Genomic DNA, 57,671 nt, shown 5'->3' on the forward strand with positions numbered 1-57,671 from the left:
TGTGCGTACAGCTATATAGGTCTGGATACGTGGCTTCTCCTTGTTGACCGATAGATAAACCTTCAGTCCGTTGGGCAGAGTATAGATACGTGTCTGGCTTGGGTCGCCCTTAACAGTCTCGTAGCTATAAGCCGAGGCTTGCAAGCCAAATCCTAATGTAAGGAAGGCTGAAATGATTAACGGTTTGAACTTCATTATTCTGTTGTTTTTGATTATATTCTTAGAGAGGGTTCACTTGCATATGACGTGCTACATATATAGCTTCTGGTTCTCAAAGTCAACCTCCTTGTCGAGTTGTTCGATAAAGCTTGTGAACACCTCCTCGTCCACATCGCCCAGTCGATACTCTTTGGTGGCATCCTTCTTAATTTCGGCTATCCATGCACGGCGAGCCGTGATGTAGTCTTGCTTTACACGTTCCACATTCTCCTCGGTAAGAGTATCGAATCCATAATAGTCGAGAATCATGCGATAGGACCAAGCCCAACGATACTCCGAATAGTTGTTGTGTATTTCCTCAAAGCGCTCAGTAAGCTGCTGTGTAGTCTCTATTTCGCCAGAAAGGATGTCGTCTATAAGACGCTGTTCTTCAGATTCGGGCATAAGCAGACCCGAGAGGTCGGTCCATCCACCTGTGCCAATCTCAGTAGTAGGTTCAACAGGAGCGTGGCGCTTTAGCACAGCTCCCATATATATGCGTAGGGCAATGTCGTAGTATTTTATGCCCTTGCGTAGCGAAGAGTTTTTGATAACATACTCGTGATAGTTGTATGTAGAAACATCCTCGCCCGAAGCCTCGCGCAAGTCTTCAAGAATTTTCTTTCCTCTCAAAATCTCTCCGACGGTAAAAGGCGACAGCCAGTCGAAGTTGACAATACTCTTCTTAGCTCCAGCTGGTCGCATGTCGCGCTTAGGCCACTTGCGAATGTCGCGGTATAGACCTACGGTTGTTAGGTTGCGTCCAGGCACCAGATACATGGTGTCGTTGTAGGCTATGAGATAAGAGAAAGGCAGCGAGCGTGTGTCTGGATGATACATCAGCTTGCCAAAGCACACCGAGAAGGCGCCTATGTTGGCAGGCATAAGTATGTAGGCTCCACTTGCAGTCTTCGATCCACGCTCAAGTGTGCCGTAGTGCATAGGTCCCATCTTATAGGCATGGTTGGAGAAGTTGGTGGCAGAACCAGCATTATAAAATGAGAACTCGCCACCTATAAGCAGCGAACTCTTATGGTGTGAAGCCGTGAACGGGCCACAGAATGCTGCGCAAGCCTCGCCGTTAGACATATACGAGTTGGCAAAGAACACGCTGTTTGATGCCGTAAATCCGTTGCTAATCTTGCATGTCTCGCCCACGAAGCAATCCTGCATCTTAACGCTGTTGATGATGGATGTGCCGTCGCTTATGATAGAGTTCTCGCATATAACGCCTGTGCCTATGTACACATTGGCATTAGGGTTGCTCATGATGGTACAGTCGCTAAGGCGTGCAGCTCCCGAAATCTCGCAGTCGTCGTATATTATGGTATTTGTAATCTCCTTGGTATTGACAATTTTCACGTTGTTGCCAACGGTTGCAGTCTCAGGCGATGTGCGCTGAATCTCCTCGCGTATAAGGCGTCGGATGGCATCCTTAAGCGGTCGGTTCTGGAAGTGCTTGACCATGAACGATGCAGTTTGGCTTGTCATTCCATGATACACAATAAGGTTGCCGTCGCCCACCTCGTTAAGTACAGATATAAGGTTGCCCTCGCCGTATGTTGCTCCTTCGGTAGTCTCCATAGTGCATACGTTAGTTATGATGCAGTCGGAGCCAATGGCATAGTTGTTTATAAAGCCCGAGATGTTCTCGATAAGGCAGTTGTCGCCAATGCTTACATTACGTAGGGTGGCATTAACAATGCCCGAGTGCTTGCAGAAGCCCTTGCTCACCTCCACAGTTTTTTCCACAGCACCAAGTTTAATGTCGCCATAGAACATTACACGATGGAAATAATTGGGTTTAAATCCGTCACTCACCTTAATTCGCTGCCAATCTTCAGCCCAGCAGTTGTTGTTTTGCAGGACCGAGATTTCGTTGTCAGTCAAGTTCCTGTATACCATAATAATGTGTTTTATATATTTTTTACTCGTCAATTACGTCGTAGAGGAAATCGTTGTAGGGGTATTTCTGTACGTGCAGCTCGCGCACCTTTTTGTAAATAGTGTCGCGGAATTCGTCGATATTTTGCTTTTCCTTAGCCGATATGAATAGGCAGTCCTCGTTAAGACGTGCCATCCAAGTGCGCTTAAGCTCCTCGAGCGTTATGTTCTCCTTGGTCATAGGTGTAAGATCGTCTTCCTCTTTCTCTGTCCAAGTGTAGTTGTCAATCTTGTTGAACACAATCATGGAAGGCTTGTCGGCGCATCCAAGGTCCTTCAAGGTGTTTTCCACTACATTTATTTGTTCCTCAAAGTCGGGATGAGAAATATCTACAACATGCAGCAAGAGGTCTGCCTCGCGCACCTCGTCGAGGGTAGACTTGAAGGAGTCAACCAAATCGGTAGGCAATTTGCGTATAAATCCTACTGTGTCGGCAAGGAGGAAGGGCAGGTTCTCTACCACAACCTTGCGCACGGTAGTGTCAAGTGTGGCAAAGAGCTTGTTCTCTGCAAATACTTCGCTCTTTGATAATAGGTTCATGATGGTTGACTTGCCCACGTTGGTATATCCTACAAGTGCCACGCGAATAAGGCGACCACGGTTTTTGCGTTGTGTGGTTTTCTGCTTGTCTATCTCAACAAGGCGTTGCTTTAGTAATGTAATGCGGTTGAGGATAATACGGCGGTCCATCTCTAACTGAGTCTCACCTGGTCCACGCAAGCCCACACTACCTTTTCCACCACCGCTACCAGATCCACCACCTTGTCTCTCAAGGTGAGTCCATAGACGTTGCAGACGCGGAAGCATATATCTATATTGTGCCAGCTCAACCTGAGTCTTGGCGGCTGCGGTTTGTGCTCGCATAGCAAATATGTCGAGAATAAGCGATGTACGGTCGAGAATCTTGACGCCAAGTTCTTTTTCTATATTGCGTATCTGTTTTGCCGAAAGCTCGTCGTCGAATATAACCATACCAACTGGGCGTTCGGCCTCTTCCTCGTCCTCGATATACTGTTTTATTTCCTCGAGTTTACCCGAACCCACGTATGTAACCTGGCTTGGTCCGCCCACACGCTGTGTGAATCGTTTAACGGTTACGGCACCAGCTGTATCGGCAAGAAACTCTAGTTCGTCCAGATATTCCTTGGTCTTGGCTTCGTCCTGATCTTTGGTTATAAGGCCAACGAGAACAGCTGTTTCGGCCTTTACTTCTGATATTACAAATTCTTTCATTAATCCCTTAATTCCGCAACACTATAGTTTAACATTATTTATAAGTGCCTGAGCAACAAAAAGTTACCCAGGATTTTGCCATGTCAGAATTTTCACTTACCTTAGTGTTGCGAAAAGAAGACAAGCAAAACTCTAATATGACATGTCAAAGATACAAATTAAATCAGAGAAACTCACTCCTTTTGGGGGAATTTTTTCGATTATGGAGCAATTTGATGCTCTTTTAGCTCAAACCATAGATTCCACCTTGGGATTGAGATGCACTATGTTTGGTTATCAATATAGCGAGATTCTACGCTCTCTGATGTGCGTATATCTTTGTGGTGGCTCATGCATTGAGGATGTTACAACTCACCTGATGAAACATTTGTCTCTTCATCCAACTCTTCGCACTTGCAGCGCAGACACCATATTACGTGCTATCGAAGAACTGACATTTAAGAGCATCACCTATAAGTCTGCTTCTGGCAAATCCTATGATTTCAATACTGCAGACAAGATGAACTGCTTACTGGTCAATGCCCTGCTTGCTACTGGTCAATTGAAATCCGGTCAAGAGTATGATTTTGACTTTGACCATCAGTTCATTGAAACAGAGAAGTATGATGCAAAACCAACCTACAAGAAGTTCTTGGGCTATAGTCCAGGCGTAGCTGTCATTAACGACATGATTGTTGGTATTGAAAATAGAGACGGCAACACAAACGTACGCTTCAACCAAAAAGAAACTTTGGAAAGAATCTTCAAGCGATTGGAGGCTTCGGAAATATATATTTCTCGTGCCCGCATGGATTGCGGCTCATGTTCGGAGGAAATCGTAGATATGGTAGAGGCTCATTGCAGGCATTTTTATATTCGTGCCAACAGATGCTCTTCTTTCTACGATTCCATGTTTGCCTTAACTGGATGGAAAACTGTTGAAATCAACGGTATTGAGTTTGAGTTGAATTCTATCCTTGTTGAGAAATGGAAAGGAAAACCGTATCGTCTTGTCATACAGAGACAAAGGCGAATAGATGGAGACCTTGACATTTGGGAAGGCGAATATACCTACAGATGTATACTGGCTAACGATTACAAGTCGAGTGCAAGAGACATCGTGGAATTCTACAATCTTCGTGGTGGCAAGGAACGCATCTTCGATGACATGAACAATGGCTTTGGCTGGAATCGATTGCCAAAATCGTTCATGGCACAGAATACTGTATTCCTGCTTATGACAGCTCTCATCAGAAACTTCTACAAAGCTATTATGCAGAGATTGAAAACCCATGAATTTGGATTGCGTGCCACCAGCAGAATCAAGACCTTTGTTTTCAAGTTCATCTCTGTTCCTGCGAAATGGATTAAGACATCACGTAGGCATGTATTGAACATTTACTCAGACAACAATGCTTATGCCAACCTGTTCAAGACAGACTTTGGTTAAAGACCATGCTTTTCTGGTTAAACCAGCGTATTACCTCAAGTCGCTTTATGGGGTAAGGGGATTTTGTGTCTGCGACATTTCTGTTGTGCAAGAAATATGTACAATAAAATGAATTTTGTCGCTTTGCAAGCAAAATCCCACTAAACCCTATAGGTTGCGGATTTGAGGTAATCTTTATTTATGGCGAAATAATATTTAGATTACAAAATTATACAATTTCCGTCATATCCACAATATTATATATAGTAAAAGTGCCTATTGCGTGGCGTTTCATTGGCATTCTGGGTGCTTGATAGGCTCCACGTGTATCATTACGAAAGTGTCCTGACCTATAGCGTTCTTGATGTGATGTTCAATGTCTTTGGTCTTGTCGTGTGCTTCGTTTAGGCTTATGTTGCCGTCCATGCGCACATGCACATCTATAGATTTGCGGTTGCCAATCTTTCTGGTGCGCAAGTTATGTGGGTCGGTAACGCCTGGGCATTTGAGTATAATGCGACGTATTTCGTCTTCTATCTCTTCGGGAAGCGAGTTTTCCACAAGTTCGCCAAGGCTTGGGCGCAATTGGTCAATTGACGCATGTATGATGAGCAAGCTGACTATGAAGGCGGCAATAGGGTCGAGAACCGTCCAGTGCTCGCCCAACAACAAGGCTCCGCCTATACCAATAGCAGTTCCTATAGACGAGAGGGCGTCGCTACGATGATGCCAAGCGTTGGCTATTACGGCCTGCGAGTGGAGTTGGTGTCCGGCGCGACGTGTGTACTGGAACAGAAACTCCTTGACAACTATAGACAGTATTGCAGCCCAAAGAGCTATCCATCCCGGCGACTTGAGGTGTTCGCCCTGGATGCAAGCCCATATCTGCGCAAGACTGTTCCACATAATACCAAGTCCAACGAAGAGAAGCATCAGTCCGATAATGGTAGTGGCAAGAGTCTCATACTTGCCGTGTCCGTATTCGTGTCCACGGTCTTGCGGCTTGCTTGAAATGCGCACAAAGGCTATAACGATGATGTCGGTAATAAGGTCGCTAAGCGAGTGCACACCATCGGCTATCATAGCCGAACTCTTGCCAAAAATACCAGCCAAGAGTTTGGCAACGCATAATAACACATTGACTATTGCCCCATATAATGTTACCTTATATATACGGTGCTCGCGTAGACGACTGTCTGTATAAGCAGTAGAGCCGTCTGTGCCTACATTGTTCATAGAGTTCATAATGTCGATTTTTTTATCCTGATAGAATATTGTTTATTTATAAATGAGCAATGCAAAAGTATATATATTTTTTGAAAAGCAATAATAAATTGCTTATTTTAAATTGTTTAGGGCATACGTATAGGGGTGAGCGTATTTACAAACACGCAAGTGTAATAAGATGTTTCATGTTCGTATTTTATGTTTTTTTTAGTTTCTGCTTGCAAAGATAATATAAGATGTCAAATGTGTAAAATCAAAGTATGAAAAAAGTGGATGTTTTGAAATGATGTATTCTTGTATCTTATTGAAAATCAATAAATAATCGGCTTGTACGTAATTTGGCAAAGTAGACGGTTAATAAAGGATAGTAAAGACAAAAAATATCTGCTAATGGGGGTGTTTTGTACGAAAATATACCCGTTTAGTATAAAAATGTAAATTATAATAAATTTCAAATTATTACAGAAAAGTTAACAATGTGAAATTGTTACTTGATTTTAATCATTTATCTTTGGAGTTAAAGATTTAATGATTAACTTTGCAATGATAAAACAAACAAAGCATGACCGCTTAACGGCGGTAAATCGACAAAAGAAACCGATTTTCAACTAACTCATGACTGCTTATTTAGTTACAACTACTACAACAATCAAACAAAATGTGCTCCGACGTGATGTCGGAGCACATTTCTGAAAAATCTCCTTAATATATATATTACAACATATATACAAAACTACGTATTAGATGTTATGTATACTTATTATGGAAAAACATTAAGCAGTTCTTCGGTTTAAAACAGCAAACTTTTTAAAACATAATAACTATGAGATTAATCATTGAAAAGGATTATGACCAGCTCTCAAAGTGGGCAGCTGAGCATGTAATTGAGCGTATCAACAAGTTTAACCCTACACCAGACCACAAGTTTGTTCTTGGTCTGCCTACAGGTTCTTCACCTATCGGTATGTACCGTGCTTTGGCTGAGGCTTGCAAGGAGGGTCGTGTATCGTTCAAGAATGTTCTCACATTCAACATGGACGAGTATGTAGGTTTGCCAGAGTCTCATCCTGAGAGCTACCACTCATTTATGGCTAAGAACTTCTTCGACCACGTTGATTGCCCGAAGGAGAACATCCATATCCTTAACGGCAACGCCGAGGATCTCGAGGCTGAGTGTGCTAACTATGAGAAGATGATTGAGGAAGTAGGCGGTATCGACCTTTTCATTGGTGGTATTGGTCCTGACGGCCATATCGCTTTCAATGAGCCGGGTTCTTCGCTTACATCACGTACACGTCAGAAGACTTTGACAACCGACACTATCGTAGCCAACTCTCGTTTCTTCGACAACGACGTTAAGAAGGTTCCTACAACTGCTCTTACAGTTGGTGTTGGAACAGTTATGTCTGCACGTGAGGTTATGATTCTTTGTAATGGTCACAATAAGACACGCGCTCTTCAGGCTGCCGTAGAGGGTCCTGTTACACAGATGTGGACAATTTCTGTTCTTCAGCTCCACCAGCATGGCATTATCGTTGCTGACGAGGCTGCTACAGAGGAGCTCAAGGTTGGAACATACCGTTACTTCAAGGATATCGAGAAGAACAACCTCTAATCAATTCTTTATTTGTGTGAAGAACACAATGTAATCAATTCTTCATAAACGAGAATATATGCAAAATGCATTAAACATAAAACGAATCTCAGCTGCCTCTGTAGAAGCGGCTGAGATTTGTTGTTTGTTGGACGAGGCTCAGGTTGAGTTCGTTACAGTTGACAGCCATTGCTGGGCTGCCGAGTATCCTTATAAGCCAAAGATGGAGGTTCGTGTTGCACACAACGGCAAGCAATTGCTTGTTAACTATCGTGTTACAGAGGAGTGTGTGCGTGCCGTAGCTCCGCACGACGATGGTAATGTGTGGGAAGACTCGTGCTGCGAGTTTTTCCTTTCGCCAGTTGCCGATGGTTCTTATTATAATATAGAATGCAACGCGGCTGGCACATTGCTCATAGGTTTTGGTAAGGGACGCGACGACCGCAAACGTGCCACTAAGGACATACTCGATACCGTAGACCGTTGGGCTTCTATGGGACGTGCTCCATTTACAGATATCGAGGGCGAGCGTACATGGCAGCTTTGTCTTGCAATTCCGTCTACAGCTTTCTTTGCCCACGACCTGCAGTCGTTCGAGGGATTGAATGTAAGGGGAAATGTGTACAAGTGTGGCGACATGTTGCCGCATCCTCACTTCCTCTCGCTCTTCCCAATAGATATTCCAAAGCCCGACTTCCATCGTCCTGACTTCTTTGGAAATGTGATGTTCGAGTAATTATAAGGTTTGATATTATAAATAACTCCTAAACTTTTGAATCAGCAAAAGTTTATTAAACAAAAAAATGTTGCAATCTCATATATCAAATGAGGTTGCAACATTTTTTTGTTATCATTTAACCAGCAAGTCAAATCTTCTTGTTTCTTGTCTTGTTGTTTTACGCGACAGAATGCAGATTACATGCTAAACTTGTATTGCTTTATTTGTACAAGTATCTCTTGATACTCTTCTTAGGAGTTTTCTCAAACTCCTCGCGCACAATCTCTATTGCCGCCAATCGGCAGTAAGGAGGCTGCGAAGCGTTTAGTTCCTGACGGTTTTGCTCCATAATATTCTCCAAGTCGGCATCGTTGAGGCGCATTGTGGCTGCCTCGTCGTAGTCGGGATGAACCAAGCCTACAAGCTTTTCGCCACGCTGTACAACCACACACTCATTAACCATAGCCAATGAGTTTAGTTTGTCCTCAATCTCCTCTGGATATATGTTCTGTCCCGAAGCGCCAAGCAGCATGTTCTTAGAGCGTCCCTTAATGAATACATTTCCGTCTGCATCCATAAGTCCAAGGTCGCCTGTATGATACCATCCATCCTCATCAAGAGTCTGTGCGGTAGCCTCCTCGTTCTTGAAGTAGCCAAGCATAACGTTAAGGCCACGTGCAAGAATCTCGCCTGGAACATTCTCTGGGTCGGGCGAATCGATCTTAACTTCCATATGCACAACAGGCTTGCCGCACGAGCCGGGAACAAACTCCTGATAGTCGGCATAGCAGATAATAGGCGCACACTCTGTGGCACCATAGCCTACTGTATAAGGGAAATCGATGCGCTTGAGGAACTGTTCAACCTCCTGGTTGAATGCAGCTCCGCCAACAATAATCTCGTAGAAGTTGCCGCCAAATGCGTTAACCACCTGTTGGCGTATCTTCTCGTTAACCTTCTTGCTTACGATAGGCATGTTGAGGAGCAAGCGCATACGGTTGTTCTGTATCTTTGGGAATACCTTCTTGCGTATAATCTTCTCGATAACAAGAGGCACGGCAATAATGATGGCAGGCTTAACCTCGGCAAATGCTGCAGCTATGATAGCAGGCGAAGGCACACGTGTAAGATAGAACACGTGGCAGCCATATATGAACTCGAACAAGAACTCGAACGCCATACCATACATGTGTGCCATAGGCAAGATGCTGATGACGTTGGCACCCTTCTTTATCTTCTTTCCTATAACCGTCATGGCAAAGTCGTAGTTGCTCCACAATGCGCGGTAAGGAATCATCACGCCCTTAGAGAATCCGGTTGTGCCACTTGTATAGTTGATAAGCGCCAGTTCCTCAGGACTCTGCTCGTGATGATAGTGCACATGCTCCTTGCGGAAATACTTGGGATACTTCTTGCCAAACATCTCGTTGAGGTGTTCGCGTGCATATGTCAGCTTGTCGGTACGCGATACCACGAGCGAGTAGTCGGGTATGTAGATGATGCCTTCAAGGTCGGGCATCTTGGTTTGATCGATGATAGTAGCCACATAGTCACCAACAAACAGCAATTTAGCCTCGCTGTGGTTTACGATGTTGTGAATCTGGTCGGCAGTAAACTCGTGTAGTATAGGCACGGCCACAGCTCCGTATGTGAGTGTAGCAAGGAAAGCTACAGCCCAACTTGCGCTATTGCGACCGCATAATGCAATCTTGTCTCCCTTCACAACGCCGCTGCTTTCGAACATTATGTGCAGTTTCTCTATCTTGCGAGCCACGTCGTGATATTGCAATGTCGCGCCTTTAAAGTCGGTTAGAGCGTCCTTGTCCCAGTTGTCAATTATGCTCTTCTCTAATAAAGCATTAAAACTTGGTATTTCCATTCTTTTTTGTTTGTTTTAGATGTGAGGTGTTTTATTTGTAAAGATATCTCTTTATGCTCTTCTTAGCCGTCTTTTCAAACTCTTGCTTCTGTATCTCTATAGCAGCAATCTTGCAGAATGGCGGCAACTGAGCGTTGAGCGTTTTCAGATTTTCCTCCATTATCCCCTTAATGTCGTCGTCGTCGAAGTTCATGTCTTCCTTGTCTTCTGCTTCTGGGTGTACAAGGGCAACGAGCTTAGAGTTGCGTTGTATGATGATGCTCTCGCCAACGAGCGGCATGTTGTTCAGTTTGTCTTCAATTTCTTCTGGGTACACATTCTGTCCGTTAGCTCCGAGCAGCATATTCTTTATACGTCCCTTTATATATATGTGTCCGCTTGGAGCCATAGTGGCAAGGTCGCCTGTGTGGAACCATCCGTCCTCGTCAATAACTTGCTTTGTGGCTTCCTCGTTCTTATAGTAGCCCAGCATAACGTTCATGCCACGTGTTATCAGTTCGCCAGGTATGTTTTCCGGGTCAGGGCTCAGAATCTTCACTTCCATATGCGACACAACAGGTCCGCAAGATGCTATCTTGTATTTGTCGTGGTTAACAAATGTTATGAGCGGAGCTGTCTCAGTTGTGCCATATCCTATAGTTACAGGCACGCCCACACTATTGAGGAACTGTTCGATGCCAAGATTGAGTGGAGCTCCGCCTACTATAATCTCGAAGGCATTTCCGCCGAATGCTTCCATAATGCGGTCGCGTATGTGCATCTTTATCTTTTTGCTTATCACGGGCATGTTAAGCAGCAGCTTCATGCGGTTGGTCTGCACCTGGGCAAGCACCTTGCGACGTATAATCTTCTCGATAACAAGAGGTACGGCAACGATGAGTCGTGGCTTTACCTCGGCAAAAGCCTCTGCTATGAGCGAAGGCGACGGCAGGCGGTTGAGGAAGTAGATGTGGCAACCGTTGATAAAGCCGAAGAGAAACTCTACGGCAAGTCCGTACATGTGCGCCATAGGCAATATACTTACCAGATTGCTGCCCGACTTGACGTTGGGACCTAGGTTTTTAAGTATATGGTCAAGATTGCCCCACAATGCGCGGTAAGGCAGCATAACACCCTTAGAGAATCCGGTTGTGCCACTTGTATAGTTGATCATAGCCAACTCTTCCGGGCTCTGCTCCTTGTAGTATTTTACGTGTTCCTTACGGAAATACTTTGGATATCTCTTTCCAAACATTTCGTTAAGATGTTCGCGTGCGAAGACGAGTTGTTCGGTTCGTGCTACAACGATGGAGAAGTCGGGAAGATACATTATTCCTTCCAAATCCGGCATCTCGTCGGGATTTATCTGTGTCTTCACCACATCGCCAACGAATAGCAGCTTAGACTCGCTGTGGTTTACGATGTTGTGAATTTGTTCTGGTGTAAACTCGTTTTGCACAGGTACAGCTACTGCACCATATGTAAGTGTAGCGAGAAACGCTACTGCCCAATGGCTGCTGTTGCGTCCGCACAAGGCTATCTTGTCGCCTCGCTTAACGCCGCAGTTCTCGAACAATATGTGTAGCTTCTCTATCTTGCGGGCTACATCGTGGAATTGTAGTGTGGCGCCCTTGTAGTCGGTAAAGGCGTCTTTATCCCAAAACTTAATTATACTCTCTTCAATATATGAGTTGAAACTGGGTATTTGCTCCATTGCACAATCTTCAAAATTTTGTGCAAAGATACAGCATTATTTGCACATTCCCAAAAGTTTTGTGCTGTATTTTCTATTAAGGTGTAATAACCTGTGTTTTTTTATGCATATAATCATATGCACATTGTAAATTTGTCTGTGCAATAAGCTAAGTAGAACATTTTTGTGGTAATATTAAACAATAATGGGACATAAGCACTATTTTATGTGTCCTTATGTCCCATTGTTATTATTCGTAGCGCATCGACTTTGCCGGATGTATATGCGATATTAGATAGCTTGGTGCTATAAGCACAAACATGGCTATCAATAATGTGGCGATGTTGAGGGCTATGATGAAGAGCCAGTTGATTTCTACCGGAACCGTGTCTACATAATAGGTTACGGGGTCAAGTTTTACGATGCCTGTTGTCTTCTGTAGTATAATTATAGCCAAGGCAATTACGTCGCCAATAATCAGGCCCTTGCCTATGATGAATGCAGCAAACCACAGGAAGGTGTGTCGCACGGTAGAGTTGCGTGCTCCTAACGCCTTTAGTATGCCAATCATCGTTGTGCGTTCGAGGATGATGATAAGCAGTCCGCTAATCATGGTAACCACAGCCACGGCAGTCATGATGGCAAGTATAATCCACACGTTAAGGTCGAGCAGGTCGAGCCAAGAGAATATCTGTGGCGACAGTTCGCGTATGGTCTTCGACGAGTATGTGTTGCCATATTGGTCTTGCGTACGGTTTACGCGTTGTGTAAGGATGTCGGCAGTATGTCGCAGACTGTCAAAGTTGTTTACCGTCAATTCGGCTCCCGTAGCCAGGTCTTCTGTCCATCCATTCAGCTTTTGTGCCGTGTATATGTCGCAGAAGCACGTTGTCTTGTCGTACTGTGAAAGATTGGTCTGGTAGATGCCCGCTATATTGAACCTTCTGGTGCGCACCCCGCCGTCGCCTATAAAGTAGGCAAAGATACGGTCGCCAGTCTTTACGCGTAGCTTCTGAGCCATTGTGTTCGATATAAGGATGCGGTTGGTGCTCGACTTGTCTGAGAACTTGGGTATGCTGCCTTCCACCATATTCTGATGAATAAAGGTGGTGTCGAAGTCGGGTCCTACACCCTTGAACATAACGCCAAGGAAGTCGTTGTCGGTCTTCAGAATGCCCTGCTTCATGGCAAAGCGTTGCACATGCTTGATGCCTTGGGTGTGTTGCAGGATTTTAACCAGCGAGTCGTTAATCACTATAGGCACGTCGGTTGCAGCCGACTGTTGTGTATAGAAGTTGGCCACTTGTATATGGCTGCCAAATCCAGCCACCTTGTCGCGTATGGTATGTTTGAATCCAAGCACAACACACACGCTCAGTATCATAACCGCCAATCCTATAGCCACTCCAGCCGTAGCTATGCGTATGGCAGGCTTTGACACCTGCTGTCGGTTGTCGTTATTGTCGGCGTAAATGCGTCGGGCTATAAAAAGTGGGAAGTTCATTTCTATATATTATAGAAGTACATTTCTATATATTATAAGAGGGTGTGCAACAACACACCCTCCTAAATAATGATTTACAATTTACACATTAAGGTCGTCCACGCGTCCAGGATAAGCCTCAAGAGCCTTGCGCAGCACGATAAGCGCACGTTCAAGGTCGTCCTTCTTAAGCACGTATGCTATACGCACCTGGTTGCGTCCTACGCCTGGTGTGGTGTAGAAGCCTGCGGCAGGAGCCATCATTACGGTCTCACCTTCGTACGAGAATTCCTCAAGGCACCAGCGGCAGAACTTCTCGCTGTCGTCTACTGGCAGCTTAGCCACGGTATAGAATGCGCCCATAGGTATTGGCGAGTAAACGCCCGGAATGCGGTTTAGTCCGTCGATAAGGCATTTGCGTCGTTCCACATACTCCTCGTATACGTCGCGGTAGTAGTCTTCGGGAGCGTTGAGCGAAGCCTCTGCCACAATCTGACCCAACAAAGGAGGCGACAGACGTGCCTGGCACAGCTTCATAACGGCAGCTCTAACCTCGGCATTCTTTGTTATCAAGGCGCCAATACGTATACCGCACTCGCTGTATCGCTTGGAAACAGAGTCGATAAGAATTACGTTCTGCTCGATACCCTCCAAGTGGCAAGCCGAGATGTATGGCGAACCAGTATAGATATACTCGCGGTAAACCTCGTCAGAGAAGAGGTATAGGTCGTATTTCTTCACGAGGTCGCGTATCTGGTTCATCTCTCTGCGGGTGTACAGATATCCGGTAGGGTTGTTGGGGTTGCATATCAGGATTGCGCGTGTGTGCTCGTTGATAAGCTCCTCAAACTTCTCCACCTTAGGCAGCGAGAACCCCTCCTCAATTGTGGTTGCGATGGTACGTATCTTTGCGCCAGCCGAGATGGCGAAAGCCATATAGTTGGCGTATGCAGGCTCAGGAATGATGATTTCGTCGCCTGGGTTAAGACACGACATAAATGCGAAGAGCACAGCCTCCGAACCTCCAGCCGTGATGATGATGTCGTCTGCGTCCACGTTGATGTTGAATCGCTTGTAGTAGCCTGTAAGCTTTTGGCGATACGACAGATAACCTTGTGATGGTGAGTATTCAAGGACTGTGCGGTCGATGTGTTTAAGTGCATCAAGTCCAACTTGTGGTGTGGGCAGGTCGGGCTGTCCGATATTGAGGTGGAAGACGTTGATACCCCGCTTCTTGGCATCAGCAGCCAAAGGAGCCAATTTACGAATTGGCGATTCGGGCATTTCTAGTCCGCGTACTGAAATTTCTGGCATTTGCGTACTTTTTTATGTTGATAAAAGTTGTATCTGTAGAATGCAAAGTTACGACAAATAGGGTTAAGCGCAAAATTTTTTGCTTATAAATTGATCTTGCTATTGTCTTTTTGCTCCTTTGTTGGCTTCTGTCAGATGTTGTATGGCTTCCTCTTCGCCCACAATCCATATTATGTCGCCCAGTTTCAGGCGGTATGTTGAGTTTACCATCGACAGATTCTCCTTACCCTCCTCTCTGCCCACAACCATACAGTCGTATTGGTTGCGTATGCCGGTTTCGGGTAATGTCTTGCCCACGAATGGCGAGTGTCGGTCTATCACAATCTGCGATAGTCGCATCTCGCGTTTCTCTATGTTTGGGTCTTCGGGCACAATGTCGCCGTCTATGGCTGCTTGTACGGCTGCCAGCTGCGAGTCGCTTCCTATCACCTGAAGCCGGTCGCCTGGGAATATAATGGCGTCGCCACCAGGAATATTGATGCGTTGGTGTCCTCTCAATATGCTGCTTACGTGCACGCCAAAGCGGTTGCTCAGCCTCAGTTCGGCAAGTCCATGTCCAGCCCATGTCGAGTTTTCGGGCACATCGATGTCGGATATGTGTATGTCTCGGTCCAGCAGATGTCCCTCGTACAGAGGTTTCTTCAGTCCCAATACCTGCTGTTCGATGTCTCTCGACCTCAGGTTCTGTACAAACAGACGCTCCATCAGTATGCTCTGTTTCTTCAGTCGTCGCGACAGAATCATTATAAATACCACAGCCACGGCAACCGTCAGCATCAGGGCATTGGTAAATCGTGTAAGGTAGTTGCATATATAGAACACGAATGCCGACGCTATAATCAGTCGCACAAATATGGTTACAAGCAGCGGCAGGCGGTTCATGCGGCTCTCGCCCCATAGTGCCTTAAACTCCTCCGAGTGGTTCTTCTTCATCACCATGGCTCTTAGGAATGGGGCTATGAACAATATTGTAAGCACCCCGCATATGCCGTTGGCCCACCAATGCATGTGCGGCATCATTCGGCGTACGAAAGGCAGCACAAACGAGAACATAACCGCGATGGTGGCTATGGACAATATGGAATATACGGTCGTAATGCGCGCCATCTGGGCTATAAGGCTATGCCAGTTGCCCTTAGGGGCAGAAGAGGGGTGGGATAGGGTGATGTTGTTCAGAGCGCGTATCCATGTCTTTGGCAGGCGGCGCTCAAGCACGCCATAGCACGGCACAGAGGCACGTATCATATAAGGTGTGAGGAAGGTTGTGGTTACAGATACTGCCACGACCACAGGGTAGAGAAATTCGCCCGTAACCTTAAGCGACAGACCCAATGAGGCGATGATGAAAGAGAACTCGCCTATCTGCGCCATGGAGAATCCGCAACGCATGGCCGACTTAAGCGACTGTCCGCCTATAAGGAATCCGAAGGTGCCGAATACAGCCTGGCCTACAAGTATCGTTAGTACCAGCACGCCTATAGGCACGGCATATTCGATGATGATGTTAAGGTTGACAAGCATGCCCACCGACACGAAGAAGATAGCGCCAAAGAGATCTTTTACGGGTGCCACAAGCTTCTCTATCTTGCCTGCCTCTATGGTCTCGGCAAGTATGCTGCCCATAACAAAGGCGCCAAAAGCCGAGCTGAATCCTACCTTGGTGGATATTACGGCCATAAGGCAGCATAGGCCCAACGACACTACAAGCAACGTCTCGTTGTTGATAAACTTGCGTGTGGCTCGCAAGAAAAGGGGCACGGCAAATATGCCCACCACAAACCACAACACAAGGAAGAAGCCTATCTTCATAACCGAGCCTATCATCTCGCCTCCATCAGGATTGGCTCCGCTTGCCAATGCCGACAGCATAACCATCATCACAATGGCAAGCACGTCCTCAAGTATCAGCACGCTCATAACGGGTCCGGCAAATTTCTGCTGCCTAAGTCCCATATCGCTGAATGCCTTGTATATAATGGTGGTGGAACTCATGGCAAGCATACCGCCAAGGAATATGCAGTCCATGCGTTTCCAGTCGAAGGCATGGCCTACAACTATGCCCAGCGTCATCATGGCAAAGATGATGGTAAGGGTGGTTATAACTGGCGATATGCCCATCTTTACAATCTTCTTGAAGGAGAAGTCCAGGCCCAAGGAGAAGAGCAAGAACATCACGCCAATGTCGGCCCAGGTCTTGATGTCGGTATTGTCGATTACAGACATGGTGTATGGCATGTGCGGACTTACGATGAAGCCAGCCATGATGTAGCCAAGGACAAGAGGCTGCTTGAGCTTCTTGAATAGTATCGTAACCGCACCTGCCACTATAAGTATAAGGGCGAGGTCGTTGATAAGGGTTGGAACTTCTGACATATTATATATTTCGTTTTGTTTCTTATTGGTATACAAAGGTAACGAATTGTTTTTAAAACAAGTGCAACATTGGCGGGGTTTTGTTGTCTTGTCTAAAAAAATGGTTCATCCGACATTTGGAGTGATAGAAGTGTAAATTGCAGTTTATAGGTGCGATACGTTCTTATGGTCCTATACATTTAAAAATAACCGTAATATGCTTGTTTTCTTCCAAAATTGCTCGAGAAAACCTATATTATGCGCCACAAACATTAAACATTGGTTAGTTGAAAGCTTTGGTACGATTGGCTCTCAAACATTTTTTTTACACTTTCTACAGCAAATAGGCACTAATTTTATACTTTTAGCAAGGTTTTTCAACATCCGTGTTGGTTTTTTGTACTGATATTATCATTATATTCAATATGGTCTTTAGAATGTAACCTGCTGAAAATAAGCCTTTTATAGGGAAGTAGGTTGTGAAAATTCTTCCAATTCCAGTTCTTCCAATTAATTTTCAACGTATTGTCACATTCTCTTATATATATATAACTAATTAATAATTAATTAATTATATAATCTTTAGAAAGCGGGTTGACATGAACATACACTTATTGGAATTGGAAGAACTGGAATATTGGAAGATTTTGGGAGGCATCAGGAAAATGGAGTGATAATAATAGTTTATTATATTGTAACAAGTTTATATAGTAGCGGAGGTCTCCGGCCTCCGCAGCAATCAATAATACAAACCCGAGGTTAAGCATGATTCGCCGCCTTTGGTGGCGCAAGCAATCATTTCTGTGGATTCTTGCATCGCGAAGCGTAGGCCATTCTGTGGATTCGAAAAGCTTAAGCCCGTAGGCTTCTGTGTGGTCTGTGCATTCTGTGGGAACTACAGACAAAAGAACTACAAGTAAAATTATACGTTCATTATACGAACATCAAGACGCCAACCTCCACGATAAACTCCAGCTTGTATCACTCCAAATATCGAATGAACCTTATTTTCAGTAGGTTTCATTCTAAAGGCTATATGTGATAGAATGTATAGACGAGTTTTGCAAACATTTTGATGCAGAAAATGCAGGAAATCTACTTGAAGACAACAGCGGAGTCAAGCGTAGACGTCGCCAAGCGTCGTTGTCCGACAGTGAAATCATGACCATTTTGTTGTATTTTGGTACATTCCGTATTTTCAAGCACTACTACCTATTCTTCATCAAGGGTACGATGAAGTCATATTTCCCGAAAGCTGTGTCGTATAATCGCTTCGTGGACATTGGAAAGCCGCGTGTTCTTTCAGCTAATTATTTCCTAAGTATTTTTGTCAAAGTCAAGTTCTTAGACTTATATATACTTTTTGCTTCTTTTGGAGTTACATAATAAACATTGAGTATGCTTAGTTTTTCCTTCAAAACATTGCAGCCATAGGATTTCTTCCCAACATAGGCATTTATCATCCATGTTGTATTTACTTGCTTTAAGTCATTTAGGTACAACTTTGAAGCACGGGAAGCAAAATGCAATTTTTCTGTAATTCCAGTAAAGTTTAACTTAAAACTGAGGACATGATAATCACCCATTTTCTCATTAAACTCATTGATTGTATAAATCGTAGAGTCATCAACGATTGATTTTTTACAAGGATAGCATCCTTTTTTATTAGAATTACGAGATACGAAAGTAAGTGTTAAAGGAGTCCCTATCAAATTGGCAACATTCTTTTTATGCTCCTGTATAAAAGAATCATTCTGCCATTTTTCCTCATCCAACACTTTTCGTTTTACGTCTCTCTTGCCGTTGGAATCTGAAATTGTATAAACAACAAGAGCGGTACGTTTGTAAGCTTCTGTGCCTTCTATCAACTGCGTAGTTTCTTCCAAAGCAGTAACAATGGAAATCTTTTCAGAATTAGCATCATACTGCTTGTTTCCAAGCACATCGAACAAACAAACTCTGTTTGAGTCTGCTTTATTATTGATTACTTGCGCCTTTGAATTGCCAAAGGCAAAAAGAAGCAAAGCCAAAACTAAAAATTTAATCTTTTCCATCTTTCCAAAGTTTAGAACTTGCATAATTAGTTTGTTAAACTTTCGACTGCAAAATTAATGAGAATTTGTTTAAGCAACAAGAAAATAAGGTCTAAATTATTAGTCAAAACAAATATGGAAGTGTTGTTTCGGAAGAAATTTTTTTTCGAGCACATAGTTGCAACAAGAGATTGTTTATATCGGCTTACGCGATTAGCCGAAATGCCTCACGCGACTAATGGAAATGCTTCACGCGACTAATGGAAATGCCCCATGCGAATAATCGTAGTTCCATAAACAATCAAGGGAGGTATGGTCATAAGCCGTACCTCCCTTGATTGTTTATTATGTGTGATATTAGTCGTTGAAATGAGCAGTCAGCTCGCATATCTTTATTACAACCTGCATAGCCTTCTCCATAACCTGTATGCTCACAAACTCGTGAGGGCCATGGAAGTTGCATCCGCCAGCGAATATATTAGGACAAGGCAGACCCTTGAACGACAGCTGTGCGCCGTCTGTACCGCCACGTATAGGCTGCACCTTAGGAGCAACGCCGTTGTCCTGCATGGCCTTAAGCACGATGTCTATCACGTGCATGTTGGGGTCAATCTTCTCCTTCATGTTGTAGTACTGGTCCTTCAGCTCTACAGCTACGGTTCCTTCGCCCCACTTCTCGTTCATCTTCTTTACGCAATCCTCGATAAAGTCCTTGCGGTCCTCAAAGCGCTCGCGGTCGTGGTCGCGTATGATGTACGACAATGTTGCCTTCTCGCAGCACGAGTTTATGCCCAGCAGATGATAGAAGCCCTGATAACCCTCGGTTTCCTCAGGAGTTTCGGCAGCCGGAATCATCTCGGCAAACTCCACAGCCAAGCGTGACGCGTTAACCATCTTGCCCTTGGCATAACCAGTATGCACGCTTACGCCCTTGATGTGAACCTTTGCACCGGCTGCGTTGAAGTTCTCGTACTCAAGTTCGCCCAAGTCGCCGCCATCGATAGTATAAGCCCATTGGCAACCAAACTTCTCCACATCGAAGTGGTGAGCGCCCATACCAATCTCCTCGTCTGGATTAAAAGCCACGCGAATATCGCCATGCTTAATCTCGTCATGGTCGCGCAGCCAGCACATAGCCTGAACAATCTCGGCTATGCCAGCCTTGTCGTCGGCTCCGAGCAAAGTGGTTCCATCGGTAACGATAATGTCCTCGCCGATGTGAGCCTTAAGTTCTGGGAATTTGGTAGGACTTGACACAATGCCCTCAGACAGCACAATGTCGCCTCCGTCATAGTTTTTCACGATGCGCGGATGTATGTTTGCTCCGCTGCAATCGGGAGATGTATCATAGTGCGAGATAAATCCTATAGTAGGAATCTCCTTCTTGGTGTTTGCCTTCAATGTGGCATAGATGTAGCCCTGCTCATCCATTTCGACGTTGCTCAGTCCCTCACGCTCCAGTTCCTCTTTAAGGTACTTGGCGAAGACAAGCTGTTTCGAGGTGCTCGGTACTGTCTCCGAATCTTCGCTCGACTGTGTGTCGAACTTGGTGTAGTTTAAGAATCTTTCGGTAATATCCATTTTTCTAAGACTTTATGTTAATGATGGTGATAACACCTTCTTTGCTTAAAACTCGCTTGTAAAGTGGAACTTGATGTTCTTGAAGTCTTGCTGCGCCATAGACAGCACGTAGCCAGAGTCGGCAAGGAACACGTCGCGTCCGTCGCGATCCTTTGCCATATACTGATACTTGCGCTTCTTGAACTGGTCGAGTTCCTCGGCGTCGTCGCTCTCTATCCAGCATGCCTTGTGCAGATGAACGGGTTCCCAGCGGCATTTGGCGTTGTACTCGTTCTCCAGACGATACTGTATAACCTCAAACTGCAATTGTCCTACGGTACCGATAATCTTGCGGCCGTTGAACTGGTTGACAAACAGCTGAGCCACACCCTCGTCCATAAGCTGGTTGATACCCTTCTCAAGCTGCTTCGACTTCATTGGGTCGTCGTTCTCGATATATTTGAACATCTCTGGCGAGAACGAAGGCAGTCCGCGGAAGTGTAGCTTCTCGCCCTCGGTAAGCGTGTCGCCTATCTTGAAGATGCCATTGTCTGGCAGACCCACTATATCGCCAGGCCATGCCTCATCGATAGTGCTCTTGCGTTGTGCCATAAACTGTGTTGGCGACGAGAAACGCAGAGTCTTGCCCTGGCGCACGTGCAGATAAGGCTTGTTGCGTTCGAACTTGCCGCTGCACACCTTGCAGAAGGCGATGCACGAACGGTGGTTAGGGTCGATGTTGGCTGTAATCTTGAATATGAAGCCAGTAAACTTCTGCTCCTCAGGCTCTACCACTCTCTCCTCGGCCTTTGTTGGCTTAGGCGACGGGGCAATTTTTACAAAGCAGTTGAGTAGCTCCTGAACACCAAAGTTGTTCAATGCCGAGCCAAAGAATACTGGCGCAACCTCGGCCGAGCGGTAAGTCTCGACATCAAACTCAGGATAAACGCCGTCGATAAGCTCTATATCGTCACGCAGCTGCTTGGCATCGTCTTCGCCAATATGTGCATCCAGTTCGGCCGAGTTGATGTCTACCTCTACCTTCTCTGTAACACGTTGCTTGTCGGGCTTGAAGAGGTCGAGTTTGTTCTCGTATATATTGTATACGCCCTTAAACTTTACGCCTATGTTGATAGGCCACGACAGCGGACGCACGCTAATCTTTAGCTCTTCCTCAAGTTCGTCGAGCAAGTCAAATGGGTCGCGACCCTCGCGGTCCATCTTGTTTACAAAGATTATAACCGGAGTATTGCGCATACGGCACACCTCCATCAGCTTGCGTGTCTGTGTCTCTACACCCTTAGCTCCGTCTACCACGATAATAGCCGAGTCGACAGCAGTAAGAGTGCGGTATGTATCCTCGCAGAAGTCCTGGTGACCCGGTGTATCAAGAATATTGATTTTGTATCCCTCGTAGTCGAACTCCATAACAGATGTAGACACCGAGATACCGCGCTGCTTCTCTATCTCCATCCAGTCGGATGTTGCAGTCTTGCGTATCTTGTTGTTTTTAACTGCACCTGCCACCTGAATCTGTCCACCAAAGAGAAGGAATTTCTCGGTTAGTGTTGTCTTACCGGCGTCAGGATGTGATATAATGGCGAATGTTCGCCTGCGTTCTATTTCTTGATTCATAATAAATTCTTTACATTTCTTCGTCGTCGTCGAACTTCAGACCTTCAGTCTTGTCTTTGATGTAATAGTCGCTCAGCATGCCCAATAAGGTTGAAATCTCCTTTATTGCATGCTGTGTGTCGGGGCTTATGGTCTTGTTCTGTAGGCGCAGCATCATAGTGCCGTATAGCGCATTCAGACAGGTTTCTATCTCGTTGCAGTCTTTGTCGCCACGGTTGCGCAGCTCCACTATAAATGGCAGCACACGGTAGTATTCCGAGTTGTAGAATGGGAAACGTGAGCTTTGCAGCAGTTGGTTGTGCAGTTCGTTCATGTCCTGCACCACAATCTGGTTGATTGTAAGATGTCCCTTCTCGCGTTTACCTTCCGAGTTCATCATCGTGATAAGGTCGCCGTACCAGTCTACCATTTCCTCTCGCTGCTCGTCGGTATAGTTGGCAAATCGCGAGATATATTCGTTTTTTATGCGCGACAGCTGACATCCGTAAGCGCGTATGATGTCTTCCACCTGCCACATATAGAGCACAAATTCGGCTGTGCTCTTCTTTCTTAATTCCTGAGCTATGAACATAAATATAAGGTTTGCTTAGAGCTAAAATTGTTAGTATGGAAGTTTATAGAGGTTGAACACCGTGCCGAGCAACATTATAACCGAGAAGATTACGACGATGCATCCCACTACGCGGTTGATGAGCAAAATGCCGTTGTTGTCAAACTTGCCCCTAACCTTGTCTATGAGCCATGTAAGTCCAAACCACCACAGCATAGCTCCGAGTATAATGCTTGCGTAGCCAACAGTCATCTCAAACGGACGATCGTTAACGACGAAGGCAAACTGGGCAAAGAGAAAGATGAAGAGGAAGATGATAAGCGGGTTGGACAACGTAACGAGAAAAGCCGTGATGCCGTTGTGTGCCAATGTCCCCTTCTGATTCTTATTGCTTTTGTGCATGTTTTTTGTGGGGTTGGAGCGGTAACAATAGATACCGAACAACAGCAACACAACGCTACCACTTATCTGTAGAATGAAGCGGTTGTGCTCGTTGCCCACGAAGTTCATGACAAAACTCATTCCGAATCCGGTAAAGAGTGCGTAGATGATATCGCTCACGCAGGCTCCGATACCTGTAATAAAGCCATACCATCGGCCTTTGTTAAGCGTGCGCTGTATACATAGCACGCCCACCGGGCCCATTGGTGCCGATGCCATAAGTCCGATAAGTATTCCTTTGAATACGAAGTCTAAAATGTCTAATTGTATAGGAAACTGCATAACGGCTGCAAAATTGCGAAATTTCGATGAATTGGGCAAATTTTAGCGTTAAAACCTTTGTAGTATTACAACTTTTTAATACCTTTGCTCAATGTAGAGCTACATGTATATATAAGGGTGCGATAAAAACTACATCAAATCCTTTCGCATCGCATGGAGTTTGTTTTATCTCAACTATTAATTACAAAATCAAAACGAATAATCATGACAGAAGATTCTTTGAAACCCTATGTAATCGGTTTGGACCTCGGAGGCACTAACTCTGTTTTCGGCATTGTTGACAGCCGTGGCGACATCAAGGCCACAACATCTATCAAGACTCAAGGCTATGGCGAAAACGCCGAGGCTTATGTAGATGCCTGTGTTGAGGCTTTGCAGCTAATTATTGATCAGGTAGGCGGTATTGAGAAAATCAAGGCTATGGGTATAGGTGCTCCTAATGCCAACTATTATAACGGTACAGTGGAGTATGCAGTCAATTTGGATTGGGCCCGCAGCTGTATTGTTCCATTGGCAAAGATGTTCTCCGACCGTCTCGGCATTCCAGTAGCTCTTACCAACGATGCTAATGCTGCAGCCATAGGCGAGATGATATATGGCGTAGCTCGTGGTATGAAAAACTTCATCGTCATTACTCTTGGCACAGGCGTAGGTTCGGGTATTGTGGTTAACGGTCAGCTGGTTTACGGTTCCGATGGATTTGCAGGCGAGCTTGGTCATGTTATCGTTAGAAGAGAGAACGGACGTACTTGCGGTTGTGGCCGTAAGGGTTGTTTGGAGACATATTGCTCGGCTACGGGTGTGGCACGTTCTGCACGCGAGTTCCTTGCCAATAGCGACGAGCCTTCATTATTGCGCGACCTCGACCCTGAGAAGATTACTTCTTACGATGTGTCGATTGCCGCTTCAAAGGGCGACAAGCTTGCCAACGAGATATACGAGTTTACCGGCAAGATTCTTGGAGAGGCTTGTGCCGACTTCGCTACATTCTGCTCGCCAGAGGCTTTCATCTTCTTCGGCGGATTGGTAAAGGCAGGCGACCTAATAATGAATCCTATCAAGAAGGCTTACAACGAGTCGGTTCTTGGCACATATAAGGGCAAGGCCAAGTTCCTCGTTTCAGGTCTTGACGGAGCTTCGGCTGCTGTGCTTGGTGCATCGGCTGTAGGTTGGGATATTCAGGAATAATAGTACATATAGGTAGTGGTGATAGTGTTTGGAGTTGAAGGAAGTTATGGCTTCGCCCGATGTTAACGGGAGTTAAACGACAAATCCTTGTATTATCACTACTTAATAAAAAATGCAACCATATAAACATGATTTTTATGGTTGCTTTTTTTAGTTGCTTAATGCAAGTAATGTTAAATTTTTTAATTTAAGTTAGTTTAAGGTATGAAAAATCATCTAAAACATCTCCTCGTTGTGAGTGCGCTCGCTATGGCGGGTACATCTACCACAATGGCACAATCGGTGCTTAGAGGTAAGGTTGTTGATGCAGAGACAGGCGAGCCGCTTATCGGAGCTACTGTATCTGTAAAGAATGTCAAGGTTGTTACCGACATTGACGGAGCTTTTGCTGTAAAGGGTGTAAGTGGAGCCAAGGAGGTTTCGATTCAGTACATCGGCTACAAGCAGAAGACTGTTAAGGTTGCCGGCAACGGCGAGCTTGGCAACATCGTTATGACAACCGATGGACAGGTTCTTAAGGATGTGGTTGTAACCTCACAGATGGCTGTGGCACGCAAGACTCCAGTTGCTGTATCGCAGGTGCCAATGTCGTTTATTGAGGAGAAGATTGGTACTCAGGAGTTCCCTGAGATACTTAAGTCTACCCCAGGCGTACATGCCAACAAAGAGGGTGGCGGCTATGGCGACTCTGAAATCTACATGCGTGGATTCGACAACACCAATATTGCCGTTATGGTAAATGGTGTGCCGATGAACGATATGGAGAACCAGAACGTGTATTGGTCAAACTGGGCTGGTCTGACAGACGTTACACGCACTATGCAGACACAGCGCGGATTGGGTGCCTCTAAGGTGTCGGCTCCTTCGGTAGGTGGTACAATCAACATCATCACCAAGTCGCTTGAGGCCAAGAAGGGCGGTTCTTTCTACTATGGCATCGGCAACGACAACATGAACAAGATGATGTTCACAGTTTCTACCGGTCTTTCAAAGACAGGTTGGGCTATGACATTGCTCGGATCTAAGACATGGGGCGACGGCTATGCCCAGGGTACCGACTTTAGTGGCTATACCTACTTCCTCAACATCTCTAAGCGCATTAACGATGCTCATCAGCTCTCGTTCACAGCCTTTGGCGCTCCTCAGGAGCACTATCAGCGTAAGAGTGCCATGAAGCTTGCCGACTGGAAGATGGCAGAGCAGGTATATGGTATAATGGACCATAAGTACAACCCTACATACGGCTTCGACAACAACGGCCAGCGTCGTACATCCGAGTACAACGTTTACCACAAGCCACAGCTCAGTCTTAACCACCAATGGCAAATCAACGACAAGTCGTCGCTCAGTACTGTGCTCTACATGTCTATAGGTCGTGGTTATGGCTATAGCGGCCAGGGTAACGAAGACTATGGTTACAGCTATCAGGACTGGTATGGCGTAAACAAGGGCGTGTTCCAGACCAAGTATCGCAAGGCAGACGGCACATTCGACTATGGAGCTATCGAGGATATCAACGCAGCCTCAGAGCATGGCTCTATGCTTGTTATGGCCAAGCAGCTGAACTATCACAACTGGTATGGCCTTGTATCTACATACAACACCAAGATTACAAAGGACATCGACTTCTATGGAGGTATCGACTTCCGCGCATACAAGGGTACACACCGCAACGAGATTGTTGACCTCTATGGTGGCCAGTATTTTATTGATACCACACGCAAGAAGGTTAAGTCGTACAACAACGCCAATGCTGCCGACCAGAGTTGGGTATACAAGAAGCTTGGTGTAGGCGATGCTGTATACCGCGACTTCGATGGTCATGTTGTTCAGGAGGGTGCTTTCTTCCAGACAGAATATTCTAAGAAAGATCTTTCGGCATTTGTTTCGGGCTCGCTCTCTAATACTTCTTACTGGCGTTACGACCGCTTGTTCTACGACAAGCAGCACGCCAAGTCGGATACAAAGAGCTATATCGGCTTTACTGTTAAGGGTGGTGCCAACTACAATATTACCGACCAGCACAACGTGTTCTTTAATGCTGGCTACATCAGCCGCGCTCCTAAGTTCAACTATGGTGCATTCCTTACACCTATGGCAAGCAACGTAACCAACCCAGATGCTAAGAACGAGAAGGTGCTTTCGTTGGAACTTGGCTACGGCTATCGTCTCAAGTGGCTTACAGTTAACGTAAACGGCTACTGGACAAAGTGGCTCGACAAGACTATGACCAAGGCTTCTACAGTAGGTAATGTAGATGCTTATGTAAACATGACTGGTCTTAACGCTCTGCACAAGGGTATTGAGCTTGAGGTTAAGGCAGAGCCACTCTACTGGCTTGATGTTAACGGTATGTTCTCTATCGGCGACTGGAAGTGGGATAGCAACGCTACTGGTATGGTTTACGATGATAGCGGCGCTCCTCTTACCAAGGATGGAACTATTGCCAGCGGCGTAGGTGCTGACGATCATCTTAAGACTGGTATCAACCTTAAGGGAGTTCGCGTAGGTGGATCGGCACAGACAACAGCTGCCCTTGGCGCTACAGTTAAGCTTGCAAAGCAGTTCCGTATTGGTGCCGACTGGACCTACTACGGTCGCAACTATGCTTACTACTCAATTAGCGGCAGCAACCTTACACTTGGCAAGACCAACACCGTTGTTGAGCCTTGGAAGATTCCTGCTGCAAGCCAGGTAGACGTAAACGCTTCTTACAAGTTCAAGATTTCGGGTCTTAATGCTACACTTTCTGCCAATGTCAACAACCTCTTCGACTATCAGTACCTTGGCAAGGCATGGAACCCGCAGTCGGGTGCGGCTAACGAGAACACCATCTATGGTTTCTACGCATTTGGCCGTACATTCAGCACACGTCTGAAGATTAACTTCTAAGCAACAGCTATACACATTATATATATAAAGACAAACAAGATATGAAAAAGATATTTTTATTGTCGGCGGTAGCTCTTATGACATTGGCTGCATGCGACGACTATGAGGATCAGTTCAATCTTGACAGCCAGATTAATGATGTCAAGAAGGGCACAGCTATTGTGCTTACTGATGCCGATTATGCCAATATAGCCGGATTGGCTGCCAACAAGACTTTGGCTGCCAAGTTGGACGCCGAGAGTGGTACAAATGCCTATACAGAGGCTCTTGCCAAACTTCCTTCACAGAAGTATTTCAACACTCTCATCACTCCCGACCAGTTCCTTCCTGCTTTCATCGCCTCTAATTATAAGGAGGCCGATGCAGGCTCTAAGTTCAAGGTTACATATAATATGTATACCGGCAAGTCGGAATTCCTTTCTACATTCGCCAATCTAAAGGGCGAGTATACTCTTACAGCCGATGATTATAAAGCGGCTTGGGAAGGAGCTTCGTCGGCTACATATCTCACACCTAAGACTGTATCCAAACTTCCTGCTCTTGTAAAGGAGGCTAAGGCCGATGCGGCAGAGGGCGACATTATTGTTGTAAACTATGCTTTCTCCGACTTTGAGCCTGCTGGTGGTAGCGATACTCCTGCCGAGACTTATACCAAGCTCTCGGAGGTTGTGGCAAATACCGATGGTGGCGAATACTCGGTTAAGGGTATTGTTTGCGCTACATACAAGACAGGTTTCTTGCTTTACGATAAGACTGGCTACATTCTTGTATACAAGAAGTCGGATGTAAACGTAGGCGACGAGGTGGCTGTTGCAGGCACTACAACCAAGTATGGTGGCTTGATGCAGTTCCCAGCAAAGGGTACCAACCTCGAAGTTAAGGTTCTAACTCCAGGCAAGGAGCCTAAATTTAAGCATCCAGCCGTAAAGACATACGCGGCTGCCGAGTTTGAGGCTTATGCCCAGAAGCCGGTTGTTGAGTATATCACATACAAGGGCAACCTATCTATCACAACCAACAGCAAGGGCAACAAGTACTACAACGTTACTATCGACGGTACTGTGAAGCAGGGTAGCCTTGCCAACGTGCCCGACGGACTGGTTGACGAGAGCCTTAGCGGTAAGGATATCGTTGTTTACGGATATGCTATTGGCGCTACCGGAACCGACAACAAGTTCCTCAACACTATGGTTGTAAGTTGTGCCGAGGCTACTCCAGCTGGTGCTGCAAAGGCTAAGGCTGTGGCACGTGCCGCATCTAATGGTGGCGCCAACCGTTCTGTAGTTTATCGTTTTGACGGTAAATCATGGAAGGTGCTCAAGAATGACGACATCGACATTATTGCTGCCCAGCCAGAGTGGTACACTTTGATTGGTCAGACTACAGTAACTAAGCCTGCCAACTACTTCCCAGTTCTGCTCCAGCGCGATTATCCGTTTGCCAAGAATGGTCAGAAGGCTATTGTTGTATATCGCAAGTCGGCTACCGAAATGGCAGCAGAAGAGTTTGTGTTTGATACAACTACTGGTTGGGCAGAGGCTAAGGAGTACAAGAAGAAGTCTACTTCTTTCCTCCAGACCGAGACAGGTTTCGAGACTTTGGCAAGCACCTATATCGACGAGAGCTTGCTTGGTGATGAGGGTGGCTTTGTTGCAATCGACATCGAGCGCGATGCATCTCTCAAGTACATCTGGACCAACTCGTCTTCGTATGGTTGGAAGGGTGGTGCCTACAACGGTACTTCAAGCACAAAGTCGGAAAGCTGGCTTGTGTCGCCTGCCATAAATCTTGCCGAGGCAGATAATCCAGTATTGGTATTTGATGAGGCTATGAACAAGCTTGGCAATTATAATCCTGCCGACTATGTAAAGGTTATGGTTTCTACCAACTTTGATGGTAGCGACGTAAAAGCAGCCAAGTGGAACCAGCTTGAGGTAAAGGGTGGCACAGAGGGCAACTCTTGGACCTTCATGACAATTGATCCTATCTCGCTCGCCGATTATGTTGGCAAGTCGGTACATATCGCCTTCTTGTATCAGAGTACAGACAAGGTGGCTCCTACATACGAGGTAAAGAACTTCGTTGTAAAGGAGGCCGAATAATTCAATAAGCGCCAATGGCGCATTCAATAAGCATCAATAGCGCATATCATCTTGCCGTATCATGCAATTTGATATGCGCTATTTTTTTTAATATAATATAAATGGCAAAGTAATATAATATAAATGGCAAAGTAATATAATATAAATGGCAAAGTAATATATATTAAATTACTCATGAATATATATTAAATGGTAAAGCAAAAGGCAAAGTAATTTAAATATATCTTCTTTTTCCTCCACTTCTCGCATAAAATATGTAACTTTGCCCTACAATGTGTATAGGGCATACTTGCCTTGTGCCATTAAAGTTATAACAGTAAGGCAAATTATGAAAAAGAACAAATTGAATGTAAAGGGCCTTAGCCACAAGCCTGTGGCAAAAATCTCAGCCATAGTGTTTTATGCACTCATTGGCATTTCGGTATTGCTGTTCGCGCTCTTCCGCTTGGTTGGGTTTGACATGCCATACATAGAGAATCCCGAATATAATGCACCAATTCTTACAGGCGTACTCGTGGGCTATATGTTGCTGCTTGTAGCTGTGGCATTGGCGCTTGGTGTGTACAGCTTTGTGCGTTCGGCTGTAATGAACCGCAAGGAAAACCGTGTGGTAAACATCATACCTGCACATCGCATAGCCGTAGCAACAGTAGTGGGCACAATTGTCTTGCTTGCCCTGACATTCGCCCTTTCAGGCACAGGCACGCTTACCGTCAACGGAGCCAAGTATACCAACATGCTTGGATTGCGTGCGTCGGGCATGTTTATAGACACATCATTGGCTTTGATAGCCTTGGCAATAGCAGCCGTGGCATTTGGCGCAATACGTAACAGGAGGTAGAAGACATGCTTATAAAGCGTAGAAAACATAGAGTACCCGAACTTAACACCACATCAACTGCCGACATCTCGTTCATGCTGCTCACATTCTTTCTTGTGACAACATCTATGGATGTAGACCGTGGTATTGTGCGCCAACTGCCTCCAGCTGATACCGAGGAAGATGCCGACAATATGGATACGGAGGTGAGCAAGAAAAACACACTTGTGTTCCACATATTGCCTTCGGGAAAGATAACGCTGGACGACAAACCCGTAGATGTCAATACCTTGCACGATGATATAGCCGACTTTATAACCAAGCGACCAAAGCAGCACATCATATATGTGGATACCGACCCAAAGGCCGACTACAACACCTACTTTGCCCTACAGAACGAAATAGTAATGGCATACAACAAGGTGCGTGGCAACATCTCGCAACGACTCTACCACAAATCTTTCCAGGCGATAAGCGAGCAACAGCGCGATAATGTGCGCGACCTATGTCCGCAGCGAATAACAGAAACTTATCCAACATCGGCAACAGAGCAGAAAGGAGATAACCAATGATTTTTGACAATCGTGTACGACGTAGTGTGCCGCAATTGAACACGGCGTCGCTACCAGACTTGATATTTACCGTGCTCTTCTTCTTTATGGTCGTTACGCACATGCGTCAGACCACCATAAAGGTTGAGTTTCGTATGCCGCAAGGCACCCAACTCACACGCCTTACAAAGAAGTCTACCGTGTCGTATATATATATAGGTAAGGTGAAACACTCGGCTGTAACAGCTGCGGCATCAGGTTCGGCCACTACAAAAGGCTATTATCTGCAACTAAACGACCGTATTGCCACAACCGAAGAGGTGGGCAAGTTTATATCAGCCGAACGACAAAGAATGTCATCAGAAGACCATCAGCGACAGACGGTATCGCTTAAGGCCGACTGTAATGCGCCCATGGGACTGATAACAGACCTAAAACAAGCTTTGAGAAAAGCAAATGTTAGGCGAATAAATTATTCGGCAGACGAGAAAAAGTAACAATTTATAACTTTTTATCACTTTAAAATTGTTGATTTTGTTATTTTACAGTAACTTTGCACCAAAATAAAAACGTATCTAAAACAAAATGGCACATCACAATTTAGATTTACTTGACAAGAAGATACTTCGACTTATCGCTGGAGATGCGCGCATACCTTTCCTTGAGGTAGCTCGTTCTTGCAACGTGAGTGGCGCAGCCATTCACCAGCGCATACAGAAGCTTACCAATCTTGGTATATTAAAAGGCTCGCAGTTTATCATCGACCCAGAGAAGGTGGGTTATGAGACATGCGCGTATATCGGTTTGTATCTACAGAATCCTGCCAGTTTTGACGATGTTGTTGAAGAACTGAGAAAGATACCCGAGGTAGTGGAATGCCACTATACAACCGGTGGTTTCGACATGTTCATCAAGCTCTATGCACGCAACAACCATCATCTACTTAACGTTATTCACGACAAACTTCAGCCGTTAGGACTGTCGCGCTCGGAAACAATCATTTCGTTCAACGCAGCCATCAACAGACAAATTCCTATAAGCGAATTGCCTGACGAGGATGACTACAACGATAATGACGATGACGAAGATGAGAACGAATGTGTAACTACTGAAGAGTAAGAAATTTTGAGCAAATATCTCTTAATTGTAAAATAATTATGGGGTATTTGCTCTTTTTTGTAGTTTTTGGTTCTTTATTAAATAAAATTTATTACTTTTGCAGTCGAAAGAGTAATAAAATTAGACTATTTATACAAAATTGCTTACAAAGTAGACATATAAACACTAAATAGATATATTTATGAAGAACTATTTACTCACCTTACCTCTTGTGTTGCTTTCGGCAACAGCAAGTTTTGCACAGACCACACCTGAGACTGCTATTGATGCTCAGGCTGGCAAGAATGCTTTTACAGTAGAGGGCTCAGATGCTAAGACCGTGTATTGGAAATACACACCAGAAAAGAACTGTCTGGCTACAGTCAAGACTTTGAATGGCGACTATTCGTCGGCTGCTCCAAATGTAGGCAATACCTTTACAACTGACGAGGATACAAAGACAACGCAGCTTGTAAGCCTTAAGGGCGCAAGCATTGGCTATCCTAATTATATTTACCCAATGGAGAAGGGTAAGACTTATTATTTCTCCGTCACTTCTGTAGGCGAGGTAGGTTTTCAGTTATCTACCGAGGATGCTGATGATGTATCTGGTGGTGTTTCTCAGGATAAGCCGTTGCAGGTAAAGGACGACACCAGCTTCTTCCTTGGCGACGCTACTTCTACTTCGTACAGCTCTTACAACGTGTATACCACATATACAGCTAAGGAGAATGGTCAGCTTGTTTTTAGTTCTACATCTTATTACTCGGCTGTTGTAAACGGCAATTCTGTATACGCCGATTACAGCAACAACAAGTACAACTATAAGATGAGCATAGAGGCTGGCAAGACCTACAACGTTACATTCTCTATTGGTCAGCCGTTGATGATGTCGGCAACTGTAAGTCATCCAACACCTGGTTCGCTCGAGATGCCGTTTGAGGCAAAGGATGGCGAGAATGTTGTGCCTGCCGATTTTGGCGAATATTATTACACATACACTCCGTCTAAGCCTGGATTTATCGTTGTAAACAGCGACGAGTCTCTGCGTGGCGGTCAGGTTAAGGTGTTTGATTCTAAGTATGGCTTGGGTTCTAATCTGCCTGCATCTACTTCAGAAACAGGCTCATTCAACACACGTGCCGAGCTTGCTAACGCCAATATGACATGCTATATCCTTGTGTCTAAGGGATTCAAGACTGCTGGCGAGCAGAAGTTCACTATCTCTATGGAGGAATACAAGCAAGGCGAGCTGGAGTCTAATCCTATCGTCATCACAACTCTTCCGGCTACCGAGACTCTTGGTGCAGCCAAGGGTACATTCTACTATCAGTTTGACGTTCCTGCCAATACCAACAAGTTCCTTGTAGTAAAGGCTTCGAAGAAGGTTACATCTGCTGATACCGAGTTGACAGTTTATCCAGCAGGCAGCAGCTATTTGAAACAAACTGGTACCGACTATGTAGAGTACAACCTTAGCAGCTCGTACGACGCTTCTTACATCATAATGTGGGATGCCGACGAGGACGAGCCAATCCAGTTTACAGTAGATTACAAGGATATCCAGAAGGGCGACATGCTCACCAATCCAGCTGATGCTGTTGCAGGTGAGAATATAGTTGCTTCTGATGGTACCAAGTATTATGTATACAAGGCTACTCGCAAAGGCAAGCTTACTGTAGAGTGCGACGATCCTAATATGGAGGTTTCATTCCCTATGACTCAGGATACATACGCCAGCGAGTACGAGGCTATTGTCAATGGACGCAACTTCTCTGTAAAGGCAGAAAAGGACAAGAAGTACTTTATCAAGATACAGAACTGTGTGGCAGGTGCCAAGTTCAACATTGTTGAGGGCGACTTTGCTCAGGGCGAGACAAGCGACGACCCAGTTGTGGTTGATGCCGACAAGTATGTTATCGGTAAGGACCAGAACTATCTCTGGTTGAAGTATACTGCTAAGAAAGACTGCCAGCTCACAATCGATTGTGATGTTGACTTCGACGACAACAGCTTTGTTTACTTTGGCAAGGATGCAAACAGCATGACTGGTATGGTTACTTCGGTTAGCTCGGGTAGCACTTATACTTCTAAGTTCCATGGCACAGTTATCCTTAGCGCAGGCGAGGCCATTTATGTAAACCTTAAGCTTAAGGGCAATGTAGAAGGCAAGAGTGTAACCTTTGTAGAGGGCGAGATTCCTGTTGGTTTCCGTGCTAATAATCCTTTCGTTCTTGAGGTAGGCCAGACTATTGACCTTCCTGAAGGAACTTCTTTGTGGGCTAAGGCAAGACTGACAAAGGGCGACAACGTATTTGTTACTCACTCTTATGTAGACGTTTACTATTATACAAGCTTGGAGGATGCCTTGAGCGGAAATAACCGTCAGACTGTAACCTTCAATACAGAATACAATAGTGAGACATACGAGCCTACAAACACCTTCACCAAGAATGTAGAGGAGGCACAGGACATCTACTTCATGTTCCAGCGCATATATTCTCCTATCACATTCCAGTTTGTAAGCGATGGTACCACAACTGGTATCGATGACATCAACGCCGACAACAACGTCAAGGCTGAGGTGTTTACATTGAATGGTGTTAAGGTAGGCGAGAGCATCAACGGCCTTAACCGTGGTATGTACATCGTTCGTCAGAATGGCAAGGCTAAGAAGATTGTAATCAAGTAATTATACATTAGACAAGCACCCTAAGGGTGTGTCAAATCTTTGAATCATAAGTTTTGAGATTTTGACACACCCTTAGGGTATATAATGTGATTATTAATAATATTAACAGTAATAAAATAATAAAAGTACATCATTTATGAAGGGTCTTAAACGATTGCTACTGGCTTCTGCAATAAGTGCAAGTTGCATACAAGGCGCTTGGGCTATCGGAGCATATCCGCGTCCAATCGTAATGCGACAGCCAGACGGCACTACCTTGTTGGTAAGAATACAAGGCGACGAAAATTATCATTTTGTCACGTCAAGCGATGGCTTCTTCTTGCAACGCGACAAGAAAGGCTATTTCTGCTATGTCGATTACGATTTGAAGACAGGCAAGCGAACGCTTACACGACAGCGTGCACACAACATTGACGAGCGTACGGATGCCGAGAAGAAAGTTATCTCAAGGCTTACTGCTTCGCAGACTGCCAATGCCGATTATTTTAAACGCAACCGTATCGAGCGTAAGGCTCCAGCCAAAACGCTTGACAAGAAGGTTATTGCTCCACGTCGTGTGCTTGGAAAGAACGCTAAGGTAAAGGAGTCGCAGTATCTTGTTATACTTGTCAACTTTAGCGACAGCACTATGCGCTATAAGAATTCCGACTTCGACCGTTGGCTTAACGAGCCTGGATATAGTGTAAATGGCGGTACCGGTAGTGTGAAGGATTATTATCGCGACAATTCTATGGGACAGTATGTGCCCAACTTTCAGGTTGTAGGTCCGTATACGCTTTCTAAACCTACGGCTTATTATGGCGGCAATACAGGCGATTCGGGCACAGATACCAATCCGCGCGATATGGTGAGAGAGGCTTTAGAGCTTGCACGACAGAATAATCCCGACCTCAACTTCGCACAATTCGATAATGATGGCGACGGCGAGATGGACAACTGTTATATTATCTATGCCGGATATAGCGAGGCAAGTACAGCCAATACCGACGACATATGGCCACATAGCTGGAACTTCACCACAGCCGATGCTAATGGCAATGTGCCCGTTAAACCAGAGTACGACGGTATAAAGGTTAACAACTATTCGTGCTCAGCCGAGCTTGTGGGCATGCCAGGCGCACCTGCCAAACCTTCTATGGACGGCATCGGAACATTCACCCATGAGTTTGGACACGTACTTGGACTTAAGGATATGTACGATACCGACAATACAGATAATGGTGTAGGTATAGATCCGGGCGACTATAGTCTTTATGCTTCGGGCAGTTATAATAATGATAGTCGTACACCTCCATACCTTATGGCATTTGAGCGTATGCAGATGGGATGGATGACCGAAGGCGACGATATTGTGGAGATAAAGAATCCAGAGGATGTATCGCTTGAGAGTTTGTCTGAAAACAAGGCTCGTTTCATCAACGCTCAGCCCAATAGAGAGCCGGGTACTGGTATGGAATGGTTTATTCTTGAGAATCGTCAGCAGACGGGTTGGGACAAATATATCCCAGCACATGGTCTGCTCATCACCCATTACGACTATACCAAGGAGAAGCAAGAGCAATGGTGGGACATAAATGGTCCAAACAACGTGGCAAGTCATCGCTGTTTGTACATTGTGCCTGCCGATGGTATTGACGACAGCAATACACGTAGTGGCGACACCTTCCCAGGTTCGTCTGCCAATACATCGTTTACAGACAATACAACTCCAAACTCTCGCAATTGGAATAATGAGCCGTTAGGTGTTCCGGTTACAAATATCAACGAGGGCGACGGTATTGTACGCTTCCAGGTTAGTGGCGGAACAAGCCGTTGGAACACCATCAAGACACTTGAGCCTGATGATGTGCGCGACAAGTCGGCAACATTCCGTGCTTCTGTAGATATCGCCTCGGATGCTAATGTTACTGAGGCAGGATTCTGCTGGGCATTGTCTACCGATACCAAGGAGCCTGCTATTGGCAACGAATATACTGTAAGCAAGGCTGTGGCAGATGCTGCAAAGCCTACATTATCGGTAGAAGGATTGTTGCCTGGTGTGCAATATGGCGTGCGCTCGTATATGAAGCTTGCCGGTGGCGATATTGTTTATGGTTCAACCGTGCCTTTCTCTACCGAGTGTGCAACAGCCGATGTTACTGTAGACGAGCCATTCTATAGCAACTTCCTTTCTTGGACAAATGGTCAGCCCGACTGCTGGCAGATAATCGACAATAATGGAGACGGCACATCATGGATTGCCGATGAGTCGGCAAACGCCATACTCTATTCGTTCAACTATTGGAACGATGCCGACGATTATCTTATCTGCAAGCGTCGCATACATGTGCCTGAAAATGGTGCGTTGTTCTTTACTCGTGGTGTGACAGAAGAGACATCCATAGAGAATCTTGAGGTGCTTGTTTCTACCAAGACAAGCAAGCTGCAAGACTTTAACTTGCTTGAGCGCCTGTCATTTGCCGATGATTTCGGCAATCAGCATATGGAGGAGGTAGACCTTAGCCAGTATGCCGGCAAGGACATATATATTGCATTCCGTTGCTGTTCCGACAAGATGCAAGGCTATCTTTGGCTTTGGAACATGATGGTTATGAAGAAACTGGATACACCGGTAATCACCAAGTTTGAGCGCACAGACAAGGGCTCTCTGCATGCCGAGTGGACTCCGGTAGAAGGTGCAACACAGTATTATGTATACTTTGGCAAGGAGACCGACAAGACCAACAACGAGGTGGTGTTTGTGCCTACATCGTATCTAAAGGAAGTGTTGGGCGATGTTGAGACTTCTGTAGGAAGCCTTTTCTTCAAGAGCTCAGGAACTGTAACCCTAAAGGATTTCCCCGACGGCATTACCGACTGTAAGTTTATTGTTACAACAAGCGGTCCGCTTGGTTCGTCTACACTTAGTGTTGAGGGAACTCGTGATGGCAAGGTATGGCAGGCTATAGGTCCGAAGACCACATGCAAGGAATACGACAGCGAGGGTCAGGAGGTAGATCTATCATCTTATCTTGAAGGCAAAAATTACCGCACATTGCGCTTTAAGTTCAATCATGGTGGACGTAATGCCCGTATCAAGTACCTCACACTATTCTATAACAACGGAAAGGTGTACGACGACTTGGCTGCTGGAGCTGTAGATGACACAACTCTTGATATCAACGAGAAAACATCAGGTGAGTTTGCTACTGGCAAGTATAAGTTGTGGGTTGCTTCGGGATGGCAGAATATCTTCTACGATGAGTCGGTTCCTGCCTACTACGACAAAACCGCAACATCTATACACGATGTAATCGACGGTACTGGCATAAGCCTTACATCAAAAACAGGCAACATCTGTGTAAGTGGTGTAAAGGCAGGCAGCATCGTTACTTGCACCACAGCTGCCGGCATAGAGATATTCCGTGCCACAGCCAATGGAGGCAACATCAATATTCCAACTGCGGGCAATGAAGGCTTTGCCATAATAAGCGTAAGCTGCGATGGCGATACCTACCGCACTAAAACTGTTATAAGATAAACTCGACAAAAATCAACTTATGAGACCGAATAAAATATCTGCATTAGTGCTGGCGGCATTATCTTGTGGAGTTGTTGCGGCTTCGGTGGGAGGCTTTGTCAACAATCAGCGCAAGAAAGCTACCAATGCTGAGAAAGTGCGACCTACACAAGGCTTAACCGATATGGCTCCTATAAGCCGTGCCAATTATACTCCGCTTAAGGCAGAGGGCAATAATGGTGTGCCTTATGGATTGCAACTCGACGGCATTAACGATCGTAACGTTAATATTTCGTGGATTTCTCCCGAACCTATTGACGGTTACTTTGACGACTTCGAGGGTCATACCGACTTCGAGATAAACTCTGCCGGAAGTATTGGATGGACATATATCGACGCCGACAACCAGAATACATACACATGGCAGGCATGTGTATTCCCTAATCAAGGACAAAAGATGGCGTTCATAGTGATGAACCCTTCGCAGACATCGCCTGCTACAGACGAGAATCCTAACTATATGCCCCATTCGGGCAAGAAGATGCTCGTAGACTTCTGTACTGTCGACTCTAAGAATAACGACTACATCATATCACCTGAATTGTCGTTTGATGCCGACTTCCAGATTAGTTTCTGGGCACGCAGCTATAAGACAGACGGAACAATGAGTCCGGAGCGTGTGCGTGTAGGCTATTCTACAACGGGCAAACGTCCTTCCGACTTTAAGTTTGTAAGCGAAGAACCATACGTTGAGTTGCCTGCTGAATGGACACTTGTTAAGTATACCATTCCGAAGGAGGCTAAGTATGTAACTATCAACTGTGTGTCTGACGATGCCTTTATGTTGCTTATCGACGATATCTTCATCGGTACCAATAAGGTGCGTCCGGCATCTCGTGTTGTAGCACGTGCCGCTGCTACCAATCCTGTTGTTGGATTCAATATATACCGCAATGGCGAGAAGATAACAACAAAACCAGTAGACGAGGTTAAGTTCAGCGACAACGTTCCCGATTATGGCGATTACACCTATACCGTAACTGCTGTACAGCAAGATGGTAAGGAGTCGGCAGCAAGCGAACCTCTTAAGGTTAATGTGCCCGATACACGTATGTTGCCATTCGAGGATAGTTTCGACGATTGGACTATGCACGAGGATATGTGGTCAACCGAATTGCTCGATGGCACACAAGAGTCGCATTGGTCTATCGACTATTACGAGTATGGACTTGTTGATCCGGCTGCTACTTACCGTTGGTCTACAACCAACAACTATAACGAGGCCCTAAATACACGCGAGCTTCGTACAGCCGATCGTGCCAATACCGTATTACGCTTCCAGTTACGTCTGCGCAACAGCGAGAATGTTACTACCGATTATCTTACAGTAGAGGTGACATCAGATGGTGGCAAGACTTGGAAGGAAGTGAATACATTCGACAATTCTAATGGCACATTCGAATGGACAACATTCCAGTACGACCTTGGCAAATATCTCGATAGCGACCTTTTCAAGGTTCGTTTCCGTGCTCATGGTGCCAATGCAAAGTGGATTAACTACTGGTATGTGGACGACGTTAAGGTTTGGACACCGGTATGGACAAGCGCAAAGCTTAATCTCTCGTCGGCATCTGAAGGCAACATAGCCAATTGTGATGTTACCCTGACTGCCGATAATGGTGCTGTTGTTAAGGCAAAGACCGATGCCAGTGGCAATATAAACCTTGACAAGATTGAGGAGGGCGACTATACTGTATACATTGTACGCGATGGATACAATATATACAAGGCTCAATGGAATATAAAGAGTGGTGCTGCAAATACATTTAATGCCAAGCTCACAAAGCCGGCTGTATCACTTTCTGCCACAAGCATTGTAGCCGATATGGCTGCCGAGGACAATATGGTTAAGAAGTTCTCTCTCACCAACAATGGTGATGGCGACCTTGTATGGCACTTGGGTAATAAGCCTAAGGCTGGTTCGGGCAATGCTGCCACACGTTGGGAGATTCAACCATCGTTCACAGCATCTGGCGATTTGCAGCAGTCAATTGCTTTCGACGGAGAGTTCTATTACACTACATCGTCAATAGAGTTGGGCAAGTTCTGGAAGTACGACCGCAATGGCAAGTTTATAGAGCAGTTCAACATCCCAGAGATGTATTACGCTCTGTACGACCTTACATGGGATGGACGTTATTTCTATGGTAGCGACCATTCGAATAGACTCTTCAAGCTCGACTTTGACAACCGTCGTGTTGTTGACGTAATTACAGTAGCGTCGCAGCCTTCTTTGCAGATTACACATTGTAGCTACGATCCTGACCTTGATGCTTTCTGGGTTGGTGGATTCACTACAATTGGCCTTATCAGCAAGAAGGGCGAACAGATGTCAAACTTTATGTCGTTCAGCAGTAGCGAGAGTGTATCTGTATATGGTTCGGCTTATGATAATGTATCGCCTGGTGGTCCTTACCTTTGGTTGGCAGATATGACATCCGAGAGTACCGAACAGATAGACAAGGTGCTTATACGTCAGTATAATCTCAATACAATGAAACTCACCGCCGAGAAGCATTCGCTTACCGACGCACCGGGATATGTTCTTGGTAGCGCTAATTCGGGTGTCAACTATGTTTGCGGTATCTTTGCATCTACAGATGTTGTTCCTGGCAAGCTCACCCTTATGGGTACGCTCAACCAGATGCCTAACCTCATCTTTAGATATACATTGTGCGAGACTGACAAGTGGCTTGGATTGTCGCCTAAACATGGCACACTTGCTCCTGGAGCTACACAAGAGTTCGACGTAAACCTTAATGCTCTTGAGGCAAAGAATGGCGACAGCTATTCTACATCGGCTGTATTGCAGACCAATCCGCAGATGGACGACCAGACTATAAACTTTAAGCTTAATGCCATTAGCGAATCGGCTACTCCGCGTCCGCAGCAACTTCAAGCTACTGCAGGTAAGGCAAGCGTTGCACTTACATGGAAGAAGGGCAATGGTTCGGCTGTGGCAGATGGCTACAACATTTATCGCAACGGCAATAAGGTTAATGCTGAGCCTGTAAAGGAACTCGCTTATACAGACCGACAGCTTGTATATGGCACATATATATATAAGGTGTCGGCAGTATATGGATCTAAGGAATCGGCTATGAGCGACTCGCTCAGTACATTTGTTAAGGATGGTGCACAATACTATGCACCAGTAAGCGTGATGTCTACAATCGATGGCAACAAGAATGTACATCTTAATTGGAAGTCACCTCTCGCTGGTTCGGCAGATGCCGCTACCATGTCGTGGGCAGATGGAAGCCATGAAGATGACCTTGGATTTGCTGATGGTGGCGTGTTCTATGCCGGAGCACAATGGGATGCAACCGACCTTGTGGCATATCGCAACAAGCGTGTGTCTGCTGTAGCGGTACAGATAGTAAATCCTGTAAACTATATTGCTGTACTTATCCAGAAGGATGGCGAGACAATATACAAGAAGGCATATAAGGGCGAACTGATGTACGACGGTACTATGACCGAGATTCCAGTAGAAGACGACATCCGTATAGAGCCTGGTCATAAGTATCTCTTTGGTTTGCAGCTTATGAACGATGCTGGAGTACAGCCACTTGGTATCGATGGCAACAAGGCTGTTGTTGGCAAGAGCAATATGCTCTCTACTGATGGTAAGAAATGGTATTCGGCATCTATATCGGGTATCGATGGCAACTTCAATATATCTGTTAAGCTCAATGGCGCAACCGAAACAGAGGAGCAGCCGGTTGGCTACAACGTATATAGAGATGGTGTTAAGGTTAATGCCTCTACTGTGAGCGGCACAACATACGATGATGTGCTTACCAATACTGGCATACACAGCTATACCATTACCTCGGTATATGCAGATGGAGGCGAGTCGCAGCCAAGTGAGCCAACATCTGTTGAGGCTTATGAGGTGAATGACAAGACAGCTCCGCATAACCTTAATGCCATTGTAACACGCAACCGCCAGGTGTCTCTACGTTGGGACAATCCTACAGTTGGTAATGCGCAGACATTTACTGCCGATATTGAGCGTCGCCCGGTTACAACAGAAGCAGGATATCCTGAGTTTGTACGCTCGTTCTACGGACCTAAGTCGGGTATGGCAACAGCTACCGATGGCAAGTACGTATACATATCTATATACAATGAGGACGGACGAATAGACAAGTACGACCTTATGGGCAACTTTGTTGCTTCGTACAAGATAGAGAATATTGAGGGCATTCGCAACCTTGCATACGATGGCGAGTGGCTGTATGTTGCCGACAACACCACAAAAATACATCGTGTGGACATTACAACTATGAAGAATGTGGAGGATATCGCTATATCTGAGTATTCGCGTCACCTTGCCTTTGTTCCTACACTCGATGGTGGTAATGGAGGTTTTGAGGTAGGCGACTGGCAGAGTTCTATCTATGTAGCCAAGAATGGCAGCAAGCTCGGAACTGGTCCTATATACAAGGGAGCTTCGGGTACGGCTTATGCTAATGGCAAGATATATGCTTTTGAGCAAGGCAATGATGCCAACAAGTACACTATTGGTATTTACGACTTTGCTACAGGCGAACGTACAGGCTCGATAGATATGGGCAAGTATGTTGAGATAGACGATATTGCTTCGGTTTCGGCTGGTGGTATGTCTTCGTTCATCTCAAACGACGGCATCACATATATGTTGCTCTCTTTGCAACGTCAGGGCAAGCCAACTGAGTTTGTTGTGCTTGACCTTGGTGGTTTGCAGACTGTAGCAGGCTACAATGTATATCGTAATGGCGAGAAACGCAATACCGAAACGCTTACTCGACGCTACTTTAGCGAGACAGAAGAGAAGGAAGGCAGCTACAACTATACAGTAGAAACAGTATATATCAATGGCGAGACATCATCGCAGTCGGTATCTGCTCAAGCAATCATCTTCCCAACTGGTGAGGCTAAGCAACCGGTAAATGTTGCAGCAAAGCAGTCTACCTACGGCTATAACGTGCTTCTAACATTTGCCGACCCAGACATGCACATCAATGCATCAAAGGTAGACAATTTCGACGATATGACTGTTGGCAATGAAGCCTACGCTGTAAGCCATGAGTCGTATAAGTCTAACTGGAAGGTTGCTTCTGACCAATCGTTCAGCGGCAGCAACTCTATTGTTGCTCCAAAGCATACTGCTGCGTTTGGTGTTATCAAGGCTGAGGGCATGAAGTATCTGCGTCTTGCTGTACGCAACGATGACGACCATAACGGCAATGGTGAACTTGATGTATACTATTCGAATGGCGGAACCAACCGTGAGAACTTTATCCGTCTGCAAAGCTATAGCACTACAGAATCATGGCAAGATGTTCTGTGCGAACTTCCTGCAGGTGTTGAGTATGTTGCTATTGCTACCGAAGACGCTCTCACAGCACAGTATGTAGATGATATTGCTCTCTACACATCTCTACCGCAGACCAACCTCGAGGGATTTGATATCTATCGCAACGGCAAGAAGATAAACGATGTTCCGGTTAACGGCATTGCATACGTCGACCACAATCTGTTGCCAGGCAAATACGAGTATCAGGTGGCTCTTGTTACACAGACTGCTGCAGTTAGCGAGAAGACTGCTCCTATGAGTGTGGATGTATATTACGACAATGGTTCGCTTGCTCCTACAAACCTTACTGTCAATCAGACAGCTGATGGCAATAAGCTTTCATGGCAGTTCCCAGCATTGAGCGAGCCTATATATTTGCGTTGGCATGACGGCAGCAACTATAAGGCAGGTGGACTTACCAATGGTGGTGCGTTCTTTGCAGGTGCCAACTGGTTTGCTTCCGACCTTAAGGGTTATGGCAATCTTGCCCTTAGCGATGTAGAGGTTTATATCAACCAGATACCAGAAGCTCTCTTCCTGCTTGTATACGAGAACAATACTCTCGTGCGTCAGCAGTTTGTGCCAACATTGAAGCAGTACTCTTTCAATACTATCCATCTTGACGAACCGTTGAAGATAGACGAGTCGAAGAGTTTGCGTGTTGCTGTATATATCGAGCAGAATGAGATAACTGTTCCTCTTGGATACGACCGTGGACCTGCACGTAGTGGACGTGGCGACCTTTACTCTTCGGATGGTGTTACATGGACAACAATGGAAGATTCGGGTTCGGAAGTAGATGCCAACTGGAATATAGCTATTGGTCTGAGTCCTTACTCTAACACTCTGCCAGGTACACAGCCTAAGGCACCTCGCAAGACTCTTAGCTTCACTCCTAAGTGTACAGCAGGCAATGCAGTTACATTCAAGTCGGTAAAGGCCAACAATGCCGCTTCGTCTGACAAGAATGTGTTTGGCGGATACAATGTTTATCGTAATGGCGACAAACTTAATGCTGAGACAACAACCGACACAGTCTTCGTTGATAACGAGTCGGTTAACGAGAAGTACTTGTCTTACCAGGTATCTGCTGTATATTCACTCACAGGCGAGAAGTTCTCTAACAAGGTTACCATTGTTGCAAGTGGCATCAATGGTGTAAGTGGCGAGAGTGGCGTTAAGGTTAAGACTGTTGGCAGCTGTCTGATTGTGCTTGGAGCACATCAGGGTGATGTTATTGCAGTATATTCTGCCGACGGTAAGCAGCAGTCAAGTGTTATAGCAACCGATGACTACAGTCAGTCTATCGACCTATCTTCTGTTTCGGCAGGTGTATATGTGGTTAAGGTTGGACGCGATACATTCAAGTTGAGCGTGTCGGCAAAGTAGTTTGTTGACAATATTATTAATAAAAAAGCCAGTCGCAATCAAGCGGCTGGCTTTTTTAATAAATAATAATATAAACAGAAATCGTTTGTGATGTATTATTTTTATTTATATCGTTTCAGTAGTCTTTACTTCACATAATCAACAAAGGCATATGCCTGATTATGTTTCTCGTCTGTGGTATGTTCTTCGCGCTTTTCCTCATGCCATCCCTTGTATTCTGGGAAGTAGGCATCAGCTTGCTTTGGTGTGTCGTGTATTTCTGTAAGACACAAACGGTCGGCTATAGGCAAAGCCTGCTCGTACACACTTGCTCCACCTAGTATATATATATCCTCATCCGAAGAGCAATGGCCTATAGCCTCTTCAAGTGAGTTGTAGGTATCGCAACCAGGAAATTCGCTTTGCGTGCGACTAATCACTATGTTGCGTCTGTTTGGCAATGCGCCTTTAGGAAGCGACTCAAACGTGCGACGTCCCATAATGATAGTGTTGCCCGTTGTAAGTGCCTTAAATCTTTTAAGGTCGTTGGGCAACCAATATAGCAATTTGTTCTCGAAGCCGATTGCGCGGTTGGCAGCAACGGCGGCAATTATTGTTATCATATCCTTAATTCCTAATTCGTAAGTCTTAACTCCTAATTCTTAACTCCTAATTCTTAACTCCTAATTCGTTTAATCTCAGAGCGGTTAAACGCTTACTGTTGCTGCAATGTGTGGCCATGGATCGTACCCCTCAAGTTCGAAGTCTTCGTACTTAAAGTCGAATAGGTTCTTAACATCAGGGTTTATCTTCATAGTAGGCAGCTTACGTGGAGTGCGTGTAAGTTGCAGCTTAGCCTGTTCAAGGTGGTTAAGATAAAGGTGTGTATCACCAGTAGTATGGATAAACTCACCCGGTTTCAGTCCGCATACCTGAGCCATCATCTGCAACAGCAAAGCATACGATGCAATATTGAATGGCACACCAAGGAAGGTATCTGCAGAACGTTGGTATAGTTGAAGTGACAGCTTACCGTCGGCAACATAGAACTGAAATAGACAATGGCAAGGAGGAAGAGCCATTTGTTCCACTTCTGCAGGATTCCAAGCCGATACAATCATACGGCGTGAGTCGGGATGATTCTTAATCATATCAAGCACATTCTGTATCTGGTCAATAGTGCCACCGTTATAGTCGGGCCATGAACGCCACTGATGACCATATACCGGACCAAGGTCTCCATTCTCGTCAGCCCATTCATTCCAAATGCGTACATCATGTTCCTGCAAATACTTTACATTTGTGTCGCCACGCAGAAACCACAACAATTCGTATATGATAGACTTGAGATGCAGTTTCTTTGTTGTAAGAAGTGGAAAACCATCGGCAAGATCAAAGCGCATTTGGTTGCCAAACACGCTCTTGGTGCCCGTACCAGTACGGTCGGTCTTTGTTGCACCCTCTGTCAGGATGCGGTTTAAAAGGTTGAGATATTGTTGCATTGTTGAGATATTATTTATTTTTAAGGGCTAAACCAAAGATAATACAGGCTTAAAGCCCAAACAGTTTTATTCTATTACGGTGCTTTCCGTCTCAGGCACATGACTACTCTTTATGCGCCATTCTTGCGGATAGAGATTGTTGGCACGGTTGCCAATATTTTTCTCAAATCCAATAGGAGTGCCCTTGTATGTTATAAGCACAAAACCACGTGGAGTATCGTCGGGTAGAGTAGCCGCTTCCTTTCTTAGATAGTTGATGGCATCGGCATATCCCAGTTCCACATGTGGATAAGCATCTTTGTCAATGAGTCGTGACAGGGCAACCGATTGGTCGGGAATGACATCCTTGCCCTTTTCCGTGCCAAGGCACACGCCAGCATGTATCACTTTTAATGCTTTAGCAGCATCATCGTACACGTCAGCCCATCTTGACGGAATGGCGTATATCCTTTCTGTAGTACGTCGTATGGCAAAGTCGGCGGCATTGGTCAGAGGTATGTTTACATTTGCAAGTTGCTGCTTGCTGTTTGGTTTGCCAGCCTTCTTCTTGTCCTTCTTCTGTTTCTTTTTGTCCGAACAGTTTTCGTTGTAGCTATTGTCACCATTGTCGTGCTTTCGCAATACTGCAAGAAACAGACCTTCGCTACGGCTTATGCCAGGCATAAATCTATATACAGGAGCTTTGCCAACTACTGCTGGCGTGATATTCCATTCGGGTTCAATAGGAATCTCTACAAAGTCGGCACCCAGTTCGCTTGCTATCCATTCCACATTCTCCTCGTCCTCGTGTGCGTTGAAGGTACATGTAGAGTATATAAGCAACCCGCCCGGACGCAGACAATGCCATATGTCGCTTACAATCTCGCGTTGAAGCTGCCAGCAGTTTTCTACATTCTGCAAGCTCCACTCTTCTCTTGCTCCATCATCTTTTCTGAACATACCTTCGCCAGAACATGGAACGTCGGCAAGTATAGCGTCGAATATAAGGCGCGACTTGCGATAGTCGCGTGGATAGTTATTTGTCACCACCACATCCTCATGCCCAAATTTCTGCAAATTCTCGCTTAATATTTGTGCACGAGTACGCATAGGTTCGTTGCTGAACAGCAGCGAACCCTCAGGCAAGGCTGCACGCAAGGCAGTAGACTTGCCACCTGGTGCGGCACATAAGTCAAGCATTGTTACGGGTTGATGTATAAGGTTGCGCACCACATTATCGACAAACATCGAGCCTGCCTCTTGCACATAGTAGGCACCTGCATGCAGCAGAGGGTCGAAAGTGAAGTTAGGGCGACTCTTTAGATATCGTCCAGTCTCCTTACACCAAGGCACAACTACGTCGTATAGTGCACTTGTTGCATCCTTGCCTTGTGCCTTGAATGGGTTTAGGCGTATGCTTGTTGGTGTGGTCTCGGCATCCAGTCCAGCCTTTAAACGGCTGTATAGACCGTCGCCAAGTAGTTGTCGTGTGTATTGCTCAAAGTCTATTGGAAGATTCATCTTTTCTATGCAATAATTGTTATGTGGTGCAAAGTTAGTTATAATATTTTATAACTTACTCTGAAAGGTATTATAAAAAAATATCCAAACTTATTCTTTAATTAGCCAATTTTGCACTATCTTTGTAAATTATAATAATAACAGATACAATATACTAAAACTAATATACTATAAAACAACAAACTATGGAGCAACAAGTAAAGAACTTAATTGCAGTTTCGCTTCTTGCACCTATCGCCGCACAGTCGGCAATGGCTGCCAAGAAACCTAAAAACACAGACCCAACACGTCCTAACGTTATCATCATCCTTGCCGATGACCTTGGTTATGGCGATTTGGGATGCTATGGTGCCAAGAATGTGCAGACACCTAACGTAGACCGTCTTGCTCAGCAAGGTATACGCTTTACAGATACACATGCTGTAGCTGCAACAAGTACCCCTTCGCGCTATTCAATCCTTACTGGTGAGTATGCTTGGCGTCGTCCTGATACCGACATCGCAGCTGGTAATGCTGGCATGATTATCAAGCCTGGACAGTATACTATGGCTGATATGTTCAAGAGTTGTGGCTATCGTACTTGCGCTATTGGCAAGTGGCATTTAGGACTTGGAGAGACTCAGGGCACACAGGACTGGAATGCACAGATACCTATGAACCTGGGTGACATCGGTTTCGACCATCATTATATTATGGCTGCTACTGCCGACCGTGTGCCATGTGTGTTTATTAATGATGGAACGGTAGCCAATTACGACCCGTCGTCTCCTATCGAGGTTAGCTATAAGGAGAACTTCCCTGGCGAGCCTACTGGCAAGGACAACCCAGAATTGTGCTATAACCTACAGTCGAGTGTTGGCCACAACCAGTCTATTGTCAATGGCATCGGTCGTATTGGATATATGCGTGGTGGCGGCAAGGCATTGTGGAAGGACGAGAACATTGCCGACTCGATAACAACACATGCCATCGACTTTATCAAGGAGAACAAGGACCGTCCATTCTTTATGTACTTTGCCACAAACGATGTGCATGTACCTCGTTTCCCACACCAGCGTTTCCGCGATAAGAGTGGAATGGGATTGCGTGGCGATGCTATTGTGCAGTTCGACTGGTCGGTAGGTCAGATTATGGAGACTCTTGACAAACTCGGTATTGCCGATAATACAATCATCTTGTTGTCAAGCGATAATGGTCCTGTAGTTGATGATGGTTATAAGGATCGTGCAGAGGAGTTGCTCAATGGTCATAAGCCTGCTGGTCCTTGGCGTGGCAACAAGTACAGCGCATTTGAGGGTGGCACCCAGGTACCTGCCATTGTACGTTGGCCTAAGGCGATAAAGGGTGGTCAGACATCAAATGCCCTTACATCGCAGATCGACTGGATGGCATCGCTTGGAAGCATTATCGGTGCACGTGTACCTCAGGGTGGAGCTCCTGATAGTCAGAACTATGCGGCAACTCTTACTGGTGCCAACACAACCGATCGTCCTTACGTTATAGAGCTTGCCTACAATCATGTGCTGTCTGTACGCACCAACGAGTGGAAGTATATTGAGCCAAGTGATGGTCCGAAGCTACTTGATTGGGCGCCTAAGACAGAGACTGGTAGCGACCCACAGCCGCAGTTGTACAATATAAAGAAGAGTCAATGGGAGTCGGAGAGCGTTGCTGCTCAGCATCCACAGATTGTATACGACATGCAGAACATTTTGCGTCACGAACGCGAGAAGAGCGAGAAGCACTCGTTCTTTGTTCCTGGTGTATAAAAACAAATAATGATCATCGTAAGTAGTGTATTTCACTAAGTAAGTATTTATCTTTATATATGAACGGCAATCTGTAGGAGGGTATGGCATCCCTGCCATACCTACTCTGCCATGATTGTACAGCCAATTTAGAGGGTATGGCAAGGATGCCATACCCTCCTACTATATGTAAAGATAATTCAGAACTGTTACTTACCATAAATGAATACGTATTCATTTAATCATGTAGTCAGAAGCAATACGCATAGCTTCTGCTCTTGCCGGTTTGCCGGTTTCTGTCTGTGGCAAACGTTCTACGCAGATATAGGCATGTGGTTGCTCGTATTTTGACAGCCATTCACGGCACAGCTCCTTTATTGGCTCAATGTCGTTGCATTCGGCCAATAACACAATTGTCTCGCCAAACTTCTCGTCGGCACGCTTAGTTATAATAAGTGGCACATCGGTATGGGCTTGCAGTTTGGCTTCTATCTCCTCAATCTGCATTTTTATTCCACCGCTGCACACCACGTTGTCGCGTCGTCCGCGTATACGAAAGCGTCGCCCGTCGCTGTCTATCTCGGCAATATCGTTAGTGGTAAGAGTTGTGGCACACACTTCGGGTGCATTTATCACGAGACATCCATCCTGGTTAAGACTAACATCCACTCCATCGAACGGTGTATACCATTCGCTTGCGTTGGCACCACTAAGTCGACGCAAGGCAATATGCGACAGCGTCTCGGTCATGCCGTATGTGCTCCATACCGCATTTGGGAATGTGCGCAGGGTAGCCTCCAATTCGTGGCTTATAGCTCCGCCTCCAATTATAAGGTGTTTTATCTGTTTGAGCATTCGTAGCTCGTTGTCGGCTTGCAGCGAGTTGTATACCTGCATAGGTACCATAGCTGCAAAAGTAGGCACTTCGTCAAGATGTTGCAATGGATGTCCGCAAGGTTCGACACATATAAGCCTTAGATTCCATACCAAGCTTCGCACACATACCATCTTGCCTGCAATATAGTCGAGAGGCATACATAGCAGAGCCGTGTCGCCAGGCTGTAATCCAAGGAAGCGGCACGTGATACGGGCCGAAGTCTCCATACGGCTTTTCTCTACAAGCATAGGTTTTGGCTTGCCAGTTGATCCGCTTGTATGAACAAGTAGGGTAGGCGAGGGCGACTGCCAGTCGCTAATGAATTGGTCGAACGTCATATCTTGTTTTGTTTTTATCGATAGTTTGTCTTGGGTGTTGTATTGATACAGCTGTAAGGCTTAAAAAAATGCGTATCCTACATCATATTGTAGAATACGCATTAATAGTTATAGCCTAAACGCCGTTAAGCAACGTTTGTTTACTTGTTGTCCTGGATAAGGTTCTCGCCAGTCATGTCGGCAGGCTGTTCCATACCCAAGATGTGGAGTATAGAAGGTGCAACGTCGGCAAGACGACCATCCTTTACAGTAGCCGAGTTGTTGTCGGTAACGTAGATAAACGGAACTGGGTTCAAAGAGTGGGCAGTATTAGGAGTGCCATCCTCGTTGATAGCGTTGTCGGCATTACCGTGGTCGGCAATGATAATAGTCTCGTAGTCGTTAGCCTTAGCGGTTTCAACAACCTCCTTAACGCAGTTGTCGATAGCGTGAACAGCCTTTGCAATAGCGTTGTAGATACCAGTGTGGCCTACCATATCGCCGTTGGCGAAGTTTACAACGATAAAGTCGTATTCCTGAGTGTTAAGGGCACCAACAAGCTTGTCCTTAACCTCGTATGCGCTCATCTCTGGCTTGAGGTCGTATGTAGCAACCTTTGGAGAAGGAACAAGGATGCGGTCCTCGCCCTCGTACGGAGTCTCGCGACCACCATTGAAGAAGAATGTAACGTGAGCATACTTCTCTGTCTCTGCTGTATGGAGCTGACGCTTGCCGTTAGCAGCGAGATACTCGCCAAGAGTATTCATAACGTTCTCCTTCGGGAAGAGGATGTTTACGCCTGTGAATGATGCATCGTACGGAGTCATGCAGAAGTACTGCAAGTCCTTGATAGTGTGCATGCCCTGCTCGGTGTAGTCCTTCTGTGTAAGAACCTCGGTAAGCTCCTTGGCACGGTCGTTACGGTAGTTGATGAAGATAACAACATCGCCCTCTTCAATCTTTCCGTTAACAGTAGAGTTGTTGATAGGAAGGATAAACTCGTCGGTTACGCCCTCGTCGTAGCTCTCCTGCATAGCCTGTACCATATCGGTAGCCTGCTTGCCCTTGCCTTCAACCAAGAGGTCGTAAGCCTCCTTTACACGCTCCCAACGCTTGTCGCGGTCCATTGCATAGAAACGTCCAACGATGCTTGCAATATGTGCGCCATTGTTTGAGCAGCACTCCTGAACCTGCTCGATGAATCCCTTGCCCGACTTAGGATCGGTGTCGCGGCCATCCATAAAGCAATGAACGTATACATCGTTCAAGCCATACTCCTTACCAATCTCGATGAACTTGAAGAGATGGTTGAGTGAAGAGTGAACACCACCAGTAGATGTGAGGCCCATAAGGTGGAGCTTCTTGCCAGTTTCCTTGGCGTAGCTGTAAGCCTTAACGATTTCCTTGTTCTGGAGGATAGAACCGTCCTTGCAAGCACGGTTAATCTTAACGAGGTCCTGATAAACGATGCGGCCGGCGCCGATGTTCAAGTGGCCTACCTCAGAGTTACCCATCTGTCCTTCAGGCAGACCAACATCCTCGCCACATGTGAGGAGCTGAGAGTGAGCCGAAACTGCTGTGAGATAGTCGAGATAAGGAGTCGGTGTGTTGTAGATAACGTCTCCCTTACCATGTTTGCCGATGCCCCATCCGTCGAGGATCATCAATAAAGCTTTCTTTGCCATAATGTTGTGTATGATTATATATGAAATATGTTTTTATTCTTAGTGTGCAAAGTTACAATATTCGCTTTATATGACAAAATATTATACACGTGTTTTTTTGCTTCTTTAGGAATATAAAGTGGCAGAATTACCAATCATTATTTTGTTATGCCAAGGTTTTTTAGTATGTTTGCAAAAATAAACAAACAATAAACATCTATTATCATAAAATGAGGAAATTGTCATTTTTTATATCTGTGGCTGCGGTCATGGCGCTTGCCACTCCAGCTTGTGCGGCCAGTGTTAAGGCTGCCAAGGGCAATACAAAGCAAATGGCCAAGCACATGGCCCTACAGCGAGAGGTTGGTCTGCGTTCTATAACAGAGGATGCAGCACGTGCTCATGTATATTTTCTTGCCGATGACTTGCTTGAGGGACGTCGTGCCGGAGAGCGAGGCTCGCGTATTGCCAAGCAATACATCATATCACAGATGCGACAGTTGGGTCTGAAACCTATGCTTGGCAATTCGTATGAGCAACCATTTGAGGCTTGTGGAGTGCAGAGACTAAAGCGTGGTGCGCGCTTTTTTGTTGAAGCCGATTCGATAGCCGAGATTAAGAAACAGGTGCATCAAACCTTGCATCTTGGCAATGTGCTTGCAGTATTGCCAGGAAAGAAAGCCGACGAGATGGTTGTGGTAGGTGCTCATCTCGATCATGAGGGTATGTATCCCGACCTTGAGGGCGACAAGATATACAATGGAGCTGATGACAATGCATCGGGTGTATCGGCAGTTCTGCAAATAATGAAGGCGTTTGTGGCGAGTGGTGTACAGCCCGAGCGTACCGTGGTATTTGCATTTTGGGACGGTGAGGAGCAGGGATTGCTGGGCTCGCGCTATTTTACGCAGAACTATCCGCATATGGATAAGGTTAAGGGTTATCTCAACTTCGACATGGTGGGCAGCGGCACCGACAGCCCATACTTGATGTATTTCTTCACAGCCTCGCATCCAAAGTTTGGCGAATGGCTTAAGGAGGATGTGGCAAAGTATAAGTTTGGATTTGAAACCGATTATCGCTCATGGGACTATCCGGTTGGAGGTAGCGACCAGGGTTCGTTTCATCTCAAGGGCGTGCCTATTGTGTGGTATCACACAGGAGGTCAGCCTCATTACAACTTCCCGTCGGATGAACCACAAACCGTAAATTATCCTAAGCTCACCGACATTAGCCGTGCCTCGTATCTTACGGCGTGGAGATTGGCTAATGAGGCCGAGTATTAATAAACCAGGAATATCCAACATTCTGGGTGATGTGGCAATTGCGCAAGGCATATAACCTCAAATCTGAAGCACTCTTCATTGGCTGAAAATCCATTTGTTTGCAATCAAAAGTGTGTTTGACAGCAATCAAAATTATATTTGACAGCAATCAAAGCTTCGTTTGATAGCAAGCATAGGAGTATTTGACAGCAATCAAAGATTAAACTTATACGTTATCAGCGCCTTGTTTAGGCGATAGAAAGACTTAAACAACATAGATGAGAGTGAGTCAATATTAAAGAGAAGCGGGCTGAAAGCCCAAATTGCACTTAGCCCAGGGCACGCCCTGGGTAAACGGACGTTATAAATAATACGCCCTGTAAGGGCAAAAGCGTTCATTATCAACGCTTTTGCCCTTACAGGGCGCTTTGTCATTTTATGCATTATACCCAGGGCGCTGCCCTGAGCTAGGTGCTTCTGCCCCTTCGGGGCGTACCTCTTACGGTTTTGGGCACACTACTCTTGAATCTAACATCATTATTCCCAACGCTCAGCAAAGTCGCTTGATGGAGACAATAAATATATAAAAGCAGCTGTTTTCTGTCAATTTGTCATGTAAATATCCACCTTCTCTACGGTTTGCTGACATTTTGTCGTGTTTTTTCTTCGTGGAATATAGTTTGCGTTATTCATATCGAAAGCCGTCGGCACACCGCATGGTTGCTGATGGTGCATTAAGCTACACATTATTATATATAATGATAATGCGAAACGAATAATTTAAGAAAAACAAAAAGAAGAAAGGAGAACCAAAATATGACATTCGACAAATTTACAATCAAAGCTCAAGAGGTTGTTCAAGAGGCTGTAAATATTGCACAGCGTAATGGACAGCAGAGCATAGAGCCGGTGCATCTCTTGAAGGGTGTATTGCAGAAAGCCAAGGATGTAGCTACATACATCTTCCAGAAATTAGGTGTCAATGCCACTCAGATAGACACCGTAGTAGATACTGAGATACAGCGTCTGCCGCGTGTTCAGGGCGGACAGCCTTATCTGTCTAATGATGCCAACTCGGTGTTGCAGCGTGCACAGGACTTCGCTACTAAGAATGGCGACGAGTTTACAAGTGTTGAGCCTATATTGCTCGCATTGTTGCAGGTCAACTCTACAGCAAGCCGAATCCTTAAGGATGCCGGTATGACTGAGGCGGAGACCGTTAAGGCTATCAACGAATTGCGTCAGGGACAGAAGGTACAGTCGCAGTCGGGCGACGAGAACTACCAGAGTCTTGCCAAGTATGCCAAGAACCTTGTTGAGGAAGCACGTCAGGGCAAGCTCGACCCAGTAATAGGACGTGACGAGGAAATTCGCCGTGTGCTCCAGATACTTTCACGTCGTACCAAGAACAACCCAATATTGATAGGTGAGCCAGGTACGGGTAAGACAGCGATAGTTGAGGGCCTGGCAGAGCGTATCGTACGTGGCGATGTGCCAGAAAACCTTAAGGACAAGCAGCTCTATTCGTTGGATATGGGTGCGCTTGTAGCCGGAGCCAAGTACAAAGGCGAGTTTGAGGAGCGTCTTAAGAGTGTTATTAAGGAAGTTACCAATAGCGACGGCCGCATAATACTCTTCATCGATGAGATTCACACTCTTGTTGGTGCCGGTGGAGGCGAGGGTGCAATGGATGCCGCTAACATCCTTAAGCCAGCACTTGCACGTGGCGAACTGAGAAGTATCGGTGCCACAACTCTCAACGAGTATCAGAAGTACTTCGAGAAGGATAAGGCACTTGAGCGTCGTTTCCAGACCGTAATGGTAGACGAGCCTGACGAACTGTCGGCTATATCTATACTTCGTGGTTTGAAGGAACGCTATGAGAACCATCACAAGGTACGTATTCAGGACGATGCATGTATAGCCGCCGTTAAGTTGTCTGAGCGATACATCTCTGACAGATTCCTTCCTGACAAGGCCATTGACCTTATGGATGAGGCTGCCGCAAAGCTGCGTATGGAGCGCGACTCTGTACCTGAAGAGCTCGACGAGATAACACGTAAGCTAAAGCAGTTTGAGATAGAGCGTGAGGCAATAAAACGTGAGAACGATACTGACAAAATAGCACAACTCGACAAGGATATTGCCGAACTGCGCGACCAAGAAAGTTCGTTCCGTGCTAAGTGGGAGAGCGAGAAGGCTCTTGTAAACAAGATTCAACAAGATAAGCAGCAGATAGAGCAACTCAAGTTTGAGGCCGAGCGTGCCGAGCGAGAAGGCAACTACGAGCGTGTGGCCGAGATACGTTATGGCAAACTGAAGCAACTCGACGATGATATCAAGAGTATTCAGAACCAGCTTAAGTCTACTCAGGATGGCAACGCTATGATTCGTGAGGAGGTTACTGCTGACGATATTGCTGAGGTTGTGAGCCGTTGGACTGGCATACCAGTAACACGTATGATGCAGAGCGAACGCGAGAAGTTGTTGCATCTTGAGGAGGAACTCCACAAGCGTGTAATTGGTCAGGAAGAGGCAATCAAGGCTGTAAGCGATGCTGTAAGACGTTCGCGTGCAGGTTTGCAAGACCCGAAGCGTCCTATTGCCTCATTCATCTTCCTTGGTACAACTGGTGTAGGTAAGACAGAGCTTGCAAAGGCTTTGGCAGAATATCTCTTCAACGACGAGACGATGATGACACGTATCGATATGAGTGAGTATCAAGAGAAGTTTAGCGTTAGTCGTCTTATCGGTGCGCCTCCAGGATATGTTGGATATGATGAGGGCGGTCAACTTACCGAGGCTGTGCGTCGCAAACCATACTCAGTAGTGTTGTTTGATGAGATAGAGAAGGCTCATCCTGATGTGTTCAACATCCTCTTGCAGGTATTGGACGACGGTCGTCTGACCGATAACAAGGGTCGCACAGTAAACTTTAAGAACACCATCATCATCATGACCAGCAACCTTGGCAGTCAATATATACAGGGTCAGTTTGCCGGTATTACACCTCAGAACCGCGACCACGTAATAAGCGACACTAAGGAGAAGGTAATGGAGATGCTTAAGAAGACTATCCGTCCAGAATTCCTTAACCGTATCGATGAGACTATAATGTTCTTGCCACTTACCAAGCCAGAGATAGCACAGGTAGTGACATTGCAGATGAACGCAGTCAAGAAGATGCTCGAGCCTCAGGGATTTACATTGAATGTAACCCCAGCTGCCATCGACTTCCTTGCCGATGAAGGATTCGATCCAGAGTTTGGTGCACGTCCAGTAAAGCGTGCTATACAGCGCTACGTGCTAAACGATCTCTCAAAGAAGATTCTTTCGGACGAGGTTAAGCGCGAGCAACCTATCACTATCGATGCCGATAATGACGGATTGATATTTAAGAACTAAATAGGTACATATTATTGGGGTGTTCGTATCATTACGGACACCCTTTCTTATGTTCTTATGTCTTAAAATATTAACATGTACCCGTGTCTTCTGTTTTTTTATGTTTATCGGTTTTTGTTAAAGCCCTGACATATACTCATATAATATAATCCTTCCCGATAAAACTCCAGCTTGTATAACTTCAAATATCGGATGAACCTCTTTTATATGCAATAAAATATTAAAAACAACCAACCTTTCAGAATTATTTAGTAA

Annotated in this window: 35 protein-coding genes (1 of these 35 only partly in view); 16 read left to right on the plus strand and 19 right to left on the minus strand. The window is 45.5% G+C overall.

The window, feature by feature from the left end; translation table 11 throughout:
• The 3 genes in view from C9991_RS12595 to hflX are tightly spaced (at most 54 nt apart) and all read right to left on the minus strand, a layout consistent with a single transcriptional unit that may run on beyond the window.
• Nucleotides 1–195, minus strand: the beginning of a protein-coding gene (locus C9991_RS12595; RefSeq protein WP_106812887.1) for a M16 family metallopeptidase. It extends 2,709 nt beyond the left edge of the window; 195 of the gene's 2,904 nt are visible here — the first part of the coding sequence; its start codon is at nt 193–195; the stop codon falls past the left edge of the window.
• 54 nt (nt 196–249) lie between these two features.
• Nucleotides 250–2,103 (minus strand): DUF4954 family protein, encoded by a 1,854-nt coding sequence (locus C9991_RS12600; RefSeq protein WP_106812888.1) that lies wholly within the window; start codon nt 2,101–2,103, stop codon nt 250–252.
• Nucleotides 2,104–2,125: 22 nt separating this feature from the next.
• The gene (gene hflX, locus C9991_RS12605; RefSeq protein WP_106812889.1) at nt 2,126–3,376 is read right to left on the minus strand and encodes a GTPase HflX; all 1,251 of its coding nucleotides are present in this window, start codon (nt 3,374–3,376) and stop codon (nt 2,126–2,128) included.
• Between the two features lie 142 nt (nt 3,377–3,518).
• On the opposite strand from hflX, the gene C9991_RS12610 reads away from it, so the two are divergent.
• Nucleotides 3,519–4,805: an IS1380 family transposase gene (locus tag C9991_RS12610; RefSeq protein ID WP_106811373.1), complete on the plus strand. Its 1,287-nt coding sequence runs from the start codon at nt 3,519–3,521 to the stop codon at nt 4,803–4,805.
• Between the two features lie 270 nt (nt 4,806–5,075).
• On the opposite strand, the gene C9991_RS12615 is transcribed toward C9991_RS12610, so the two are convergent.
• Entirely contained in the window at nt 5,076–6,020 is a 945-nt protein-coding gene (locus C9991_RS12615; RefSeq protein ID WP_308272678.1) for a cation diffusion facilitator family transporter, read from the minus strand.
• An 814-nt stretch (nt 6,021–6,834) separates the two neighbouring features.
• Here C9991_RS12615 and nagB point away from each other — a divergent pair.
• Nucleotides 6,835–7,626, plus strand: coding sequence for a glucosamine-6-phosphate deaminase (gene nagB / locus C9991_RS12620; RefSeq protein ID WP_106812891.1), 792 nt, complete (start codon nt 6,835–6,837; stop codon nt 7,624–7,626).
• A 58-nt stretch (nt 7,627–7,684) separates the two neighbouring features.
• The gene (locus C9991_RS12625) at nt 7,685–8,341 is read left to right on the plus strand and encodes a carbohydrate-binding family 9-like protein (protein ID WP_106812892.1); all 657 of its coding nucleotides are present in this window, start codon (nt 7,685–7,687) and stop codon (nt 8,339–8,341) included.
• Between the two features lie 202 nt (nt 8,342–8,543).
• On the opposite strand, the gene C9991_RS12630 is transcribed toward C9991_RS12625, so the two are convergent.
• From C9991_RS12630 to C9991_RS12680, 10 genes are all read right to left on the minus strand, one after another.
• The gene (locus C9991_RS12630; protein ID WP_106812893.1) at nt 8,544–10,202 is read right to left on the minus strand and encodes an AMP-binding protein; all 1,659 of its coding nucleotides are present in this window, start codon (nt 10,200–10,202) and stop codon (nt 8,544–8,546) included.
• A gap of 31 nt (nt 10,203–10,233) precedes the next feature.
• On the minus strand, nt 10,234–11,895 hold the full coding sequence (locus C9991_RS12635) for an AMP-binding protein (protein WP_106812894.1): 1,662 nt from the start codon (nt 11,893–11,895) through the stop codon (nt 10,234–10,236).
• A gap of 229 nt (nt 11,896–12,124) precedes the next feature.
• Nucleotides 12,125–13,378, minus strand: a complete 1,254-nt coding sequence (locus C9991_RS12640; RefSeq protein WP_106812895.1) for an ABC transporter permease — start codon at nt 13,376–13,378, stop codon at nt 12,125–12,127.
• Between the two features lie 81 nt (nt 13,379–13,459).
• On the minus strand, nt 13,460–14,671 hold the full coding sequence (locus tag C9991_RS12645; protein WP_106812896.1) for a pyridoxal phosphate-dependent aminotransferase: 1,212 nt from the start codon (nt 14,669–14,671) through the stop codon (nt 13,460–13,462).
• A gap of 99 nt (nt 14,672–14,770) precedes the next feature.
• On the minus strand, nt 14,771–17,044 hold the full coding sequence (locus C9991_RS12650; protein ID WP_106812897.1) for a cation:proton antiporter: 2,274 nt from the start codon (nt 17,042–17,044) through the stop codon (nt 14,771–14,773).
• A gap of 1,289 nt (nt 17,045–18,333) precedes the next feature.
• Nucleotides 18,334–19,077, minus strand: a complete 744-nt coding sequence (locus C9991_RS12660; RefSeq protein ID WP_157949469.1) for a hypothetical protein — start codon at nt 19,075–19,077, stop codon at nt 18,334–18,336.
• 336 nt (nt 19,078–19,413) lie between these two features.
• Nucleotides 19,414–20,637, minus strand: coding sequence for a peptidase T (pepT, locus tag C9991_RS12665; RefSeq protein ID WP_106812899.1), 1,224 nt, complete (start codon nt 20,635–20,637; stop codon nt 19,414–19,416).
• Nucleotides 20,638–20,682: 45 nt separating this feature from the next.
• The gene (locus C9991_RS12670; protein ID WP_106812900.1) at nt 20,683–22,251 is read right to left on the minus strand and encodes a peptide chain release factor 3; all 1,569 of its coding nucleotides are present in this window, start codon (nt 22,249–22,251) and stop codon (nt 20,683–20,685) included.
• A gap of 10 nt (nt 22,252–22,261) precedes the next feature.
• Entirely contained in the window at nt 22,262–22,822 is a 561-nt protein-coding gene (locus C9991_RS12675; protein ID WP_106812901.1) for a DUF4924 family protein, read from the minus strand.
• A 30-nt stretch (nt 22,823–22,852) separates the two neighbouring features.
• Entirely contained in the window at nt 22,853–23,524 is a 672-nt protein-coding gene (locus C9991_RS12680; RefSeq protein WP_106812902.1) for a LysE family translocator, read from the minus strand.
• Nucleotides 23,525–23,728: 204 nt separating this feature from the next.
• On the opposite strand from C9991_RS12680, the gene C9991_RS12685 reads away from it, so the two are divergent.
• The 10 genes from C9991_RS12685 to C9991_RS12730 all read left to right on the plus strand — a co-directional run bounded on the left by C9991_RS12685 (nt 23,729) and on the right by C9991_RS12730 (nt 45,159).
• The gene (locus C9991_RS12685) at nt 23,729–24,712 is read left to right on the plus strand and encodes an ROK family protein (protein ID WP_198643818.1); all 984 of its coding nucleotides are present in this window, start codon (nt 23,729–23,731) and stop codon (nt 24,710–24,712) included.
• Nucleotides 24,713–24,916: 204 nt separating this feature from the next.
• Nucleotides 24,917–27,604 (plus strand): TonB-dependent receptor, encoded by a 2,688-nt coding sequence (locus tag C9991_RS12690; RefSeq protein ID WP_106812903.1) that lies wholly within the window; start codon nt 24,917–24,919, stop codon nt 27,602–27,604.
• Nucleotides 27,605–27,645: 41 nt separating this feature from the next.
• On the plus strand, nt 27,646–29,706 hold the full coding sequence (locus C9991_RS12695; RefSeq protein WP_106812904.1) for a choice-of-anchor J domain-containing protein: 2,061 nt from the start codon (nt 27,646–27,648) through the stop codon (nt 29,704–29,706).
• A gap of 328 nt (nt 29,707–30,034) precedes the next feature.
• The gene (locus C9991_RS12700) at nt 30,035–30,547 is read left to right on the plus strand and encodes a hypothetical protein (protein ID WP_106812905.1); all 513 of its coding nucleotides are present in this window, start codon (nt 30,035–30,037) and stop codon (nt 30,545–30,547) included.
• A gap of 5 nt (nt 30,548–30,552) precedes the next feature.
• Nucleotides 30,553–31,098, plus strand: coding sequence for an ExbD/TolR family protein (locus tag C9991_RS12705; protein WP_106812906.1), 546 nt, complete (start codon nt 30,553–30,555; stop codon nt 31,096–31,098).
• Nucleotides 31,095–31,574, plus strand: coding sequence for an ExbD/TolR family protein (locus C9991_RS12710; RefSeq protein ID WP_106812907.1), 480 nt, complete (start codon nt 31,095–31,097; stop codon nt 31,572–31,574). The genes C9991_RS12705 and C9991_RS12710 overlap by 4 nt, the downstream gene beginning before the upstream one ends.
• A gap of 88 nt (nt 31,575–31,662) precedes the next feature.
• Entirely contained in the window at nt 31,663–32,196 is a 534-nt protein-coding gene (locus C9991_RS12715) for an Lrp/AsnC family transcriptional regulator (RefSeq protein WP_106812908.1), read from the plus strand.
• A 181-nt stretch (nt 32,197–32,377) separates the two neighbouring features.
• On the plus strand, nt 32,378–34,867 hold the full coding sequence (locus C9991_RS12720) for a hypothetical protein (RefSeq protein WP_106812909.1): 2,490 nt from the start codon (nt 32,378–32,380) through the stop codon (nt 34,865–34,867).
• Between the two features lie 136 nt (nt 34,868–35,003).
• Nucleotides 35,004–38,387, plus strand: a complete 3,384-nt coding sequence (locus C9991_RS12725) for a M6 family metalloprotease domain-containing protein (protein WP_106812910.1) — start codon at nt 35,004–35,006, stop codon at nt 38,385–38,387.
• 19 nt (nt 38,388–38,406) lie between these two features.
• Nucleotides 38,407–45,159: a choice-of-anchor J domain-containing protein gene (locus C9991_RS12730; protein WP_157949470.1), complete on the plus strand. Its 6,753-nt coding sequence runs from the start codon at nt 38,407–38,409 to the stop codon at nt 45,157–45,159.
• A 125-nt stretch (nt 45,160–45,284) separates the two neighbouring features.
• Here C9991_RS12730 and C9991_RS12735 read toward each other — a convergent pair whose 3' ends face one another.
• From C9991_RS12735 to C9991_RS12745, 3 genes are all read right to left on the minus strand, one after another.
• The gene (locus tag C9991_RS12735) at nt 45,285–45,761 is read right to left on the minus strand and encodes a dihydrofolate reductase (protein ID WP_106812912.1); all 477 of its coding nucleotides are present in this window, start codon (nt 45,759–45,761) and stop codon (nt 45,285–45,287) included.
• Nucleotides 45,762–45,845: 84 nt separating this feature from the next.
• A complete protein-coding gene (locus tag C9991_RS12740; RefSeq protein WP_106812913.1) occupies nt 45,846–46,640 on the minus strand; it encodes a thymidylate synthase in 795 nt (264 codons plus the stop codon).
• A gap of 66 nt (nt 46,641–46,706) precedes the next feature.
• On the minus strand, nt 46,707–48,140 hold the full coding sequence (locus C9991_RS12745; RefSeq protein ID WP_106812914.1) for a methyltransferase RsmF C-terminal domain-like protein: 1,434 nt from the start codon (nt 48,138–48,140) through the stop codon (nt 46,707–46,709).
• A 185-nt stretch (nt 48,141–48,325) separates the two neighbouring features.
• On the opposite strand from C9991_RS12745, the gene C9991_RS12750 reads away from it, so the two are divergent.
• Nucleotides 48,326–49,909, plus strand: coding sequence for a sulfatase family protein (locus C9991_RS12750; RefSeq protein ID WP_106812915.1), 1,584 nt, complete (start codon nt 48,326–48,328; stop codon nt 49,907–49,909).
• Nucleotides 49,910–50,122: 213 nt separating this feature from the next.
• On the opposite strand, the gene C9991_RS12755 is transcribed toward C9991_RS12750, so the two are convergent.
• Entirely contained in the window at nt 50,123–51,103 is a 981-nt protein-coding gene (locus tag C9991_RS12755; RefSeq protein ID WP_106812916.1) for an AMP-binding protein, read from the minus strand.
• A 140-nt stretch (nt 51,104–51,243) separates the two neighbouring features.
• A complete protein-coding gene (gpmI, locus tag C9991_RS12760; protein WP_106812917.1) occupies nt 51,244–52,767 on the minus strand; it encodes a 2,3-bisphosphoglycerate-independent phosphoglycerate mutase in 1,524 nt (507 codons plus the stop codon).
• Between the two features lie 209 nt (nt 52,768–52,976).
• On the opposite strand from gpmI, the gene C9991_RS12765 reads away from it, so the two are divergent.
• Complete coding sequence (locus tag C9991_RS12765; protein ID WP_198643819.1) at nt 52,977–54,032, plus strand: M28 family metallopeptidase; 1,056 nt, start codon at nt 52,977–52,979, stop codon at nt 54,030–54,032.
• A 795-nt stretch (nt 54,033–54,827) separates the two neighbouring features.
• The gene (gene clpB / locus C9991_RS12770) at nt 54,828–57,416 is read left to right on the plus strand and encodes an ATP-dependent chaperone ClpB (RefSeq protein ID WP_106812919.1); all 2,589 of its coding nucleotides are present in this window, start codon (nt 54,828–54,830) and stop codon (nt 57,414–57,416) included.
• The last annotated feature ends 255 nt before the right edge of the window (nt 57,417–57,671 follow it).

Origin of the sequence: Prevotella merdae (assembly GCF_900290275.1) — a bacterium.
Taxonomy (GTDB): domain Bacteria; phylum Bacteroidota; class Bacteroidia; order Bacteroidales; family Bacteroidaceae; genus Prevotella; species Prevotella merdae.

What these genes read in the sequence shown, in the direction of transcription:
- nagB (WP_106812891.1), top strand. Translation starts at nt 6,835, where the DNA reads ATGAGATTAATCATTGAAAAGGATTATGACCAGCTCTCAAAGTGGGCA.
- C9991_RS12745 (WP_106812914.1), bottom strand. Translation starts at nt 48,140, where the DNA reads ATGAATCTTCCAATAGACTTTGAGCAATACACACGACAACTACTTGGC.
- C9991_RS12650 (WP_106812897.1), bottom strand. Translation starts at nt 17,044, where the DNA reads ATGTCAGAAGTTCCAACCCTTATCAACGACCTCGCCCTTATACTTATA.
- C9991_RS12765 (WP_198643819.1), top strand. Translation starts at nt 52,977, where the DNA reads ATGAGGAAATTGTCATTTTTTATATCTGTGGCTGCGGTCATGGCGCTT.
- C9991_RS12635 (WP_106812894.1), bottom strand. Translation starts at nt 11,895, where the DNA reads ATGGAGCAAATACCCAGTTTCAACTCATATATTGAAGAGAGTATAATT.
- C9991_RS12705 (WP_106812906.1), top strand. Translation starts at nt 30,553, where the DNA reads ATGCTTATAAAGCGTAGAAAACATAGAGTACCCGAACTTAACACCACA.
- C9991_RS12725 (WP_106812910.1), top strand. Translation starts at nt 35,004, where the DNA reads ATGAAGGGTCTTAAACGATTGCTACTGGCTTCTGCAATAAGTGCAAGT.
- C9991_RS12670 (WP_106812900.1), bottom strand. Translation starts at nt 22,251, where the DNA reads ATGAATCAAGAAATAGAACGCAGGCGAACATTCGCCATTATATCACAT.
- C9991_RS12615 (WP_308272678.1), bottom strand. Translation starts at nt 6,020, where the DNA reads ATGAACAATGTAGGCACAGACGGCTCTACTGCTTATACAGACAGTCGT.
- C9991_RS12675 (WP_106812901.1), bottom strand. Translation starts at nt 22,822, where the DNA reads ATGTTCATAGCTCAGGAATTAAGAAAGAAGAGCACAGCCGAATTTGTG.
- C9991_RS12730 (WP_157949470.1), top strand. Translation starts at nt 38,407, where the DNA reads ATGAGACCGAATAAAATATCTGCATTAGTGCTGGCGGCATTATCTTGT.
- C9991_RS12630 (WP_106812893.1), bottom strand. Translation starts at nt 10,202, where the DNA reads ATGGAAATACCAAGTTTTAATGCTTTATTAGAGAAGAGCATAATTGAC.
- C9991_RS12720 (WP_106812909.1), top strand. Translation starts at nt 32,378, where the DNA reads ATGAAGAACTATTTACTCACCTTACCTCTTGTGTTGCTTTCGGCAACA.
- clpB (WP_106812919.1), top strand. Translation starts at nt 54,828, where the DNA reads ATGACATTCGACAAATTTACAATCAAAGCTCAAGAGGTTGTTCAAGAG.
- C9991_RS12645 (WP_106812896.1), bottom strand. Translation starts at nt 14,671, where the DNA reads ATGCCAGAAATTTCAGTACGCGGACTAGAAATGCCCGAATCGCCAATT.
- C9991_RS12750 (WP_106812915.1), top strand. Translation starts at nt 48,326, where the DNA reads ATGGAGCAACAAGTAAAGAACTTAATTGCAGTTTCGCTTCTTGCACCT.
- C9991_RS12625 (WP_106812892.1), top strand. Translation starts at nt 7,685, where the DNA reads ATGCAAAATGCATTAAACATAAAACGAATCTCAGCTGCCTCTGTAGAA.
- C9991_RS12600 (WP_106812888.1), bottom strand. Translation starts at nt 2,103, where the DNA reads ATGGTATACAGGAACTTGACTGACAACGAAATCTCGGTCCTGCAAAAC.
- hflX (WP_106812889.1), bottom strand. Translation starts at nt 3,376, where the DNA reads ATGAAAGAATTTGTAATATCAGAAGTAAAGGCCGAAACAGCTGTTCTC.
- C9991_RS12640 (WP_106812895.1), bottom strand. Translation starts at nt 13,378, where the DNA reads ATGAACTTCCCACTTTTTATAGCCCGACGCATTTACGCCGACAATAAC.
- C9991_RS12695 (WP_106812904.1), top strand. Translation starts at nt 27,646, where the DNA reads ATGAAAAAGATATTTTTATTGTCGGCGGTAGCTCTTATGACATTGGCT.
- pepT (WP_106812899.1), bottom strand. Translation starts at nt 20,637, where the DNA reads ATGGATATTACCGAAAGATTCTTAAACTACACCAAGTTCGACACACAG.
- C9991_RS12740 (WP_106812913.1), bottom strand. Translation starts at nt 46,640, where the DNA reads ATGCAACAATATCTCAACCTTTTAAACCGCATCCTGACAGAGGGTGCA.
- C9991_RS12685 (WP_198643818.1), top strand. Translation starts at nt 23,729, where the DNA reads ATGACAGAAGATTCTTTGAAACCCTATGTAATCGGTTTGGACCTCGGA.
- C9991_RS12710 (WP_106812907.1), top strand. Translation starts at nt 31,095, where the DNA reads ATGATTTTTGACAATCGTGTACGACGTAGTGTGCCGCAATTGAACACG.
- C9991_RS12755 (WP_106812916.1), bottom strand. Translation starts at nt 51,103, where the DNA reads ATGACGTTCGACCAATTCATTAGCGACTGGCAGTCGCCCTCGCCTACC.
- C9991_RS12700 (WP_106812905.1), top strand. Translation starts at nt 30,035, where the DNA reads ATGAAAAAGAACAAATTGAATGTAAAGGGCCTTAGCCACAAGCCTGTG.
- C9991_RS12680 (WP_106812902.1), bottom strand. Translation starts at nt 23,524, where the DNA reads ATGCAGTTTCCTATACAATTAGACATTTTAGACTTCGTATTCAAAGGA.
- C9991_RS12735 (WP_106812912.1), bottom strand. Translation starts at nt 45,761, where the DNA reads ATGATAACAATAATTGCCGCCGTTGCTGCCAACCGCGCAATCGGCTTC.
- C9991_RS12610 (WP_106811373.1), top strand. Translation starts at nt 3,519, where the DNA reads ATGTCAAAGATACAAATTAAATCAGAGAAACTCACTCCTTTTGGGGGA.
- gpmI (WP_106812917.1), bottom strand. Translation starts at nt 52,767, where the DNA reads ATGGCAAAGAAAGCTTTATTGATGATCCTCGACGGATGGGGCATCGGC.
- C9991_RS12715 (WP_106812908.1), top strand. Translation starts at nt 31,663, where the DNA reads ATGGCACATCACAATTTAGATTTACTTGACAAGAAGATACTTCGACTT.
- C9991_RS12690 (WP_106812903.1), top strand. Translation starts at nt 24,917, where the DNA reads ATGAAAAATCATCTAAAACATCTCCTCGTTGTGAGTGCGCTCGCTATG.
- C9991_RS12660 (WP_157949469.1), bottom strand. Translation starts at nt 19,077, where the DNA reads ATGGAAAAGATTAAATTTTTAGTTTTGGCTTTGCTTCTTTTTGCCTTT.